The organism is Embleya sp. NPDC055664 (assembly GCF_053618075.1).
Window position 1 is genome coordinate 57,053 of record NZ_JBSHGZ010000032.1, and the last position, 55,260, is coordinate 112,312.

General features: G+C 71.6%; 55 protein-coding genes and 1 pseudogene (2 of these 56 only partly in view). 18 read left to right on the plus strand and 38 right to left on the minus strand.

Annotated features, from left to right (window positions below; all coding sequences use genetic code 11):
* Positions 1-469, plus strand: the 3' portion of a protein-coding gene (locus tag ACWGR4_RS36330) for an ABC-F family ATP-binding cassette domain-containing protein (protein WP_452129235.1). The gene continues 1,136 nt to the left of window position 1, outside the view; 469 of the gene's 1,605 nt are visible here — the last part of the coding sequence; its start codon lies beyond the left edge, outside the window; the stop codon is at positions 467-469.
* A gap of 95 nt (positions 470-564) precedes the next feature.
* Here ACWGR4_RS36330 and ACWGR4_RS36335 read toward each other — a convergent pair whose 3' ends face one another.
* The gene (locus ACWGR4_RS36335; protein ID WP_380002209.1) at positions 565-768 is read right to left on the minus strand and encodes a hypothetical protein; all 204 of its coding nucleotides are present in this window, start codon (positions 766-768) and stop codon (positions 565-567) included.
* Between the two features lie 566 nt (positions 769-1,334).
* Here ACWGR4_RS36335 and ACWGR4_RS36340 point away from each other — a divergent pair.
* The 3 genes from ACWGR4_RS36340 (at position 1,335) to ACWGR4_RS36350 (ending at position 4,901) form a co-directional block, all read left to right on the plus strand.
* Entirely contained in the window at positions 1,335-2,255 is a 921-nt protein-coding gene (locus ACWGR4_RS36340; RefSeq protein ID WP_452129236.1) for a protein-glutamine glutaminase family protein, read from the plus strand.
* A gap of 64 nt (positions 2,256-2,319) precedes the next feature.
* Positions 2,320-3,279 carry a LysR family transcriptional regulator gene (locus ACWGR4_RS36345; protein ID WP_380002211.1) on the plus strand — a complete coding sequence of 320 codons (960 nt, stop codon included), beginning with the start codon at positions 2,320-2,322 and terminating at the stop codon, positions 3,277-3,279.
* Between the two features lie 116 nt (positions 3,280-3,395).
* Entirely contained in the window at positions 3,396-4,901 is a 1,506-nt protein-coding gene (locus ACWGR4_RS36350; protein ID WP_452129237.1) for a S1 family peptidase, read from the plus strand.
* 148 nt (positions 4,902-5,049) lie between these two features.
* Here the strand turns inward: ACWGR4_RS36350 and ACWGR4_RS36355 are convergent, their stop codons facing one another.
* Positions 5,050-5,685 (minus strand): TetR/AcrR family transcriptional regulator, encoded by a 636-nt coding sequence (locus ACWGR4_RS36355; RefSeq protein ID WP_452129238.1) that lies wholly within the window; start codon positions 5,683-5,685, stop codon positions 5,050-5,052.
* A 206-nt stretch (positions 5,686-5,891) separates the two neighbouring features.
* On the opposite strand from ACWGR4_RS36355, the gene ACWGR4_RS36360 reads away from it, so the two are divergent.
* Positions 5,892-7,343, plus strand: a complete 1,452-nt coding sequence (locus ACWGR4_RS36360; RefSeq protein WP_452129239.1) for an MFS transporter — start codon at positions 5,892-5,894, stop codon at positions 7,341-7,343.
* A 103-nt stretch (positions 7,344-7,446) separates the two neighbouring features.
* On the opposite strand, the gene ACWGR4_RS36365 is transcribed toward ACWGR4_RS36360, so the two are convergent.
* The 5 genes from ACWGR4_RS36365 to ACWGR4_RS36385 form a co-directional block, all read right to left on the minus strand.
* Positions 7,447-10,560 carry an amidohydrolase family protein gene (locus ACWGR4_RS36365; RefSeq protein WP_452129240.1) on the minus strand — a complete coding sequence of 1,038 codons (3,114 nt, stop codon included), beginning with the start codon at positions 10,558-10,560 and terminating at the stop codon, positions 7,447-7,449.
* The gene (locus ACWGR4_RS36370) at positions 10,557-12,140 is read right to left on the minus strand and encodes an outer membrane protein assembly factor BamB family protein (RefSeq protein ID WP_452129241.1); all 1,584 of its coding nucleotides are present in this window, start codon (positions 12,138-12,140) and stop codon (positions 10,557-10,559) included. The genes ACWGR4_RS36365 and ACWGR4_RS36370 overlap by 4 nt, the downstream gene beginning before the upstream one ends.
* Before the next feature lie 173 nt (positions 12,141-12,313).
* Complete coding sequence (locus tag ACWGR4_RS36375; RefSeq protein ID WP_439680692.1) at positions 12,314-13,111, minus strand: thymidylate synthase; 798 nt, start codon at positions 13,109-13,111, stop codon at positions 12,314-12,316.
* Between the two features lie 37 nt (positions 13,112-13,148).
* Positions 13,149-14,000 (minus strand): class I SAM-dependent methyltransferase, encoded by an 852-nt coding sequence (locus ACWGR4_RS36380; RefSeq protein WP_452129242.1) that lies wholly within the window; start codon positions 13,998-14,000, stop codon positions 13,149-13,151.
* Positions 14,001-14,083: 83 nt separating this feature from the next.
* Positions 14,084-15,043 carry an LLM class flavin-dependent oxidoreductase gene (locus ACWGR4_RS36385; protein WP_452129243.1) on the minus strand — a complete coding sequence of 320 codons (960 nt, stop codon included), beginning with the start codon at positions 15,041-15,043 and terminating at the stop codon, positions 14,084-14,086.
* 96 nt (positions 15,044-15,139) lie between these two features.
* Between ACWGR4_RS36385 and ACWGR4_RS36390 the strand changes: the two genes are divergently transcribed.
* The gene (locus tag ACWGR4_RS36390) at positions 15,140-16,036 is read left to right on the plus strand and encodes a LysR family transcriptional regulator (RefSeq protein WP_452129244.1); all 897 of its coding nucleotides are present in this window, start codon (positions 15,140-15,142) and stop codon (positions 16,034-16,036) included.
* A 14-nt stretch (positions 16,037-16,050) separates the two neighbouring features.
* On the opposite strand, the gene ACWGR4_RS36395 is transcribed toward ACWGR4_RS36390, so the two are convergent.
* The 7 genes from ACWGR4_RS36395 to ACWGR4_RS36425 are packed head-to-tail and all read right to left on the minus strand — an operon-like array spanning position 16,051 to position 24,971.
* On the minus strand, positions 16,051-17,295 hold the full coding sequence (locus ACWGR4_RS36395) for a glycerate kinase (RefSeq protein ID WP_452129245.1): 1,245 nt from the start codon (positions 17,293-17,295) through the stop codon (positions 16,051-16,053).
* On the minus strand, positions 17,292-19,169 hold the full coding sequence (locus ACWGR4_RS36400) for a S9 family peptidase (protein WP_452129246.1): 1,878 nt from the start codon (positions 19,167-19,169) through the stop codon (positions 17,292-17,294). The genes ACWGR4_RS36395 and ACWGR4_RS36400 overlap by 4 nt, the downstream gene beginning before the upstream one ends.
* Positions 19,166-20,263, minus strand: a complete 1,098-nt coding sequence (locus ACWGR4_RS36405; protein ID WP_452129247.1) for an ABC transporter ATP-binding protein — start codon at positions 20,261-20,263, stop codon at positions 19,166-19,168. The genes ACWGR4_RS36400 and ACWGR4_RS36405 overlap by 4 nt, the downstream gene beginning before the upstream one ends.
* Positions 20,260-21,306, minus strand: coding sequence for an ABC transporter ATP-binding protein (locus ACWGR4_RS36410; protein ID WP_452129248.1), 1,047 nt, complete (start codon positions 21,304-21,306; stop codon positions 20,260-20,262). Before ACWGR4_RS36410 ends, ACWGR4_RS36405 begins: the two co-directional genes overlap by 4 nt.
* Positions 21,306-22,253 carry an ABC transporter permease gene (locus ACWGR4_RS36415; protein ID WP_380002226.1) on the minus strand — a complete coding sequence of 316 codons (948 nt, stop codon included), beginning with the start codon at positions 22,251-22,253 and terminating at the stop codon, positions 21,306-21,308. Before ACWGR4_RS36415 ends, ACWGR4_RS36410 begins: the two co-directional genes overlap by 1 nt.
* On the minus strand, positions 22,250-23,218 hold the full coding sequence (locus ACWGR4_RS36420; RefSeq protein WP_380002227.1) for an ABC transporter permease: 969 nt from the start codon (positions 23,216-23,218) through the stop codon (positions 22,250-22,252). Before ACWGR4_RS36420 ends, ACWGR4_RS36415 begins: the two co-directional genes overlap by 4 nt.
* 31 nt (positions 23,219-23,249) lie before the next feature.
* On the minus strand, positions 23,250-24,971 hold the full coding sequence (locus tag ACWGR4_RS36425) for a peptide ABC transporter substrate-binding protein (RefSeq protein ID WP_452129249.1): 1,722 nt from the start codon (positions 24,969-24,971) through the stop codon (positions 23,250-23,252).
* 188 nt (positions 24,972-25,159) lie between these two features.
* Here ACWGR4_RS36425 and ACWGR4_RS36430 point away from each other — a divergent pair, with 188 nt between their 5' ends.
* Complete coding sequence (locus ACWGR4_RS36430; protein WP_452129250.1) at positions 25,160-25,930, plus strand: TetR/AcrR family transcriptional regulator; 771 nt, start codon at positions 25,160-25,162, stop codon at positions 25,928-25,930.
* Between the two features lie 34 nt (positions 25,931-25,964).
* On the opposite strand, the gene ACWGR4_RS36435 is transcribed toward ACWGR4_RS36430, so the two are convergent.
* The 5 genes from ACWGR4_RS36435 to ACWGR4_RS36455 all read right to left on the minus strand — a co-directional run bounded on the left by ACWGR4_RS36435 (position 25,965) and on the right by ACWGR4_RS36455 (position 31,774).
* The gene (locus ACWGR4_RS36435) at positions 25,965-27,095 is read right to left on the minus strand and encodes a M20 family metallopeptidase (RefSeq protein WP_452129251.1); all 1,131 of its coding nucleotides are present in this window, start codon (positions 27,093-27,095) and stop codon (positions 25,965-25,967) included.
* The gene (locus ACWGR4_RS36440; RefSeq protein WP_452129252.1) at positions 27,092-28,006 is read right to left on the minus strand and encodes an alpha/beta fold hydrolase; all 915 of its coding nucleotides are present in this window, start codon (positions 28,004-28,006) and stop codon (positions 27,092-27,094) included. The genes ACWGR4_RS36435 and ACWGR4_RS36440 overlap by 4 nt, the downstream gene beginning before the upstream one ends.
* Positions 28,003-29,070, minus strand: coding sequence for a tartrate dehydrogenase (locus tag ACWGR4_RS36445; protein ID WP_380002232.1), 1,068 nt, complete (start codon positions 29,068-29,070; stop codon positions 28,003-28,005). The genes ACWGR4_RS36440 and ACWGR4_RS36445 overlap by 4 nt, the downstream gene beginning before the upstream one ends.
* 296 nt (positions 29,071-29,366) lie before the next feature.
* Positions 29,367-31,028, minus strand: coding sequence for an AMP-binding protein (locus ACWGR4_RS36450; protein WP_452134301.1), 1,662 nt, complete (start codon positions 31,026-31,028; stop codon positions 29,367-29,369).
* A gap of 311 nt (positions 31,029-31,339) precedes the next feature.
* Positions 31,340-31,774: a VOC family protein gene (locus ACWGR4_RS36455; RefSeq protein ID WP_380002234.1), complete on the minus strand. Its 435-nt coding sequence runs from the start codon at positions 31,772-31,774 to the stop codon at positions 31,340-31,342.
* A 123-nt stretch (positions 31,775-31,897) separates the two neighbouring features.
* On the opposite strand from ACWGR4_RS36455, the gene argG reads away from it, so the two are divergent.
* Positions 31,898-33,346 (plus strand): argininosuccinate synthase, encoded by a 1,449-nt coding sequence (gene argG / locus ACWGR4_RS36460; RefSeq protein ID WP_452129254.1) that lies wholly within the window; start codon positions 31,898-31,900, stop codon positions 33,344-33,346.
* A gap of 64 nt (positions 33,347-33,410) precedes the next feature.
* Here the strand turns inward: argG and ACWGR4_RS36465 are convergent, their stop codons facing one another.
* The gene (locus ACWGR4_RS36465; RefSeq protein WP_380002236.1) at positions 33,411-34,100 is read right to left on the minus strand and encodes a 2-phosphosulfolactate phosphatase; all 690 of its coding nucleotides are present in this window, start codon (positions 34,098-34,100) and stop codon (positions 33,411-33,413) included.
* Between the two features lie 56 nt (positions 34,101-34,156).
* Positions 34,157-35,242 carry a 4-hydroxybenzoate 3-monooxygenase gene (locus ACWGR4_RS36470; RefSeq protein WP_452129255.1) on the minus strand — a complete coding sequence of 362 codons (1,086 nt, stop codon included), beginning with the start codon at positions 35,240-35,242 and terminating at the stop codon, positions 34,157-34,159.
* Between the two features lie 435 nt (positions 35,243-35,677).
* Between ACWGR4_RS36470 and ACWGR4_RS36475 the strand changes: the two genes are divergently transcribed.
* Entirely contained in the window at positions 35,678-36,751 is a 1,074-nt protein-coding gene (locus ACWGR4_RS36475; protein WP_452129256.1) for a hypothetical protein, read from the plus strand.
* Positions 36,752-36,968: 217 nt separating this feature from the next.
* Here the strand turns inward: ACWGR4_RS36475 and ACWGR4_RS36480 are convergent, their stop codons facing one another.
* The 3 genes from ACWGR4_RS36480 to ACWGR4_RS36490 form a co-directional block, all read right to left on the minus strand.
* Positions 36,969-37,481 carry a hypothetical protein gene (locus ACWGR4_RS36480; protein WP_452129257.1) on the minus strand — a complete coding sequence of 171 codons (513 nt, stop codon included), beginning with the start codon at positions 37,479-37,481 and terminating at the stop codon, positions 36,969-36,971.
* A gap of 280 nt (positions 37,482-37,761) precedes the next feature.
* A complete protein-coding gene (locus ACWGR4_RS36485; RefSeq protein ID WP_452129258.1) occupies positions 37,762-38,685 on the minus strand; it encodes a phosphotransferase in 924 nt (307 codons plus the stop codon).
* Entirely contained in the window at positions 38,667-38,864 is a 198-nt protein-coding gene (locus tag ACWGR4_RS36490) for a hypothetical protein (protein ID WP_452129259.1), read from the minus strand. The genes ACWGR4_RS36485 and ACWGR4_RS36490 overlap by 19 nt, the downstream gene beginning before the upstream one ends.
* Before the next feature lie 273 nt (positions 38,865-39,137).
* Between ACWGR4_RS36490 and ACWGR4_RS36495 the strand changes: the two are divergent.
* Positions 39,138-39,675, plus strand: a pseudogene (locus ACWGR4_RS36495) (alcohol dehydrogenase catalytic domain-containing protein); the annotation flags it as partial.
* Here ACWGR4_RS36495 and ACWGR4_RS36500 read toward each other — a convergent pair.
* Together ACWGR4_RS36500 and ACWGR4_RS36505 are read right to left on the minus strand one after the other, a co-directional pair.
* A complete protein-coding gene (locus ACWGR4_RS36500; RefSeq protein ID WP_452129260.1) occupies positions 39,647-40,924 on the minus strand; it encodes an MFS transporter in 1,278 nt (425 codons plus the stop codon). The pseudogene ACWGR4_RS36495 and the gene ACWGR4_RS36500 sit on opposite strands and share 29 nt — an antisense overlap.
* A complete protein-coding gene (locus ACWGR4_RS36505) occupies positions 40,921-41,850 on the minus strand; it encodes an NADP-dependent oxidoreductase (protein ID WP_380002245.1) in 930 nt (309 codons plus the stop codon). Before ACWGR4_RS36505 ends, ACWGR4_RS36500 begins: the two co-directional genes overlap by 4 nt.
* A gap of 143 nt (positions 41,851-41,993) precedes the next feature.
* On the opposite strand from ACWGR4_RS36505, the gene ACWGR4_RS36510 reads away from it, so the two are divergent.
* Positions 41,994-42,641 carry a TetR/AcrR family transcriptional regulator gene (locus tag ACWGR4_RS36510; RefSeq protein ID WP_452129261.1) on the plus strand — a complete coding sequence of 216 codons (648 nt, stop codon included), beginning with the start codon at positions 41,994-41,996 and terminating at the stop codon, positions 42,639-42,641.
* Positions 42,642-42,817: 176 nt separating this feature from the next.
* Positions 42,818-43,477 carry an NAD(P)H-binding protein gene (locus ACWGR4_RS36515; RefSeq protein WP_452129262.1) on the plus strand — a complete coding sequence of 220 codons (660 nt, stop codon included), beginning with the start codon at positions 42,818-42,820 and terminating at the stop codon, positions 43,475-43,477.
* A 106-nt stretch (positions 43,478-43,583) separates the two neighbouring features.
* Here ACWGR4_RS36515 and ACWGR4_RS36520 read toward each other — a convergent pair whose 3' ends face one another.
* From ACWGR4_RS36520 to ACWGR4_RS36535, 4 genes are all read right to left on the minus strand, one after another.
* Positions 43,584-44,027: an SRPBCC family protein gene (locus ACWGR4_RS36520; protein WP_380002248.1), complete on the minus strand. Its 444-nt coding sequence runs from the start codon at positions 44,025-44,027 to the stop codon at positions 43,584-43,586.
* A 14-nt stretch (positions 44,028-44,041) separates the two neighbouring features.
* Entirely contained in the window at positions 44,042-44,401 is a 360-nt protein-coding gene (locus ACWGR4_RS36525; protein WP_452132748.1) for an ArsR/SmtB family transcription factor, read from the minus strand.
* Positions 44,398-44,862: an SRPBCC domain-containing protein gene (locus tag ACWGR4_RS36530; RefSeq protein ID WP_452132747.1), complete on the minus strand. Its 465-nt coding sequence runs from the start codon at positions 44,860-44,862 to the stop codon at positions 44,398-44,400. Before ACWGR4_RS36530 ends, ACWGR4_RS36525 begins: the two co-directional genes overlap by 4 nt.
* A gap of 202 nt (positions 44,863-45,064) precedes the next feature.
* Positions 45,065-45,313 (minus strand): hypothetical protein, encoded by a 249-nt coding sequence (locus tag ACWGR4_RS36535; RefSeq protein WP_452132746.1) that lies wholly within the window; start codon positions 45,311-45,313, stop codon positions 45,065-45,067.
* Here ACWGR4_RS36535 and ACWGR4_RS36540 point away from each other — a divergent pair.
* Complete coding sequence (locus ACWGR4_RS36540) at positions 45,303-45,656, plus strand: hypothetical protein (RefSeq protein ID WP_452132745.1); 354 nt, start codon at positions 45,303-45,305, stop codon at positions 45,654-45,656. The two genes, ACWGR4_RS36535 and ACWGR4_RS36540, sit on opposite strands and share 11 nt — an antisense overlap.
* 19 nt (positions 45,657-45,675) lie before the next feature.
* Here the strand turns inward: ACWGR4_RS36540 and ACWGR4_RS36545 are convergent, their stop codons facing one another.
* Entirely contained in the window at positions 45,676-46,464 is a 789-nt protein-coding gene (locus ACWGR4_RS36545) for an aminotransferase class IV (RefSeq protein WP_452132744.1), read from the minus strand.
* 206 nt (positions 46,465-46,670) lie between these two features.
* Here ACWGR4_RS36545 and ACWGR4_RS36550 point away from each other — a divergent pair, with 206 nt between their 5' ends.
* Positions 46,671-47,471, plus strand: a complete 801-nt coding sequence (locus ACWGR4_RS36550) for a restriction endonuclease (protein ID WP_452132743.1) — start codon at positions 46,671-46,673, stop codon at positions 47,469-47,471.
* Positions 47,472-47,534: 63 nt separating this feature from the next.
* The gene (locus ACWGR4_RS36555; RefSeq protein WP_380002255.1) at positions 47,535-47,780 is read left to right on the plus strand and encodes a hypothetical protein; all 246 of its coding nucleotides are present in this window, start codon (positions 47,535-47,537) and stop codon (positions 47,778-47,780) included.
* A 63-nt stretch (positions 47,781-47,843) separates the two neighbouring features.
* Here ACWGR4_RS36555 and ACWGR4_RS36560 read toward each other — a convergent pair whose 3' ends face one another.
* The 5 genes from ACWGR4_RS36560 to ACWGR4_RS36580 all read right to left on the minus strand — a co-directional run bounded on the left by ACWGR4_RS36560 (position 47,844) and on the right by ACWGR4_RS36580 (position 51,142).
* Positions 47,844-48,716 (minus strand): RNA polymerase sigma factor SigF, encoded by an 873-nt coding sequence (locus tag ACWGR4_RS36560; RefSeq protein ID WP_452132742.1) that lies wholly within the window; start codon positions 48,714-48,716, stop codon positions 47,844-47,846.
* 108 nt (positions 48,717-48,824) lie between these two features.
* On the minus strand, positions 48,825-49,754 hold the full coding sequence (locus ACWGR4_RS36565) for an anti-sigma factor RsbA family regulatory protein (RefSeq protein ID WP_452132741.1): 930 nt from the start codon (positions 49,752-49,754) through the stop codon (positions 48,825-48,827).
* On the minus strand, positions 49,751-50,086 hold the full coding sequence (locus ACWGR4_RS36570) for an STAS domain-containing protein (RefSeq protein ID WP_452132750.1): 336 nt from the start codon (positions 50,084-50,086) through the stop codon (positions 49,751-49,753). Before ACWGR4_RS36570 ends, ACWGR4_RS36565 begins: the two co-directional genes overlap by 4 nt.
* A 113-nt stretch (positions 50,087-50,199) precedes the next feature.
* A complete protein-coding gene (locus tag ACWGR4_RS36575) occupies positions 50,200-50,565 on the minus strand; it encodes a hypothetical protein (protein ID WP_452132740.1) in 366 nt (121 codons plus the stop codon).
* 127 nt (positions 50,566-50,692) lie between these two features.
* Positions 50,693-51,142, minus strand: a complete 450-nt coding sequence (locus ACWGR4_RS36580) for a MarR family transcriptional regulator (RefSeq protein WP_452132739.1) — start codon at positions 51,140-51,142, stop codon at positions 50,693-50,695.
* A 190-nt stretch (positions 51,143-51,332) separates the two neighbouring features.
* On the opposite strand from ACWGR4_RS36580, the gene ACWGR4_RS36585 reads away from it, so the two are divergent.
* Positions 51,333-51,740, plus strand: coding sequence for an STAS domain-containing protein (locus ACWGR4_RS36585; RefSeq protein ID WP_452132738.1), 408 nt, complete (start codon positions 51,333-51,335; stop codon positions 51,738-51,740).
* Between the two features lie 34 nt (positions 51,741-51,774).
* On the opposite strand, the gene ACWGR4_RS36590 is transcribed toward ACWGR4_RS36585, so the two are convergent.
* Positions 51,775-52,893, minus strand: a complete 1,119-nt coding sequence (locus tag ACWGR4_RS36590) for a carboxylate-amine ligase (RefSeq protein ID WP_452132737.1) — start codon at positions 52,891-52,893, stop codon at positions 51,775-51,777.
* A gap of 189 nt (positions 52,894-53,082) precedes the next feature.
* Positions 53,083-54,048 carry an LLM class F420-dependent oxidoreductase gene (locus tag ACWGR4_RS36595; RefSeq protein WP_452132736.1) on the minus strand — a complete coding sequence of 322 codons (966 nt, stop codon included), beginning with the start codon at positions 54,046-54,048 and terminating at the stop codon, positions 53,083-53,085.
* 116 nt (positions 54,049-54,164) lie between these two features.
* Between ACWGR4_RS36595 and ACWGR4_RS36600 the strand changes: the two genes are divergently transcribed.
* Both ACWGR4_RS36600 and ACWGR4_RS36605 read left to right on the plus strand, forming a co-directional pair.
* Positions 54,165-54,794, plus strand: a complete 630-nt coding sequence (locus tag ACWGR4_RS36600; protein WP_452132735.1) for a methyltransferase domain-containing protein — start codon at positions 54,165-54,167, stop codon at positions 54,792-54,794.
* 12 nt (positions 54,795-54,806) lie between these two features.
* Positions 54,807-55,260 carry the 5' portion of a flavin reductase family protein gene (locus tag ACWGR4_RS36605; RefSeq protein WP_452132734.1) on the plus strand. 56 nt of this gene lie beyond the right edge of the window, so only the first 454 of its 510 coding nucleotides appear in the window; it begins with the start codon at positions 54,807-54,809; its stop codon lies off the right edge, out of view.

A 55,260-nucleotide genomic window follows, 5' to 3' on the forward strand; every position in this document is an offset into this window, starting at 1 on the left:
GGACGTGGGCCGGGTGGTATCCGGACACGGCCTACGCCTCGGCTACTTCGCCCAGGAACACGACACCCTCGACACCACCCGCACGGTCCGGGCCAACCTCGCCGCCGCGGCCCCACACCTGACCGACGGCGAAGTGCGGCACGTACTGGGCGCGTTCCTGTTTCCCGCAGACAACGCCGACAAGCCCGCCGGAGTCCTCTCGGGCGGGGAGAAGACCCGCCTGGCCCTGGCCGGACTGGTCCACTCCGGCACCAATGTCCTGCTCCTCGACGAACCCACCAACAACCTCGACCCCGCGTCCCGCACCGAGGTCCTGGCCGCGATCGGCACCTACCCGGGCGCGATCGTGATGGTCACCCACGACCCGTCCGCCATCGACGCCCTGCGCCCCGACCGCGTCCTGCTGCTCCCCGACGCGGACGAGGACCTGTGGAGCGACACCTACCTCGACCTGATCACCCTCACCTGACCGCACACGGACACACCATCGCACAGTGATACGCCCCGCCGCCCCCGCCCGGATCCAGCTCCGGCGCGCGGGTGTGGCGGGGCGTGGGGTTCGGCTCAGTCGTCCTGCTTGAGGCCGGAGGGCTCCTGGGTTCGGGTGTACTCGGCGATCAGGCGGGGGGCCGCAGCGTCGATGAGGAGTCTGCCGTCGGCGACGACGTTGACGCATGCGATCGGGTCGTAGTGGTGTTCGGGCAACCGCGACCGATGCTGCTCGGTGGGAAGTTCCGCGCGGCGCCCGAGAATCAAGGGAGTCGACATGGGTGTCCTGTCTTCGCGTAACCGGAAGCGCGGGTCTGCGTTCCTCGGCTACCCGGTAACTCCGCTCCCATGCCTGGAAGTTCCGACCCCACGCCCGCGGAGGACAATCAACGGGATCCCCGGAGGACGCACCACTGGAAAGTACCTCGCATGCACCTGGATCCGGCCATCCGGCCATCCGTCATCGGACCGGGCCGATCCGAACACGGCCGAGCGGAATCGCGGTTTCCGTGTCGGCCGACATGCCGGTCGCTACGCTGGGCCTCAGGGTGGACGGACTTCCGGGGGGATGATCCATGAAGCGCGATCGCGATCTGAAGAATCCGAGCAGTCAGGGCGTCGAAGCGTCGCAGGGCGAGCGAGGCCCGGACGACGACACCAAGCGCGTCCGAACCGACGCACACACCACGGTTCCCGCACCCGCGGCGGACACGCCGGCGGCAGACGTACCGGCACCCCCGCCTCACCCAGCGGCCCCACCGGAGGTCCAACCCGTACCGGGCCCCACACCCCAACCCCAGCCCCACCGCTTCACCAGGCCCGCCAACTTCCTCCTCGCGCAAGAGATGGAGCAAAGGCGCGCCGAGGCCGAGGAGGAAAAGCGGCGGCAAACGCAAGTCCGGGCCGAACGGGCCAAGGCGGAAGCCTCGACCAAGCCCAAACCGCGCACCCCGGCTCCCGTGGCCGAGCCGAAGAAAGGCTCCTCGCCGCTCCCCGATGTGCAGTTCACGGAACTGGGTCCGACGGCGATCGCCCATATGACGCCGGGGCAGCTCACGGAGGCCATCGAGGACCGTATGGACAACTTCGGCGGAGTGACCCCCGACACCCCTCTCCTGACGTTTCGTCAAACCGCGCTCGTACTCGGCAACGACCTGCCCCTGGCCAAAAGCACCATGTGCATCGGCCAGGTGCGGACCTGGCTCCACTCCCGGGCGGCCCTCGTCCCCGACGTGATCGTGCTGTGCGACGCGAAGGCGGCCAAGCTCGCGGCACCCGCGACCCCGGCACCGACCCTCGCCGAACTGACCGCGGTGTGGCGCGCACTCACGGGCGCGCTGGTCGTCCCGCGGAGCGCGACGCAGGACGGCTGTGAATTCCTCGCGCACGCCGTCTGCGAATGGTTCGAGAACACTCACCCGGACTGGGCCCGGTTGCACCTGTGCAAACGCTGGGTGGTGGCGCCCAGCGGCGGCGGCATGCACCCGCCCTACCACTGGAAGCACCACGTCGCTCCCCAAATCACGTGCGCCGAGGGCCTGTTCGTGATCGACCTGCTCCTGGGCGCGCAGGCGCCGATGGCCCACAAGGCGTGGGTGACGGCCGCCAAGGGCACCTCCGCACCCGCCGACACGTTCGATGCGACCGCCCCCTGGGAACTGCTCGGCGCTCCCGCCTCCGCGACGGCCGACTTCGTCCCCGAGACGTTGACCCCGATCGGCGCGACCCTGCGCACGAACATCGAAGCCTGCAAACGCGGTTGGTGACCAGGGCGCGGTCGACCGGGCGGCATCTTGTTCGCCGTCGCCGGTCGGCCGTACCTTGCCGGGCATGGACATGGAACTACGCCATCTGCGCACCATTCGGGCCATCGCCGATGCGGGCAGTCTGACCCGCGCGTCCGCCGTGCTGGGCCTGGCTCAGCCGGCACTGAGTACGCAACTCAAACGGATCGAAAAGGCGTTGGGCGGCGCGCTGTTCGAGCGCGGCCGCGAAGGGGTCACGTTGACTCCGCTCGGCGAACTGGTGCTGGACCGGGCCCGAATGTTGTTACCCGCTGCCCGGGAACTCCAGGAGGAAGCCGTACGGTTCGCCAATCGGGCGGGGGCGACACCCAGATTTCGCCTCGGCGGCACGCACGGACCGCTGTTCGGCGGTCTGGTCGACCGACTCGCCGAGGAACATCGCGCCGACACGGTGAGCACACACATGTCGTGGTCCAACCGGGAGTTGACCGCCATGGTGGCAACCGGGCGACTGGACTACGTACTGCTCGGCGCGTGCGGCGAGAGCCGCCCGGCGTACGGCGGGGGGCTGGCGTGGCGCGAGGTGGGCACGGATCCGGTCTTCCTGATGCTCGCGCACGACCACCGGCTCGCCGGCGAGCGAGAGGTGGATCTCGCCGCGTTCGCCGACGACAGCTGGGCCGCCGTTCCCGGCGAAGGGTGCTTCGAGGACTGCTTCTTCACCGCGTGCGCGCGGGCGGGCTTCACCCCGCGGGCGGTCTACGAGACGGACGTGGCCGCGTGCGTGTACCTCAGCCAGGTCGGCCGTGCCGTCGGCCTGTGTCGGGCGACAATGCCGCCGACGCCGGGCATCGCCCGGGTGGCGCTGGCCGGCACGCCGCTCTCGTGGCGGCACCTGATCGGCTGGCATCCGCACGCCCCCGCCGCGCGCACCGCGTCCCTGGTGACCGAACAGGCCCGTGCCGCACACGCGGCGGCGGTCCGCGAGGCCCCGGACTATGCCGACTGGCTCACCGACCACGAGGGCTACGGAACGGCGAACTGACCCCGGCCCATCAGCGCAACAGCCCGTCCATATCACCGTGTTAGGGGTCGATTGACAGGTACCTCGTCACGTCGCTCGCAGATACGTTTCTGTCGTCCCCCTCGACAGGAGTCCCCATGCGTCTCAAGCATGTCGCGGCCGCGTCCTGTGCCGCTTTGCTCACTGTCCTGTCCCTAGGCGGCACCGCAACCGCAACCGCCGACCCGACTCCCCCCTCCTCCGGCGACGACGCCCTCGTCGTCCCCGTCGGGCCCGCCCCCGCCGCCCCCGAAGGCATCGTCGAGGCCCTCCAACGCGACCTCGGTCTCACTCCGGATGTCGCCACATCCCGCCTGGCGAACGAATATCGGGCCGCCGTCCAGGAACCGCTCCTGCGCCAACGCCTCGGCGCGCACTGGGCCGGAGCCTGGCTGAGCGGCGACACCGCGCAGTTCGTGATCGCCACCACCGACCGACACGACGTGCGAGCCATCGAGGCCAACGGCGCCACCGCGCGCGTGGTTCCGCACTCGCTCGCCGACCTCGATCGGGTCCGCGAGGCACTCGACCGCTCCGCACGGCGTCGGGCCCCTGCCGACACACCGCTGTGGTACGTCGACGTCGCGACCAACAAGGTTGTGATCCAGTCCCACGACCCCGCCCGCACCCGCGCGTTCGTCGCGGACAGCGGAGTCGAGGCCGCCGCGGTCGAGATCCTGCCCTCCGCCGTACAGCCGCGCGTACTGGCCGATCTGCGCGGCGGCGACGCGTACAACATCAACGGCAACACCCGCTGCTCCATCGGATTCCCGATCACCCGCGGCACCCAGGGCGGCTTCGTCACCGCCGGACACTGCGGCCGGGCCGGTTCCACGACCACCGGCAACGGCGCGGCGCAGGGTACGTTCCAGGGATCGTCCTTCCCCGGCAACGACTACGCGTGGGTGGCCACGAACGCCAACTGGACCCCGCGCGCGCTGGTCAACCGCTATCCCGGCACGGTGCCGGTGGCCGGGTCCACCCAGTCGCCGGCCGGATCCTCCATCTGCCGCTCCGGCTCCACGACCGGTTGGCACTGTGGCACGATCCAACAGCACAACACGTCCGTGACCTACCCGCAGGGCACCGTCACCGGCCTCACCCGCACCAACGTATGCGCCGAACCGGGCGACTCCGGTGGGTCGTTCATCTCCGGCAGCCAGGCCCAGGGCGTCACCTCGGGCGGGTCCGGCAACTGCTCGTCCGGCGGCGAGACCTACCACCAGCCGGTCAACGAAATCCTCCAGACCTACGGTCTGACCCTGGCCACGGGCGGCGGCAACCCGCCGACGGGCTGTGCCGGGGCACAGAACACCTACTCCGGCACCCTCGCGTCGGGTGCCCAGGCGATCCAGCCCGACAACTCGTACTACGAGACCACCACGTCCGGCACGCACACCGGTTGCCTGACCGGACCGGCCGGCGCCGACTTCGACCTCACCCTCCAGAAGTGGAACGGCTCCACGTGGAACACGGTGGCCGAAGGCACCACTCCGGAAGCGGACGAGACGATCTCCTACAACGGAACCGCCGGTCGTTACCGCTACATCGTGCTCGCCTACAGCGGCTCGGGCAGCTACACCCTGGGAGTGAGCAAGCCCTGACCCCGACCTGACACCGCCGAACGAAACGCACAACGATTCGGCACCGCACGGGTACGGACGCCCCCCGGGACGTCCGTACCCGTTGCCGCGCCCGAAGGGTGGCCGGCCCACGCCGGAAGGCGCCCCGCTCTCGGCGACCTCGCCCGTCCTACCCCGGCGCCGGGCCGTCGGGGTTGCGGACCAGCGGAAGCAGAACCTCGTCGACGACCTGTTCGATGAACGCGTCGTCGAGACCGTCCCGGCCCGTGAGGTTCTGGTACACGACGACCGCGATGCCGACCCGGGCGATCAGCGGGGTCGCCGCGCCCGGCCGCACCTCGCCGCGGGCCTCGCCGGCCCGGAGCACGTCGAGCATCATTTGTCGGGCCGGCGCGGATACCCGCGCGCGGACCACGTCGTGGGTGGCGTCGGCCTCCGCCTTGGCCAGTTGCAGCGCCGGATCGCCGGTCACCGTACAGGCGCTGAACATGAACCGCAGCACCGCCAGCAGGTCGCAGCGCAGATCCCCGACGATCTCGACGTCGTCGGCGTTCGGGAGCCGATCGCGGAGGGCGTCGGACAGCAGCGCCTGCTTGTCCGACCAGCGGCGGTACAGCGGCGCCTTGCCGGTCCCGGCCGCCGCCGCCACGCCGTCCATGGTCAGGCCCGCGTAGCCGACCTCGAGGAGCTGGTCGAACACCGCCTGGTAGATGGCCTGTTCGAGCGCCCGGCCACGCCGCCGCACGGGCGGGGCGTCGTGACCGGTCGGCTCGTGGGTACCCGGGCGGTCGGGAGCGGAGGCCAAGGCGGATCACCTCTCTCAAGTCGTGCACCGATTATCGCCGAAGACTTGTAAGAGACCAAAGAGTCTCCTAATCTCGTCGTGTCACTAGAGACGCCAACGTCTCTAATACGGCGTTGCGCTCGTGCGCGCCGTCACCCCACGCCCGCGCCGGCATGCCGTGCCCATTGGCATGCCCGCATCCGCGACCACACTTCGGGGGAATCACCATGTCCACGTCCGCCACCGCGCCCACCACCGGGCAACCGCCCCACGAATCCGCGCCGCCCGCGCCCCGACCCGGGCTCGTACTGGCCGTCGTCACCGGATTCATGCTGCTGATCGGCATCGACGTCACGGTGGTCAACCTCGCGCTCCCGCGCATGGGCGGCGCCCTCGACATGTCGCGCACGTCCGTGTCGTGGGTGCTCAACGCCTACACCCTGGCCTTCGGCGGCTCCCTGCTGCTCGCCGGACGGCTCGGCGACGTGTTCGGCCGCAAACGCGCCTTCCTCGCCGGCGCAACCGTGTTCACCGGCGCCTCTCTACTCGCCGGCTGCGCCCCGTGGGCCTGGTGGCTGATCACCGCGCGTGTCCTCCAGGGCCTCGGCGGCGCGCTCGCGGGCCCGAGCACCATGGCCCTGATCGTCAGCACGTTCGACGGCCATGCTCGCGCCCGGGCCATCTCCTGGTACTCCGCCGTCCTGGGCGGCGGCGCCTCCGTCGGGCTCGTCCTGGGCGGCGTGATCACCGATCTCGCCTCGTGGCGCTGGGTGTTCCTGATCAATGTGCCCCTGGGCGCGCTGATGATCGGGCTCGCGGCGCGGTTGATCACCGAGCCGGTGCGGGCCCGAACCGATCGGCCACGACGGTTCGACGTCGCGGGCGCGCTGACCGCGACGGCCGGAATGGGCGCCCTGGTCTACGCGTTCATCCGCGCCGCCGCGCACGAGTGGCGCGACGCCCGCACGATCGGGTCGCTGATCGCCGCCGCCGTATTGTTGATCGTGTTCGTGTGCGTCGAGAGGCGTGCCGCCGAACCGCTCACTCCGCTGCGCCTGGCCACCCGTGGCACGCTGGCGCGCGTACTACCCACGATCACGGCGGCGGGAGCCGCGATGTTCAGCGTGTTGTTCCTGCTGGCGCAGTACTTCCAGGACGTGCGCGGCTTCGGCCCGGTCCGGGCGGGCCTGGCGTTCCTGCCGCTGATGGTCGCCCAGTTCACCGTCGCGCGCCTGTCCCCGGCACTGGTGCGCCGAGTCGGCACCGCATGGCCCGCCGTGCTCGGATTGGCGCTGGTGGCCACGGGGTTGGCGTGGCTCGGGCGGCTCGACGAGCACGACACCTATGTCGGCGGTGTGCTGGGGCCGCTGTTGGCGATCGGCATCGGGATCGGCGCGGCGATGCCGACGATGAACACCTACGGGATGTCCGGCGTCGACCCGCGCGAGTCCGGGGCCGCGTCGGGTCTGCTCCAGACCATGCAGTGGATCGGGGGCACACTCGGCCTCGCCGTGTGGGTGACCGTGTTCGGTGCCGCGACCCGCGGCGGGTCCTCGGACGGCAGCCCCGAACACGTCCTGACGCATGGCATCGCGACGGCGTTCGCGGCGGCGGCCCTGTGCGCCGCCGCCGCATTCGCCGCGGCACTCCCCCTGTTCCACCGCCGGCTTCGGGACTGACACACGATTCCCGGCGCCCGATCCGGGTCGAAAACACGAACGCGCTTTCCACAACGGCAGATTCGCGCCATCCAGCCGATCTGACCGGCTCGATGGCGGTGGATCACGGGCGGGCCGGATCCGCGAAGGGGCGGATCAGGTCCTCGGGGGTGTGCACTTCGCCGTTCTTCACCACCATGCGGATGTCCGCCAAGGCGGCGATGTCGTGGGACGGGTCACCGCCGGTGATCGCGAGATCGGCGAGCTTGCCCGGTTCGACGCTGCCCAGGTCGTCGGCCACGCCGAGCTGTTGCGCGGGCAGCAGGGTCGCGCTCTGCAGCGCCTGGAACGGGGTCATGCCGTACGTGACCATGGCCCGCAGGTTCAGGTGCAGCGCGACGGCGGTGGAATCGAGCGGCGCGTCGGTGCCGGCAAGTACCGTACCGCCGGCGGCGATCAGCCGTTTGGCCACACCGACATCGCGGCGCGCCTGCTCCGGTGTGCCGTCCAGGAACCCGCACGGTCCCCGGCCCAGCGCGCACAACACCTTGGCGTGCAACGCCTGGCGCTCCAACGCGGGGTACAGCGCCCGCACGCGCGGGTCCTGCTCGATGCCCGGGTCGTCGGCGAGCAGCGAACCGGAGCTGAACAGCGTGGAGCTGACCGGCATCCCACCGGCTGCCTCCAGCTTGACGACGTCCTCGTAGACGTTGCCGAGGGAGGATTCCCGGGCGAACCCGAACCCCCACTTGGACGGTGCGGCCAGGTGCTCCTTCATGTCGACGCCGATCCCGACGGCGGGGTAGAGGTAGTGCGAGGTGGTCGGGATGCCCAGGCGGTGTGCCTGCTCGGTGACCCTGGCCTGCCAGTCCACCCGGAATCGTTCGTAGGTCTTGACCAGGTCGTAGTCGAGCGCCCGCACCCGGGACAGTTCCAGGTCGAGTTGCCGTTCGTCGCGTACCGGGCGGGCGAACTCCCAGTTGAATCGGGTGCCTTCGAGCATCTCGCCGGTCGCGAAGAACCTCGGTCCGAGCCGGGCGCCGGAGTCCAGCGACTCGCGGTCCTCCAGCGCGCGGTAGGCGGGGTCGCCGGTCGAGCGGGTGGTGGTGATGCCGTAGGACAGCAGCAGCCGGCCCTGGCGGTCGCCGAAGGACTTCGAGCGCATCTCCTGATGGTTGTGCATGTCGGTGAGGCCGGGGGTGACGGTGAGCGTGCTCGCGTCGACGAACCGCCAGTCCTTGCCGGGGCGATGCGCACGATGGGGTTCGACGGCACGGATCCGGTTGTCCACCACCACGATGTCGACGTCGGTACGCACGTCCGGGCTGCGGCCGTCCCAGAGCCGGCCGGCATGGATCACCATGCGGGTATCGGGTTGGTCACGGGTGTAGGTGAGTTGCACGGGGATGTCGCGGGTACGGCCCGCGGCGTCGGCGGCATCCGCCGGGGCGGCGGTGCCGGCGTCCAGGGTCGTGGTGCGCAGTGTGCCGTTGTGCAGGTACAGCAGCGTTTGCGAGTCGCCGCTCCAGCTCGGCGCGTCGCCGCCGTCCCGGGTGACGCGGCGGGCCGGGCCCGTGGGATTGCCCGCCGGGTCGACCGGCAGCACGTGGATCGCGCCGTCCATGGTGAAGGCGAGTCGGCGCCCGTCCGGGGACCAGACCGGGCCGTCGTCGCCTCGGGTGGTGATCGAGCCGAGCGGGGCGGGGTCGACGATGCGGGTGGCGCCCGACGAGACGTCGGCGAGCATGATCCGGTTGCGTTCGGCGTCGTTGACGGTGAGCGCCAGGGTCCTGCCGTCCGCCGACCAGCTCGGGCGACCGGGCACGTTCGGCAGGGCCGGGGCCGGCACGGGGGTGACCGCGCCGGTGGTCGTGTCCACGGTCAGGGTGCGGTAGACCTCGTCCTGGAAGGCCAGGGTGTGGCCGTCGGGGGACCAGGCGGGAGCGAACTCGGTGCCGGGCAGGCTGGTGACCCGGCTTTCCCGACCGTCGGCGAGGTCGAGTACGTACAGGTCCTCGGTGCCGGCCTTGTCGGACGCGTAGGCGATGCGGGTCCCGTCCCGCGACCAGGCCGGGTCGACCTCGTAGAAGGCGTCCTGGGTCAGCCGTCGGGGCCGGCCGCCGATGGGCAGCAGCCACAGGTCGTTGAGCGCCTTGAACACCACCGAGCGGCCGTCGGGGGACAACGCCGGGCCGACGATGCCGCGCACGGTGCGCGGCGCGCGGGAGTCGAAGTCGTGCTTCTTGGGCGGGTAGTGGGGCCGCTTCAGTCGGAAGGTCGCGGAGAACGGCACGGTGCGGTCGGCCCCGGCGCTGCGATCGGCCCCGGCGCCGGCGGTCGTGGTCCCGTCCGTCTCGGCGCCGAGGTGCGAGACCGCGAGCCGGCCGTTGGCGCCGTAGGCCAGTTCGTCGGCGGACAACCACTGGGCCGGGAAGGGGAACACGTCGTCGTACCCGCCCACTCGGCGGATCGCGCCGGTCTCGATCTCGGCGACGGACAATGTGCCGCCGGAGCGGTCGTTTCGCACGAACGAGATCCGGCGCCCGTCCGGGGACCAGGACGGCGCGGTGACGAACGACGTGCCGGCGGCCGGGACCACGGTGCGTACGGTCCCGGTCTCCAGGTCGACGCTCTCCACCGTGTTGCCCTGGACGTAGGCGATGGCGCGACCGTCCGGCGACCAGGTGGGCTGGGTCTCCTGGGTCGGCGTGGTGGTGACCCGGCGCGGTTCGCCGCCGCGCCTGTCCACGGTCCAGATGTCCTGCCCGCCGGCGCGGTCGGACACGAACGCGATCCGGGTGCCGTCCGGGGACCACGCGGGATGCAGGTCGTCGTGGTCGCCGAAGGTGAGCTGCCGCGAGCCGTGGCCGTCGACTCCGACGATCCGGATGTGGAACATGCCGTCGGCGAAGGACTGCACCGCCACGCGCCGGCCGTCCGGCGACATTGCGGGCCGGAACGGGTCGAGCAGCTTGTCGGCGATCGGCGTCGCGGTGCCGCCCTCGCGGGGCAGCGAGAACAGTTGCCCCTGGAGATCGAGGACGAACGGACCGTTTCCGGGGGCCGCCGCCACGGCGAGGTTGGTGCCCTCGGTGACCGTGACCTCGGTGGTATCCGCCGCCGGATCGGTCCCCTGCGGCTTCCCGGCCGCCGCGGTGGTGGTGGCGATCAATACGACGGCCAGGGCGCACACCGGCGCCGCGCGGGAAAAGCGTGGACGCCGCATGGCGCGGCTCACAGCCCGAAGGCGAGCAACACGGTGCCGTGCTCGCTCGGATAGCCGGGGTAGTAACCGGACTGGACGTACAACATGCCGTCGGCGATCACCGCGCCGCCGTTGCCCGAGATCGCGCTGCCGAATCCGGTGAGGCCGTTGACCCCGGCGAAGTCGCGAATGGTGTCGAAGGTCCACAGGACCTTGCCGTCACGAGCGTCGTAGATCCGCATCTTGCCGTCGTTGCTTCCCTCGTACACGAGCCCGTGGGTGCTGCTGACGGCCGGGGTATGCGCGAGTCGGCATACGTTGGGGAACTTCGCGGCGCCGCCCGTGGTGCAGCCGTCGGCCGGATTGGGCGTCTGCCATCGCACGTCGCCGTTGGCCGGGTTCAAGGCGAACAGTGTGCCGGGATTGGCCTGATAGGTGGCCATGTACAGGGACTTGCCGTCGTAGCTGCTCCCCCACTGCAGCCCGGAGAGCCCGCCGCCGGGCATCGGCACGGACAGTTGCCGGCGCCACTTGACCTCGCCGGTGCGCGCGTCGAACGCGTGGTAGACGCCGCTCTTCTGGCCGACGCCGACCATGGTGCGCCCGTTGACCCTGAACAGGTTCGGGGTCGCGCCGATGTCGAAGTCCAGTGCGGTGCCGTCCCGTTGCCCCGGGCAGTACCCGTCGTTGTCCGGGAAACCGCACAACAGTCGCCAGGTGTCGGCCTTGGTCACCTGCTGCTTCCAACGCACCGCGCCCGAGCGCGCGTCGAGCGCGAGCAGCGAGTCGAAGTCGCCGGTGGTGCCGGAGTAGAGCTGGCCGGTGCCGACGTACAGGGTGTCGGTGCGCGGATCGATGATCGGCGAACTCCACACGCCCGCGCCGGACGGCTCGAAGCGGGTCGCCCCGCTGGGCCAGGTACCGACCGCCTGGGGTTCGGGCACCGTGTAGTGGCGCCAGGCGAGTTCGCCGGTGTCCGCGTCGAAGGCGTCGATGTGGCCCCGGAAGGTGCAGCACGGATAGTTGCGATCCGGGTTGATGTTCTCGCCACTGGACGCGCCGACGTAGATGCGCCCGTTGTGGTAGACGGGCGAACTGGTGTGCATTCCGGCCGCGTGCGGTTCGGTGTTCGCGGCCCAGGCGACTCGCCCGGTCCTGCGGTCGAGTGCGTACAGGAAGCCCCGGTTGTCGCCGAAGAAGACCTTGCCCCGCGCGACCGTCGGGCCGTCGATGACCACGCCGTTCGGATCGACCGTGTTCAGGTCGAAACTCCACTCCGTGGCACCGGACTTGGCGTTCAGGGCATGGAACTTCCCATCGGGACTGCCGAAGTAGATCGAACCGTCGACCACGGCGGGCTGGCTCTTCGCCGGGAAGCCGGTCTTGGAATAGGCGAACGCCCACTTCAGGTTCAGCTTGCCCGCGGTGTGCGCATTGATCCGCCACTCCGCCGCGTTGTGCCGGGAACCGGTGCGGTCCCCCTGCCAGGTCGGCCAGTCGCCCGGACGACCGTACGATTCCTCGGCGCCGTCGGCGGCCCCGGTGCCGGAGAACAACAGCGCCGCGACGGCGACCATCGCTGCGATGCGTCCTCTCCCCTTGAACACAGGCACGTCCACTCCCGTCCTGAGGCACTGGCGAGTCACGAGTCGCCTCAGGTTTCCGTCATCCGACATCGTGTGAACCATGCCGAAAGGGAGATGGGGTCCGCGCTATGTCGCGGCGCGGCGTGCCCGGCCCCAGTCCGCGCCGGGCCGGGGCGGGGCGGTGGACGCCGCCGCGGGGGTCAGATCGCGACCGGGGCCTTGATGGCCGGGTGGTGGCGGTAGTCGACCACCTCCACGTCGGCGTAGGTGTAGTCGAAGAGGGAGTCGGCTCGACGCAGGCGCAGGGTGGGGAACTCGAACGGGGTGCGGGAGAGCTGCTCGGTCACCTGCTCGACGTGGTTGTCGTAGATGTGGCAGTCGCCGCCGGTCCAGATGAAGTCGCCCGGTTCGAGGTCGACCTGCTGCGCCACCATGTGGGTGAGCAGGGCGTAGCTCGCGATGTTGAACGGGACGCCGAGGAACAGGTCCGCGCTGCGCTGGTACAGCTGGCAGGAGAGTCTGCCGTCGGCGACGTGGAACTGGAAGAAGGCGTGGCACGGCGCGAGGGCCATGTTCGCCAGCTCGCCGACGTTCCAGGCGGAGACGATCATCCGCCGGGAGTCGGGGTCCCGGCGCAGGGTGTCGAGCACCTCGGCGATCTGGTCGATGTGCCGGCCGTCCGGCGTGGGCCAGGTGCGCCACTGGACGCCGTAGACGGGTCCGAGGTCGCCGTTCGCGTCGGCCCATTCGTCCCAGATGGTGACGCCGTGCTCCCGGAGCCAGCCGACGTTCGAGTCGCCGCGCAGGAACCACAGGAGTTCGTACACGATCGACTTGAGGTGCACCTTCTTGGTCGTGACCAGCGGGAATCCCCGCGAGAGGTCGTAGCGCAGTTGGTGCCCGAACACACTTCGGGTACCGGTGCCCGTCCGGTCGGCTTTGGCCGTCCCGGAGTCGAGTACCAGGCGCAACAGGTCTTCGTACTGGGTGTCTGACACAGCCGTCGAGTCTATGGGCCGTCCGCGCGGCGCGATGTCAGGGGCGGTGGGCGGTGACGAGCCAGGCGTGGGAGTCGAAGTACACGCCGGTGCCGGTGTCGTGGGCGGCCAGGGTGGCGCGTAGGCGGGTGCGGGCCTGCTCCGCCGTGGTGGGGTCGAGGCCGGCGAGGCGGTCGTCGAATTCCTTCAGACGGCGGACGGCCTCGAAGGCGGTGGCGCTGTCGGGGCCGTAGTAGACGGGTTCGTGTACGTCCGTGAAGGTGACGTCGGTGAAGCCGGCGGCCGTCAGGACACGTTCGGTGACGGCCGGGTCGGCGAGGGAGAAGGCGTCCGGGCCGCCGGTGGGCGGGGTGGGTGCGGGCGTCGCGTCGGGGAGGCTTCGGCGGATGGCGGTGGCCCATTCGTTGTGGTCGCGGTCCTGCCAGACCAGCAGTACCAGGCGGGCGGCCGGGCGCAGGGCGCGGCCGATGTTGGTGAAGGCGGCGACCGGGTCGGCGAAGAACATGGTGCCGAATCTGCTGATGCAGGTGTCGAAGTGTGCCGGGGGGAAGCGGTGGGTCTGGGCGTCGGCCTGTTCGTAGGTGACGTTGGTCAGTCCCTGGTCGTGGCTGAGCCGACGGGCCTGGTCGAGCATGCGGGCGGAGACGTCGACGCCCAGCGCGCTGCCTGCGACGGCGGCGCGGGCGGCCTCGCGGGTGGTCCGGCCCGTGCCGCAGCCGATGTCGAGGACGTGGTCGCGGGGGCCGATGCGGGCGGCGGCGCGGAGGTGGTCGTTGTGCGGGCGCAGCTCGGCGTCGTAGTCGAAGAGGTTGGTGTCTCCGGTGGGATGTTCGTCGGCGGGCGGCCGGGTGTCGGGCGCTGTCCGGGTGGGGCGGTTCCGGTCGGGCATGGTTGTCACCGGCTTCTTTCGTCACGGGTTTCGATGTGTTCGACGGGTTTCGATGTGTTCGTCGGCACGTGGGAGGCGGTGCCTCAGGGCCGTATCGGGCCGTCGCGGAGTACGCCTCGCACCTGGTCCACCGACACCGTCTCCGGCGCGAACTCCGCCAGCCACCACGTGGCGCCCGCGTCGGCGTAGGGCGTCGGGTCGGTGCCGGACGGGAGGGCTACGGCGATGTCGTACGGGGTGGTACTCGGCGGGCGGAGGTCGGCGAGGGTGGCGACGATGTCGGCGAGACGGTCCGGGTGGTCGAGGTTGATCGGGAAGAAGCCGTCGTGCCGGGCGGCGCGGCGCAGCGGTTTGGCGTTGCCGGGGAATCCGGCCGCCCATACCGGTATGCCGGGCCGCTGCACCGGTCGGGGCAGGAAGGTCATGTCGTCGACGGTGTAGTGCCGGCCGTGGTGCCGCACCGGGTCGCCGGACCACGCGGCGGTGAGGATCTCCAGCGACTCGTCGAGCATCTGCCCGCGCCGCACGGGGTCGGTTTCGTCGCCGGTGGCGCGCAGTTCGTCGGCGAAGCGGTCGCTGCCGAGACCGACGCCGAGGGTGAGGCGGCCGCCACCGAGCCGGTCGAGCGTCGCGGTTTCCCTGGCCACCTTGGTCGGCCGGCGGCGGGCGAGCGGGGTGACCATGGGGCCGAACCGAAGGGTGTCGGTGGCGGCGGCGATCGCGGTCAGCGTGATCCACGGGTCGGCCACGTCGCGGATCGGCGACCGCCAACTCAGGTGGTCCCAGACGAACAGGCCGTGCCAACCGGCCTCCTCGGCCTCGGCGGCCAGGCGGGCGACCACCGCCGGTTCGGCCAGCTTGTCGAACAGCGGCAACCACAACGCCGAACGCAGCCCGCTCACGGCCGGCCGCCCCGGGTCCGCGGGGGCGGCGGGGGCGGCAGGGGCGGCGCGGTCCGCGCCGGTCTCGACGTGCGACTCGGCGTCGGGGGTCTCGGCCGGCTTGTCGTCGTGGGTGGTCCGAGGGGTGTCGTGATCGCTCATGTGGGCCACGCTAGACCGGGGATTCCATCGCGAAAAGCGATGGTTTCCGATCGACTCGATCGCTTCAGGCGATGTTCACGGACTAGGGTGAGGCCCATGCGGGACATGGAGTTGCGGTATCTCGCCGCGATGGCCGCCGTCGCCGACGAGGGCTCGTTCGGGCGGGCGGCCGTGCGGCTCGGATACACCCAGTCGACGGTGAGTCAGCAGATCGCGGCCCTGGAGAAGGTCGTCGGAGGTGCCGTGTTCGACCGGCCCGGCGGGCCGAAGGCGGTGCGGCTGACCCCGCTCGGCGTGGTGGTCCTGGAACACGCCCGTGCACTGCTCGCGCAGGCCCGGGCGATGACGGCCGCCGTGGACCGCTTCAAGGCCGGCGACGGCCGGGTCGACATCGGCACGTTCCAGAGCGTGTCCAACGTGATCCTGCCGCCGATCGTCCGCACGCTGCGGGACGAGCACCCCGGCTGCGACATCAGGCTGTTCGAGGAGGAGGCCGACACGCCGCAACTGCGCGACCTCGACCTGATGTTCTTCGACGGCCGCGGCGACGGCGACGTCGAACACCTCAAACTGCTCGACGATCCCTACGTGCTCGTGGCCCGCCGCGGCACCTTCCCCGACGGCCCGGTACGCCCGGCCCACCTCGACGGCGCGCCGATGGTGGCGCACCCGCCGATCTGCGACCAGGCCCGGATGGAGCGGGAACTCGCCCGCCGCGGCGTCCGGCCGCGGATCGTCTTCCGTACCGCGGGCAACGAAAGTGTGCTGTCGATGGTGCGCGCCGGCATGGGCTCGGCGATCCTGCCCCGGCTCGTCGTGCACGGCGGCGACGTCCGCGCCGACGACACGCTGTGTCTGCACGAACTGCGACCCTCGCTCCCGGCCCGCGAGATCTTCCTGCTCTGGCAGGCCGGCCGCACCCACTCCCCCCTCGCGACACGGGCCATCGAGATCGCCGTGCGGGTCGCCGACACGATCACCCGATCCGGGTAAGCGCATCGGATCGCCTACCCCGCGCCCGGTGCCGCCCGCGGGTCGGGCAGGTGTTCGTGGGCGATCACCCGCCCCATCGCGCGCAGCAGCGAGGCGGCCTCGGCGATCGAGCGGGCCGGATCGGGTTCGAGGCTGCCCAGGCTGTAGCCGGCCAGGAACCCCGCCGCGACAACCTGGTCGCGGGTCAGGCTCAGCCGCCCGCACACGGCGACGACCGGCACGCGGGCGAGGCCGGCACGGCGGGCGACGCCGAGTGGGGCCTTGCCCTGGAGCGTCTGTGCGTCCATCGCGCCCTCGCCGGTGACGACCAGCGTCGCCGCGCGCAGTTCCCGGTCGAGCCCCACCGCGTCCAGGACCAGGTCGACGCCCGGGCGGCGCCGCGCGCCCAGGCCGACCAGCGCCCCGAAGCCCGCGCCACCGGCGGCTCCCGCACCGGGCAGCGTCGCCATCCGCGTGGCACGCGCACCCACGGTCGCCGTCAGGACGTCGAGCAGTCGCCCGAGGCCGGCCTCCAGCACGGCGACGTCCTCGGGCCCGGCACCCTTCTGCGGGCCGTACAGGGCGGCGGCCCCGCCGGGCCCGAGCAAGGGCGCGTCCACGTCGCCGGCCACCACGAACTCGGTGGCCGCCAACCGCGCGTCCAGGCCGGACAGGTCGGCGCCGGCCAGGCCGAGCAGACCCGCGCCGCCGTCGGGTATCGCCCGCCCGTCGGCGGCGGTGAACCGGGCCCCCAGGGCGCCGAGCAGGCCCACTCCCCCATCGGTACAGGCGCTGCCACCCAGGCCCAGCACGACGGTGCGCGCGCCGGCATCCAGCGCGGCCCGCACCACCTCGCCCGCTCCCCGACTGCTCGCGGTGAGCGGCGCCGGGACGTGGTCGGGCAGCAGCGACAGGCCGCAGCTCTGGGCGAGTTCCACCACGGCAGTGGTGCCGCGATGGGCGAAGGCGGCGCGGACGGGCCGGCCGGTGGGCCCGCCGACGGTGACCACCCGGCGCCGGAATCCGCGCCGGACCAGCGCGTCCACGGTGCCCTCGCCACCGTCCGCGACGGGCAGTTCCGCGACCGACAGGCCGGGGCGGGCCCGGCGCAAACCGGCCGCGAGGTGCCGGGCCACCTCGGTCGCGCCGAGCGAGCCCTTGAACTTGTCCGGAGCGAGCAACACATGGGGCACCGGCTCCCCGAGCGCCCGCGCGCCCGGCGCGGCGTCGGTGCCGCCGTCCGGGTCACGCGTTCGCGGCACGAAGCGGGTCCCGGTCATCCGAGGTATCGCCCGGTCGGCGGCTCGACGGGACCCCGCGACCAGGGCTCGCCGCGCAGGGCGGCCTGTACCAGGTCCATCAACTGCTGCTGGTCGTCCACCTCCTGCCGGCGGCTGCTGGTCTCGTGGCCGCCGCTGAACCAGTCCAGCCGGACGTCCCCGCCCGCGTCCTGGAGGGCCTTGGCGTACCCGTACGCCTGCCTGGGCGGGGTTCGGGTGTCGTGGGTCGCCTGCACGATGCACACGGGTGCGCGTACCGACGCGACGTAGGTGATCGGCGACGAGTGCCGGAAGCGGTCCGGGTCGAGGCCGGGGTCGGCGCCGAAGAACGCCTTCCAGGCCGCGCGCAGCGCCGGATTCATGTCCTCGTACGCGCCCACCCAGTCGGCCATCGGCACGAAGGCCATCGCCCCCGCGAACAGCTTCGGCGACCGGCCGACGGACAGCAGCGACAGGAAACCGCCGTAGGAGGCGCCGGTGACGAAGACCCGGTCGGCGTCGGCGACGCGGTCGGCCACCAGTCGGCGCACCGCAGACTCGATGTCCTCCAGTTCGCGGTCGCCGATGGAGCCGATGAAGCCTTCGCGGAACCGGCGGCCGAAGGTGACGGATCCCCGGTAGTTCAACGACGCGTACGCGACCCCCGAGGCGACCCACGCCTGCGCCTGCGGGTTGTAGGAGTCGACGGATACGAGGTTCGGACCGCCGTGCAGATTCAGCACCAGCGGCAGCGGCCCCTCGGTGTTCGGGGGCCGGCACACCCACAGTTGCAGGGGGGTGCCGTCCGTGGAGTACACGATGACCGAGTCGGCCCGCACACCCGGCACCGGGGGCGTGGCCGGATCGACCGCGGCGACCTCGCCCGTCGAGCGGTCCACGTACCGGACCGTCAGGGGCTGGTCGAAGCGCTGGTGCAGCAGCCGGATGCGTCCGTCGGCGGCGTAGTGCGAGGCCCACTGGTTCAGGTGGGCCGCGGCGACGTCGGGCTCGAAGTACGCCCCGTCCGGGTGCGCGATCGCCGTCAACTCCCGTCGGAGCAGGTCGAATTCCAGGATTCGGTGCAGGCCGCGGTCGACGTGCGCGAGCAGGATCCGGGTGCCGTCGTCGGACCAGTCCAGCGCGACCAGGTCGCCGTGCAGATCCGGGGCGTCCACGTCTATCCGGCCGCCGTCGGCGGGGTCCCAGACGCACGGACGGGCGAAGCCGGTGCGTTCGGTCGACACGAGCAGGCGGTCGTCGCCCGCGACCGGGGAGAACCGTACCGCTCGCACGGGTGCCTCGGGCCCGTCGGTGAGCCGGCCGAGCATCGCTCCCGTATCGGTCGCCACGACGGTGACGGCGAAGCGGCGCACGCCGGGGTTGTGGTCGGTGGTGTCGATGCTCGCGATCCGCCCGTCGGCGGAGATCAGGCCGTTCCACGCCTCGTGCGGGGAGGTGAACAGCCGCCGGGGCGCGGGGGTACCGCGGTCGTGCAGGTGCCAGAGGCTGAAGCCGTCGGGGGCCGCGGCGGTGATCACGATGTCGTCGCCTTGCCGGGCGGTGTCGATGCCCCGGAGGGCGTAGGGCGCGAGGTCGGGGGTCAGGTCGCGGCGGTCGGTCCCGTCCACGGAGGTGGCCCACACGTGCCCAACCTCGGAGCCGTTGTCGTCGTGCAGGCTGAGCACTCGCTCGCCGTCCGCGCTGAGCACCGCCTCGCCCGGGTCGCCGACGTCGCCCGGGAGGGGCAGGCCGATGCCTCGCTCGGCGTCCCAACGGGCGAGCGTCCGGCCCTGCTCGGTGTCCTCGACCACCAGGCACTGGTCGCGCTCGCCCCGGCCGCGGCGCATGGACAGGATGCGGTCGGCGGTGAAGAAACGATGCCAGGACGCGGTCATGAGGCGGGCCTTTCGGGGGTGTCGGCGTGCGGGTGCGGCGCGGCGGGGGTGCCGCGGCTCGGGCGCGGCGCCGCGAGCGCGTCGAGGCTCGGGCGCGCCGCGCCGGACGGGTCGGGGTCCGTGTCCGGGAGGACTTCGGGGAAGTGGCAGGCCGTACGGTGTCCGTCGCCCGACTCGGCGAACGGCGGGGTCACCTCCGCGCAGATCTCCCGCGCCTTCCAGCAGCGGGTGCGGAACCGGCAGCCGGAGGGCGGGGCCAGCGGACTGGGTATGTCGCCTTCCAGCACGATGCGCTTGCGGGTGCGCTGGATCCGTGGGTCCGGGATCGGCACGGCGGACAGCAGCGCCTGCGTGTAGGGGTGTCGCGCGGCCTCGAACAGGGCGTCCACCGGCGCGTGTTCGACGATCCGGCCGAGGTACATCACCGCGACCTCGTCGCTGATCTGGCGGACCACGGACAGGTCGTGGGCGATGAACAGGTAGGTCAGCCCCAGCTGTTCCTGAAGGTCTTCCAACAGGTTCACCACCCCGGCCTGGACGCTGACGTCCAGTGCGCTCACCGGTTCGTCCAGGACCAGGACGTCGGGTTCCACGGCCAGGGCCCGGGCGATCCCGATGCGCTGGCGCTGCCCGCCGGAGAACTGGTGCGGGAAGCGGTGGGCGTGCGCGGGGTCGAGGCCGACCAGGTCGAGGAGTTCGTGCACCCGCTCGCGTTCGTGCCCGGGGTGCAGGCCGTGGATCCGCAGCGGCTCGGCGAGGATGGCCTGCACGCTCATCTGCGGGTTGAGCGAGGAGTAGGGGTCCTGGAAGACGAGTTGCACCCGGCGGCGCAGGTCCGACAGGGCCCGCCGGTTCGCGGTGGCGATGTCGGTACCGTCGAGCAGGACCCGGCCGCCGGCGGGGGTGACCAGGCGCACCAGGCAGCGACCGAGGGTGCTCTTGCCACAGCCGGTCTCGCCGACCAGGCCCAGGGTGCGCCCGCGCGGGATGACGAAGTCCACGCCGGAGACGGCCTGTACGACGGCGGCGTTGCGGCCGCGGCCGGTGCGATACTCGGCCACCAGTCCGGTGACGTCCACCGCGGTCGTGGTCATCGCTTCACGCTCCCGATCTCGTGGTGGCGCACGCAGGCCGTGGTGTGCGTCGCGTCGACGGCCAGGAGTGGCGCGTCGGGCTCGCCGCAGACCGAGGGCACCGCGTGCGCGCAGCGGGGCTGGAACGGGCATCCGGTGGGCCGTTCGCTCGGCAGTGGCGGCCGTCCGGGGATCTGCGCGAGTCGTTCGGCGCGCCGATCGATGCGCGGCAGCGACCCGAGCAGGCCGGTCGTGTACGGGTGGGCCGGGTGGTAGAACAGCGGATCCACCGGGCTTTCCTCGAGTTTGCGACCGCAGTACATGACCATCACCCGGTCGGCGATGCCGGCGACCACCCCCAGGTCGTGGGTGATCAGCAGGACGGAGGTGTGGGTGCGGTCCTGGACACGTTCGATCACGTCGAGGACCTGGGCCTGCACGGTCACGTCCAGGGCCGTGGTCGGCTCGTCGGCGATCAACAGGGCGGGCTCGTTGGCGATGGCCATCGCGATCATGACGCGCTGACGCATGCCGCCGGAGAGTTCGTGCGGGTAGCGATCCACCCGCTCGCGCGGGGAGGCGATGCCGACCAGGTCGAGGAGGTCGACGGTGCGCTCGCGCAGGGTCCGGCGATCCCGGCTCGCGTCGTGTACGCCGACGGCCTCGGCGACCTGTGCGCCGATGGTCATCATCGGGTTGAGCGCGGCGAGCGCGTCCTGGAAGACCACGGCGATCTGCTTGCCGCGGATCGGGCGCAGTTCCCGGTCGGAGAGGTCGAGCAGTTCCCGGCCGTGCAGGCGTACCGATCCCTGGGCGCGGGCGTTGCGCGGGAGCAGGCCCATGATCGCCATGGTGGCGGCGCTCTTGCCGGAGCCGGACTCGCCGACGATGCCCAGGGTTTCGCCGGGGGCTACGTCGAAGGAGAGGCGTTCGACCGCGACCACCGGCCCGGAGTCGGTCCGGTAGGTGACGGTGAGGTCGCGCACGGACAGCACGGGGGGCGTGTCGCCGGTCGCCGGCGCGGCCGGGTCACCGCTGGTCGTGGGAGGCGCTTGGGTGTTCATCACTGCCTTCCTTGGGGGTCGAAGGCGTCGCGCAGGCCGTCGCCGACGAAGTTGACGGCGAGCACGGTGATCAGGATCGCCAGGCCCGGTACGTACAGCAGGTAGGCCTGCGAGGTGCCGATCAGTCCGGCGGCCTGGCTGAGCATGTTGCCCCAGCTGGACTGGGGCGGTTGGATGCCGAACCCGAGGAAGCTGGTGGTGGATTCGAGGATGATGGCCGAGGCGACGGCCAGGGACACGTTGACGGCGATCACGCCGGTGAGGTTGGGCAGCAGGTGGCGCACCACGATCCGCGCGTTCGAGGCGCCGATGACCCGGGCGGCCTGGATGAACTCCTTGTTGCGCAGGGTGAGTACCTGTGCGCGCACCACCCGGGCGATCATGGTCCAGCCGAGGGCGGACAGGACCAGGACGATGGTCGTCGGGGAGGGTCCCACCGCCTGGAGTGCCAGGGCCAGCACGGCGATGGCGGGCACGATCAGGAACAGGTCGGTCACCCGCATGATCACCTCGTCGGCCCACCCGCCGGCGAATCCGGCGATCGCGCCGACGGCGGTGCCGACGACGGTGGACAGCAGCGCGACGCAGATGCCGATCGCCAGCGAGACCTGCCCGGCGAACAGCAGTTCGCTGAGGTAGTCGCGACCGAGCGAGTCGGTGCCCAGCCAGTGGCCGGAGGACGGCTGTCGGGCGCCCAGCAGGAGGTCCTGGTGGTTGTGCCCGTAGGGGGCGATCCAGTCGGCGCCGAAACATGCGATCGCCAATGCGATCAGGATGAACAGGCCGACGACGGCCAGGCGGTGGCGCAGGAATCGGGCCAGGACGATCCGGTATCGGGGCTTGTCCGCGGTGCGCGCGGGTACGGTCGGCGCGGGTTCGCCCGCTGCCGGCGTCGGGGCGGTCGATGCCTGGGAGGCGGCGATCCGGGCCGCGGCGGAGTCGGTCATCGCAGGGCCACCCTCGGGTCCAGGAGCGCGTAGGCCACGTCCGCCAGCAGGTTGAAGGCGATCACGGCGACGGCCACCACGAGCATCCACGGGATCAGCACGAACACGTCGCCGGCCAGGATCGAGCTGAGGAAGAGTCGGCCCATGCCGGGGATCGCGTAGATCTGTTCGGTGACGACCAGGCCGCCGACCAGGACGGCCGCGTCCAGGGCCACGACGGTGACGAAGGGGGCGAGCGCGTTGCGCAGCGCGTGCCGGAACAGGATGCGCCGGCGCGGGACACCCTTGGCCCGGGCGGTGCGCACGTAGTCGCTGCCGAGGGCTTCGAGCATCGAGGCGCGGCTGAACCGCGACCAACTGGCGACCAGTCCGATGGTCAGGGTGACGACGGGAAGCGCCAGATGACGGAAGTAGTCGAGATTGATGCCGCTCTCCCCGACCGAGTGCAGTCCGACGAAGTACAGCGGGGGTTCACTCAGGCCGAACTGCTGCCTGGGCCACACCGCCAGGACCTGGATGAGCACCAGACCGAGCCAGAAGGCGGGCATCGCGATGCCGACGTAGGACAGCCCGGTGAGCACGTAGTCCCCGGCCGAGTACTGGCGCGCCGCCGAGTAGATCCCGATGGCGAGGGCGATCACGGCGGCGAACAGCACCCCCCAGAACATCAGTTGCAGGGTGACTTCGAGCGCGGAGCCGATCATCGGCTTTACGGATCCGCTGGTCCGGGTGCTGGTGCCCCAGTCGCCGGTGACGAATGCCTTCATCCAAAGCAGGTATTGCTCGGGCACGGAGCGGTCCAGTCCGAGCAGTTCGGTCTGGCGGCGTACGGCGCCCGGATCGGTGGACTGGCGCAGTTTGGCGAGTGGGTCGAAGGTCGCCCGCACGGCCCAGAACAGGATGTACGAGGCGATCACCAGCACGGGCAGCGAGTAGGCCAGACGGCGCAGGGTGTATCTCAGCATGGGATGTCCTCGGCGAGGGATCGGGCGCCGGTCATTTCGCCAGTCCCCATTCGGCGAGGTTCCAGAACGGGCCCTGGACGGGGTTGATGCTGATCGGGCCGCCGACCTTCTTGCCGGTCAGCAGGATGTTGGGCACGGCCCCGAGCGGCAGCGACGGCACGGATTCGGCGAGCAGCTTCTCGCTCCGGCGGGACGCCTCCAGCCGGGACGCCTCGTCGACGTCGCTGCCGACCCGGCCGAGCAGCGCGTCCAGGCCGGGGATGTTCGCGCGGACGAAGTTGATGCCCGAGTTGCCGTTGGCGTCGCCGGGGATGGATGCCGAGCCGAAGCTGGCGTCCAGGGTGGGTTCGGGGAAGGTGTCGGTCAGGTTCCACAGTCCGAGTTGGAAGTCCCCGGCCGGGGCGACCTTGCCGAACAGGTTCGCGGCGCTGGTGTTCTTGATGGTCATCTTGAATCCGGCCTGACGCAGTTGCGATTGCAGGATCTGCTCGGTGAGTTCGCGGCTCTGGTTGCCGGCGAGGGAGACGATCGTGAACTGTGCGGCGCGGCCGTCCTTGGCCCAGATCCCGTCGCCGTTCTTCGCCCACCCGGCGGCGGTCATGATCTGTCCGACCCTGGTGAGGTCGCGCTGATAGACGGCGAAGTCCTCGGCGGCGAACGCGGACACCAGCGGGGACAGGAAGCTCTGCGCGGGCGCGGTCACGCCCAGCGAGCCGAAGAGTTTGCGCACGATCGCGGCGCGGTCGATGGAGTAGGCGAACGCCTCGCGCACCGCCTTGGAGTCGAACGGGAACGCGGCGTTGTTCATCCACAGTGCCTGGAGGTTGCCGGTGCGGGTCTCCACCTGCATGTCGGCGCTGCCGCCGAGCGAGTTGATCTGGGAGAGCACGTCGAGTTGCGGCGTCGGGTACAGGGCGTCGAGCTGACCGCTGGCGAAGGCTTGGAACTCGGCGGCGGTGTCGGTGGTGAACTGGAACGTCACCTTGTTCAGGTGGGGTTTGGGGCCCCAGTAGCGCTCGTTGGGGACCAGGGTGACGGAGGTGCCCCTGATCCAGGAGGCGATCTTCCACGGCCCGCCGCTGAAGCCGTAGCCGTTCTTCATCACCTCGTTGCGGTCCTTGCCCTCCAGGAGGTGGGCGGGCAGGACGCCGTACTCGGCGCCGAACAGCTGCCGCCAGTTGGCGTAGGGGGACTTGAGGGTGACGATCGCGGTGCGCGCGTCCGGGGTGGCGATCGTGTCGATGAGGTCGTAGCCGGTCTGGGTGAAGACGTCCTTGCCGTCGCGGATCTGCAGCGCGGTGTATTTCAGGTCGGCCGAGGTGATGGGTTGTCCGTCGGACCAGACCGCGGCGGGGTTGAGCGTGTAGGTGATCGTCTGGCGCCCGTCCGCCACCTCGGTGGTGGGCGTACCGGCCATCAGCGGGGAGGCGACGGGCACCCAGTCCTTGCCCCGCTGTACGACGGTGAAGACCTGCGGGATGGTCTGCGCCTGCATGAGGTAGGTGCCCCAGATGGAGCCGGCGCAGGTGGAGATCCAGTCGGCGCAGTCCGGCTCCTGTTCGGCGCCGATCACCAGGCTTCCGCCGTCCTTGACGGGGACATTGCGGATGGAGTTGGTTCCCGGCGCCAGCGCCGGCGCACCGGAGGTGCACGCGGTCGCCACGAGCACGGTCAAGGCGGCGAGGGCACCGGCCACGGGGTTGCGCACTCTTCTGGCTCTGGGCGGCCGATGGCCGGTTCGTTCAGGAATCATGGTGTTCGACCTTCCCTGTACGGGATGTCCCCGGGACTCGAGGATCAAGGGTAAGGAGACGTGAACGGCATAGCAATACACATAGGCTAGGAGTTAGCCGATGAGATTGACTTGAAATGTGGCCATGGCTCCGCCAGGCTCGGAACAAGGGCGCCCACCGGCGCCGACTACCGGGAAGGACCCCGCACATGAGTGCCCCGAACGCCGAGGAACCCTCCGGTGCGCCGGCGAAAACCGCCGGCCCCGGGCGCCGTCGACTGCCCCGGGACACCCTCAGCCGCCAGGTGATCCTGGAGGCCGCCGAGCGGGTCGCCGCCCGGGACGGGCTGGACGCCTTCACCTTCCAGTCGCTCGCCAAGGAGGTGAACGCCCACCCGACGTCGCTCTATCGGCACTTCCGCGACAAGGACCAGTTGGTCCTGGAGCTGATCGACGACCTCCGGGCGCGCTCCTACGGCGGTCGCCTGGAGGCGACCGACTCCTGGCGCGAGGATCTGCGCACGCTGGCCCGCTATGTACACGAACACCTGATGCGCTACCCGCAGTTCGCCGTGCAGATGGCCGCGCGCACCACCCGCAGGCCGACCGAGTTCGCCAATGTCGAGTTCGCCCTGGACGCGCTGTTGCGCGCCGGCCTCGACGAGGAGGACGCGGCCATGTACCTGCGCGTGTTCGGCAACGTGGTGCGCTCGCTGGCGAGCATGGAGGCGGGCATGCTCGTCCTGGACCCGGAGACCCGCGACGGCGACACGCTGGCCTGGCAGTTGGAATACCGCAGGCTGCCGGCCGAGAAGTATCCGCGTATCGCCGCGATGAGCGGGGAGCTGCGGGACATCGGCGACCCCCGGGTCTTCGACACCGCCGTGGACCTGTTCCTCGACGCGATCGAGGCGCGTGCGGCACAGGCCCGGGAGGCGAGGGCCGCCAAGGAGGAGGCCGCGCCGGACGAGAAGGAATGAGCCGACCCGGGCGGGGCGACCGGTGTGCCCCTTGTCAGCCGGCGGTCGTGGTGACCGCCGGCGCCCGGATCAGTCCGGCCACCAGCCTCGCGCGGTCCGGGAGGGAGTCCAGGTCCACCCACTCGTGCCGGGCATGCGCGCCGGCGCCGGCGGGTCCGAGGCCGTCCAGGGTGGGGATGCCCAGTCCGGCGGTGAAGTTTCCGTCGGAGGCGCCGCCCACCCGGGCCTCCCCGAGTGCGGCCAGACCCTGTTCCCGGGCCAGGCGGCGGGCGGCCGACAACAGGTGTACGGACATGCCGCGTTCCAGCGGGGGGCGGTTGATGCCTCCCGCCAGTTCGACCCTGGCCTCGGGCAACCGCGCGCACAGTGCGCTCAGCGCCCGCTCGACGCGTTCCAACTCCCGCCGCTCCCAGGCCCGTACGTCGATCTCGACATGGGCCGACTCGGGCACGGTGTTGGTCGTGGTGCCGGCCGAGCCGACGGTGGGGGTGACGGTCGTGCCACGCCCGGTGTCACCGAGTCCGTCGATCGCCAGCACCTGGTGCGCCAACTCCACGAGGGCGTTGACCCCCGACTCCGGTTCCAGTCCGGCATGGGCCGCGCGCCCGCGTACGGCCAGGCGATACAGCGCCACACCCTTGCGGGCGGTCTTCAGGGCCCCGTCCTGACCGGGTTCGAGGACCAGTACCGCCCGGCAGCCGGCCGCCGCCTCCTCGACCAGCGCGCGCGAGGTGAGCGAGCCGCGCTCCTCGTCGCCGGTGACCAGCATCCGCACGTCGTCGGCGCCTCCCGTCAGCTCCAGCGCGTCCAGCGCCGTGACCAGACCCGCCTTCATGTCGAACACTCCGGGCCCGGTCGCCCGCCCGTCCACCGCGGTGAACGGACGCTCGGCGAGGGTGCCCAGCGGCCACACGGTGTCGGCGTGGCCGAGCAGCAGCACCGGGGCCCGCGCCGGGTCGCGGACCCGCTCGTGCACGTACAGGTGCGGCACCCCGTCGCTGACCACCCGTTCGGCCCGGCCCAGCAGGCCGCTCGACCACGAGGCCAGCAAATCGTACAGCGGGTCCAGCCCCGGGACGTGGCCGGACGGCGTCTCCAGTTCGACCAGTTGCCGCAGTCGGCGCAGGGAGCGCGCGGCGTCGACGTCGTGGAACGTGGCGGTCAACGGGTGCCTCCCGAGTCGGTGGGCCGACAGAGCGACGCCAGGGCCCGCGCCACCTCGTGGGGCGCTTCCTCGCACAGGTAGTGGTCGGCCTCGATCGGCGCCGCGTCGACGTGGCGCGCATACGACCGCCAGACGCCCGGCACGTCGAAGGAGCGCCCCACGTAGCTCTTCGTCCCCCACAGCGCGAGCAGCGGAGCCTCGATCACCCGGCCGCGTTCGCGGTCCCGGCGGTCGTGCACCAGGTCGACGCCGGCCGCGGCACGGTAGTCGGCGCACGACGCGCGCACCGTCTCCGGGTCGAAGCAGCGCGCGTATTCCGCCATCGCCGCCTCGTCGAACGGCGCACCACCCGCGTGCCGACCGGCGAAGCGGCTGCGCAACCAGGCGTCGGTGTCCGCGAGGATCAGCCGCTCGGGCAGGTCGGACTCCAGCGCGAGGAAGAACCAGTGGAAGTAGGTGGAGGCCATCGCCCGATCGACGTTGTCGAACATGTGCAGCGTCGGCACCACGTCCAGCACGGCGACGCACCGCACCCGCTCGGGCGCGTCGAGCGCCATCCGGTGGGCGACGCGGGCGCCCCGGTCGTGGCCGGCGACCGCGAAGCGCGCGAAGCCGAGGGACTGCATCAGCTCGACCTGGTCGGCGGCCATGACCCGCTTGCTGTAGGGCGTATGGGAGGGTGTGTCGGCGGGTTTGTCGCTGTCTCCATAGCCGCGCAGGTCCGCCAGCACGACGGTGTGGCCGGCCGCGATCAGTTCCGGGGCGACCCGGTGCCACATGGCGGAGGTCTGCGGGTAGCCGTGGAGCAGCAGGATCGGGGGGCCGTCGCCGCCGACGAGGGCGTTGATCCGCACGCCGTCGCGGGAGGACCGCACGCGGCGCAGACCCGGCGGCGGGTGGTACATGGTCATGCGGCCGTCCCGGAGCGGCGCAGTTCCTCGATGAAGGCATCGCACACCTCGTCCGTCGACAGCGTGCCGCCGAGGTCGGGGGTGACGGTGCCGGCCGCGACGACCCGATCCAGGGCCCGGACGAGGCGGTCGGCGGCCTCCTTCTCGCCGAGGTGCTCCAACATCAGCGCGCCGGACCAGATCTGGCCGATCGGGTCGGCCGATCCGGTGCCGACGATGTCCGGCGCGGAGCCGTGGATGGGCTCGAACATCGAGGGGTGGCGGCCGGTGGGGTCGATGTTGCCGCAGGGGGCGACGCCGATGCTCCCGGCGAGGGCGGCGGTCAGGTCGCTGAGGATGTCGCCGAACAGGTTGGAGGCGACGATCACGTCGAAGCGGGTGGGGTCCAGGACGAGCAGCGCGGCGAGGGCGTCGACGTGGTACGAGGTCAGCTCGACGTCGGGGAAGTCGGCGGCGACCTCGGCCACCACCTCGTCCCAGAACGGCATGGTGTGCACGATGCCGTTCGACTTGGTCGCGGAGGCCACCCGGCCCGAGCGGGTACGGGCGAGCCCGAACGCATAGCGGGCGATGCGCTCGACGCCCATGCGGGTGAACACGGCTTCCTGCACGGCGAGTTCGTGGGGGCGGCCGCGGTACAACCGGCCACCGACCTCGCCGTACTCGCCCTCGGTGTTCTCCCGCACCACGACCAGATCAAACGCTCGTTCGTCGCGCAGCGGCCCACGGATCCCGGGCAACGAACGCACCGGGCGCAGCGAGACGAACTGGTCGAACTCGCGCCTGATGGGGATCAGCAGCCCCCACAGGGACACGTGGTCGGGAACCTCGGGCGTGCCGACCGCCCCGAGCAGGATCGCGTCGGCGGCGCTCAGCTGTTCGATCCCGTCACTCGGCATCATCGCACCGGTCTCGGCGTGGAACGCACAGCCCCAGGGGTGCTCCGTCCACAACAGCTCGAACCCGTGAGCCGCGGACAACACGTCGAGAACCCGCCGAGCAGCCGCCACGGTCTCCCGACCGATGCCGTCACCGGGGATCGCCGCGATCCGATATGTACGCATACGAACTCCCATCACTCTCACTAGCAACGCACATAGCCTATGAGATAGCCACGATTAATTGCTAGAGGTCCACACGGCAGACCCACCGGCGCCACCACCCGGCCTCCGCCTCGCGCCTGTCTCGGCTTTCGGCCCGCGCCCGCCCGCCTGCCGCGCCGCGCCGCGCCTGCCCCACCCCGCCCCCGTACCTGCGCGTTGCGCCCCCATCTCGGCCCCGCCCTCGCGCCCCGCCGCTCGGACGGCCCACCGTCCACCGCACTGCGGGCCGCCTTACTCGTGTGCTGCTGTCGGGCTTCTCAGGGTTGGCCGGTGAGGCGGGTGTGGATGGCTTGGGCGGTGGTGTGGGCGTGGTGCTCCAGGAGCGTGAAGTGGTTGCCGGGGACGGTGACTTCGGTGTGCGGCAGGCCCCACTTGGGGGCCGGGTCGGTGTCGGGCAGTGGGTCTTCGGCGCGTACGTACAGGGTGGGGCAGGCGAGAGGGGTGGGGGTCCAGTCGGCGAAGAGTTCGAAGTATCGGGCCATGGCGGTGAGCCGGGCGGGGTCGGTAGCGGCGAACTCCGCCGCTTGGCGCAGCATGTCCGAAGCCATCGCGGGGAACGCCCGAGCCTGGTCGCCGTGCACGGGGGGATAGGTGTCCACCAGGACGACGGCCGTCGGGGCGGCCCCCTCGGACGCCAGGCGCTCGGCCACGGCATGGGCCACCCAGCCGCCGGCCGAGCGTCCCAGCAGTACCACCGGGCCGCCGGCCGCAGCGGCGGCCGCGCGAACGGCGGCGGCCTGGGCGGTGACGAGGGCGTCCAGCGTGGCGGGCAGGGCCTCCCGCGCCTCGAACCCCGGGTGCCGCACCGCGGAAACCGGCCGCAACCCGCGCAACGCGACGCCGAGGCGCGCGTACTCCTGCGGTCCGGACAGCGCGCTGAGCGCGGGGACGCAGACGAGCGGGGCTCCCGCGCCGCCCGTCGCGAGCGGGATGGGATCGTGCGCCGCGCCGGGTGCCCCGGCCCGGTCGAAGACCGGACGCAGGCGCGCGGCGATGGTCAGCAACGCCATGCCGTCCCAGCTCCGTCCCCGGGCGCAGGCGGTACGCAGGAGTGCGCCCAGGCGCGCCCGGCGAACACGGCCGCCCAGTCGACGGGCGCCCCATGGGCGTACAGCGCACCCAACGTGTCGAGCAGCGCGTCTGCCTCCGGCCGCGCCCCGGACCGCGTCGAGCAGGGCCGAATGGGTGGTCGGCACCCCGCCGAGCAGGGTGAACGCGGCGTCCTCGCGGCGCAGTTCGCCGAGTACTCCCGCCACCGAGAACCGGGGCAGCACCGTCGCGCTCGCCCCCACGGCGGTGACCCCGAGGAAGCACACGACCTGGCTCATCGCGTGGTGGAGCGGCAACGGCCAGAGCACGTTGTCGTGTTCGGACAACCCCAGGACGCCGACCAGGCCCGCCGCGATCGGCGCGAGGCGGTTGCGCTGGGTCGGCAGGACGCCCTTGGGCGCACCGGAGGAGCCCGACGTGTAGAGCAACCAGGCCACTTCGTCCAGCGCGAGATCGTCCCGAGCCGGCGTGGGCGGCTCGGTGCCCACCAACTCCTCGTACCGCAGGGCCGCATCCGCCGGCCACGCCGAGCCGTCACCCGAGTCACCCGAGTCCTCGGCGCCACCGTCGGCCACCACCAACGTCAACCCGGAGCACACCGACTCCACCCGCCGCCGCGTCAGGCAGGCGACATCGGTGACGAGCACTCGCGCCCCGCTGTCCGCCGGCGAACGGGCCAGTTCCCGGTCCGAGTTCCCGGGATCCAGGAGCACACCCACGCCACTCGCCCGGGTGACGGCAAGCAGGCTCTCGACCGCCTCGACCCGATTCCCGAGCAGCACCGCCACCCGGTCGCCACGCTCCACGCCGAGCCCCGCCAGATGACCGGCCGGCCGCGCGGTCCTGCGCTCCGACTCCCGGTAGGTCACCCGTGTGCGGCGGTCCCGAAACCAGCCCTTGTCCCCGAGCGCCGGGCATGTCGCCCCAGCAACTCGGGCAGCGGCCGGACGATGTCGGCGTGCGCAACCACCCGCATGACCTCCCGGAGACGATCCGCCGCCGAAAACGGCGGCGCCCTCCACGGAGTTCCCTCCCGACACCGAACAAACCCACATCGGGCCCACCGGCGGGCCCTCCCCGCACCCCGGCGCATCGAGGCAGGCAGGCTCCCCGTTCCGACCCACGGGGACGGAACCCACGGGGACGGAACGAGGAACCGTATGCGCCACCTCGGTCAAGCTCAGTCGATACAGAACTCGTTGCCCTCGATGTCCTGCATCCCGATGCACGACTCGTTGAAGTCGTCGGCGAGCAGGACCCGCTCACATATCGCGCCGAGCGCCTCCAGTCGCACCCGCTCGGCCTGGAGCGCGGCAAGGCGCTCCTCACCGACGAGCCCGGTGCCGACCCGCACGTCGAGGTGCACCCGGTTCTTGACGACCTTGCCTTCGGGAACCCGCTGGAAGTACAGGCGCGGGCCCTCGCCCGTGGGATCCATGCAGGCGAATCCCGCACCCTGGCGCTCGGGCGGCAACGAGCGCATGTAGTCGTCCCAGGTGTCGAACCCCTTCGGCGGCGGCGGTACGACATACCCCAACACCTCGCACCAGAAACGGGCGACGCGCTCGGGGTCCGCGCAGTCGAAGGTGACTTGGAACTTCTTGATCGATGCCATCGCTCCACCGTAGCGACGGACCCCGAATACCCGCCCTGCGGGTGCCACCGGCCCAGCCCGCCGCGCATGTACGCATCACGAGACCGAATTGCATAGTCATGCGCAATCCTGTATATCTTTCCCATGTCCAAGGTTCTCACCTCCCTGCCCACCGGCGAACGCGTCGGTATCGCCTTCTCCGGCGGCCTCGACACCTCCGTCGCCGTCGCGTGGATGCGCGACAAGGGTGCCGTCCCGTGCACCTACACCGCCGATATCGGCCAGTACGACGAGCCCGACATCGCCTCGGTGCCCGGCCGCGCGCGGACCTACGGCGCGGAGATCGCCCGCCTGGTCGACTGCCGGGCGGCGCTGGTCGAGGAGGGCCTGGCCGCACTCGCCTGCGGCGCGTTCCACATCCGCTCGGGCGGGCGCGCCTACTTCAACACCACCCCGCTCGGCCGCGCCGTCACCGGCACGTTGCTGGTGCGGGCGATGCTGGAGGACGACGTCCAGATCTGGGGCGACGGGTCGACGTTCAAGGGCAACGACATCGAGCGGTTCTACCGCTACGGCCTACTCGCGAACCCGCACCTGCGCATCTACAAGCCGTGGCTCGACGCCGACTTCGTCACCGAGCTGGGCGGCCGCAAGGAGATGTCGGAGTGGCTGGTGGCCCACGGGCTGCCCTACCGCGACAGCGCCGAGAAGGCCTACTCGACGGATGCCAACATCTGGGGCGCCACCCACGAGGCCAAGACACTCGAACACCTGGACACCGGCGTCGAGACGGTCGAGCCGATCATGGGCGTGCGGTTCTGGGACCCGACCGTGAAGATCGCCCCCGAAGACGTCACGATCGGATTCGACCAGGGCCGCCCCGTCAGCATCAACGGCAAGCGGTTCGCCTCGGCCGTCGACCTGGTGATGGAGGCCAACGCCACCGGCGGCCGGCACGGCCTGGGCATGTCGGACCAGATCGAGAACCGGATCATCGAGGCGAAGAGCCGCGGCATCTACGAGGCGCCCGGCATGGCGCTGCTGCACATCGCGTACGAGCGCCTCGTCAACGCCATCCACAACGAGGACACCCTCGCGCACTACCAGTTCGAGGGCCGCCGGCTGGGCCGGCTGATGTACGAGGGCCGCTGGCTGGACCCGCAGGCGCTGATGATCCGCGAGGCGCTGCAGCGCTGGGTCGGCTCCGCGGTGACGGGCGAGGTGACCCTGCGGCTTCGGCGCGGCGAGGACTACTCGATCCTCGACACCACCGGGCCCGCCTTCAGCTACCACCCGGACAAGCTGTCGATGGAGCGCACCGAAGACTCGGCGTTCGGCCCGGTGGACCGGATCGGCCAGCTCACCATGCGCAACCTCGACATCGCCGACTCGCGCGCCAAGCTGGAGCAGTACGCCGGCCTCGGCATCGTCGGCACCACCCACCCCGCGCTCATCGGCGCCCTCCAGGCCCCGCCGACCGCCCTGATCGAAGACATGCCGGAAGGCGGCGCCGAAGCCATCGCCTCCCGCGGCGAGGTATCCGAGGACGATCAACTCCTCGACCGCGCAGCCATGGAACTCGGCACCGACTGACCCCCACCCGAACCAAGGGCCCGCCCCGAACAGCGAACAGGGGCGGGCCCGCCCGGCGCGCAACCTACGACGCCCGGTCTCCCGTCGCACGGGGGCGCAGAACCATGAGCGAGTCTTCCAAGGCCGCCACCATGGCAAAGGGGAACCGGTCGAGTTCGAGACACAGTGCAACGTCATCGGGATGGACTCCTTGACGCACGCCCTCCGTGAGCTCGGCGGCGGCGCGCGACGCACCGGCACGGCGGAGAAACCCGCCGGCATCCGTGTCGGCCCCGACGGCTCTCCGAGCGATGTACTGGGCACACGCCAAATCCTCGTCGGCCCGCCCATCCTCACCGGTGACCACGAACGTGACCCCGTCGCTCCCGCGCACCCGCAGGAGCCGAGCAGTTGCCTCCGCCACCACGAAGCCGGCGCACAACACCAACGTCGCGTCCTTGACCGCGAGGGCACCGACCGTCCCCGCCGTGGTCTTGTGCACGACGGTCCGCCCACCGAGGTCGACCGAGCGCAGCAACCCCGGCGAGTTGACGAAGTCGAACCCCGGCGCGGGCGGACCATCCTTGATCGCCACCCAATCCGGATGCCGCGCCTTGAGCGCCAGAGCCTCGGCCGGCGACTCCGCGAGAACGATTCGATCCGCCCCCCGAGCAAAGACCCAGCCGGCCACGGTAAAGGCACGCATCACGTCGACCACGACGGCCACGGACGGGACTTCACCCAGATCACCAATGCCGAGAAACCGAACATCCATCCGAGCATGATTGCGCACTGCCACCCGACGCCACCCGCTCGGGACGGTGCTGGGGGTCAGTTCAGGCCGGTGAGGAATTCGGTGAAGAGGTGGTTGGCGGTCTTCGAGGTGTACAGGCGGTCGAATTCGGCGTGGGCCAGGTGGCGGCGGAAGTGGCCTCGGTAGGAGGCGTCTCCCGCGTCGTGCATGAGGTCGGTGAACCAGGCGGCGAATGCCTGATAGTTCCAGACGTGCTTCAGACACGTGGCGGAGTAGGTCTCCAGCAGGCTCCCGTCCTGTTCCCTGACCTGCTTCAGGACGGCCGCGGCGAATACGTCGGCGTCGTGCAGGGCCAGGTTCATGCCCTTGGCGCTCATGGGCGGCACGATGTGCGCGGCGTCGCCGAGGAGGTACAGGCGGCCGTGGCTCATCGGGTCGTAAACCACGCTGCGCAGCGGCACCAACGTCTTGCTCACGATGCGCCCCTTCACGGTGACCGGTTCGCCGAAGCGCGCCTCGATCTCCGCCCATATGCGGTCGTCCGTCCACTCCTCGATGGAGGTGTCCAGGGGGCACTGGAGGTAGAAGCGGCTCGCCTGCGGACCCCGGGCGAACCCGCCGGCGAATCCGCGGTCGTGGATCGCCATCATGGACTGGTGGTTGGCCGGGGCGTCGGCCAGGACGGTCAGCCAGGCGTGCCCGTACTCGTGGGAGTGGCGGGTCAGTTCCTCCTCGGGGATGCTCGCCCGGCTGACGCCGCGGTCCCCGTCGCAGCCGGCGATGAAGTCGCAGGCGATGGTGCGGGTCACGCCCGCGTCGTCGCGGTAGCGTACGCGCGGCCGGGGGCCGGTGATGTTCTCGAGTTCCACGTCCTCGGCTTCGAAACGGAGGTCACCGCCGTCGCCGACGAACACGTCGACGAGGTTGCGCACGAGCACCTGCTGCGGGCAGAAGCGTCCGTCGCCGTGGTCGTCGGTCACGTACGCGAAGGGCCGCGTCTCGCCGTCGATGCGGAAGTTCAGCACCGGCTCGAAGGGGACGCCGCCGACGACCCGGTCCGCCAGGCCCCACTCGCGGAACATGCGCACCGCCCGGGAGTCGATGACCCCCGCGCGTTGGCGCTGCTCGACGTACTCGCGGCTGTGCCGCTCAGGGCCACCCACCCCCAGTCGGCGAAGGCACTGATCCCCCGGACCAACCCGGCCGCGCCGGCGCCGCCCACGATCAATCCGTACAGGAAGCAGAGCGTGCCCGCGGCCGTGGTGACGCCCGAGCGATACCGCGGGGGACGCCGGGACGGGCTGCCGCGACGCGGGTCGACGGGCGGGTACGACATGGCACAACCTCCGGAACACGACGGGCACTTGACGAGTCTCGGCAAGCTATCCGCCCCGTTTCGGGAAAGGAGAGGGACTTCCCGGCGCTCCCCCTGCGGGTGCGATGGGGTCGGTCCCGTCGAGAGTGCGCCGATCGCACGGGGGTTCGAGGCGACAGGCCGTGCGTCTGAACGGGCGCCGCTGCGGGTACACGCCGTTGCCCGGCACCGGGACGTGTCCGGTACGGGCGTGCTCCGCCGGTTCCATGTTCAGGGAGAGTTCGTGATGTTCCCATTCGATCCCGAATCACCGACGCCGACACCGACGCATCACGAACCTGCCGCGCCCACCGGGCGTTTCGGGACGTGGGCGACCCCGCCCGACACCGCCGCCACGCCGCCGCGACCCACCGAACCTCCGTCCCGCCCGGAGGCTCGTCCGGAGCATCGCCCGCAGACCCACCCGGAGGATCCGGCACCCGCGTGGCCCGCCTCCGCCTCCGCGCCGGCTCCGATCGCGGCCCCGGCCCCGGAACCCGCTGCGCCGTTCGTCGCGCACCCCGCACCGAGCGCCCCGATCGAGGAACCGTCCGGCTACCCACAAGGGGGCCACAACGAGCCGGCGGACAAACTGCTCCGCATCGCGGCGACGCATCGGTCGATCCCGGATCTCGCCCGGATGATCACGATCCTGGACGACGGTTCGGGAACGGCCGCCGACGACGCGTTGCGGGAAGCGGCGATGACGCGGCCGGTGAGCGATCTGGTACTGCTGACGGATCTGTTGCGGAACCCCACCTACGCCGCGCAGGACGGACGGCCCGCCACCGAGTCCGACCCGCACGCGCCGGGAGGCACCGCCGCGTTCGCGCCCGAATCCGCGCCGCGGCGCTCGGCCGCGGCCGGAGGGGCGGGCCTGCGGTGGGTCACGGCGGTGAGCCTGGCGGTTTCCGGGGTGGCGTTGGGCAGCGCGATTCCCGCGACCTTCCGCACGCCTCCGTACACCGCCGCATGGTTGGCCGCGGTGGCTTTGACCTGCCTGTTCCTGGCCGGACTGACCTCCGTACGCGCCGGCCGGAACGCGCGTCTGGCGGCCCTGGCGGCGGGATGCGCCACCATCGCCACCGCCGTCGTACCGCAACTGACCACCGGACGGCACGCCGCCGCATGGCTCGACACATCGGGCCTGATCGCGCTGGGCGCGGGCTCGATCACCGCCCTGTGTGCGGCGGCGTTCCTCGCCCGGCACATCGACCTGCCGCACTCCCGGCAGCCCAAGCAGCCGGTCGCCTTCGAGCCGTGGGAGGCCACGATGCCGGAGAACCGCGCTCCGAGCAGCACCCGCATGCTCGGCTGACCCCGCAGACCAACCCGGCCGCCCGGGTCGCCTCGACCGCCCGGGCCGCCCGGGTCATCCGGAATCACCCGGGTCACCCGGGTCACCCGGGTCACCCGACACCCCGATGCCCGCCACGGCCGGTTCGAATCCGGTCGTGACGGGCATCCGCGTTCACTCCGCCGGCCGACCGCAACGACGCCCCGCCGCGGTCTCCGGCCGGCAACTCACCGACGTGTCAATGACGTTCGGGCTCCGTACCAGGGCGCTGGGTCTGCACGGTGCGGTCGGGGTCCCTCAGCAAATCGGCCAGCAGTACCAAATCGCGCACCGGCCGGGTCATCGCCGCTTCGCGCAACGCGTCGTCGGCGGCGGCTTCCGAGTAGTCCCTCAGGATCGCCACCATCCGGGCGACTTCGGGAACCGATCGATGGGTCGCCACCAGCCGCAACAGCCGCTCCGCCGCGTCCGCCGGCGGCCCCTGCAGGGGTTCGTGGAACGCATCCTCGACCGCGGCTCCGGGGGCCCCCACCGCCGGCCCCCGGGCGTCCTGCATGGGGTGCCCGGGCATCGGGGTGGGCTGCCGCAGAGTCGGATCCCGCCTCGGCCGGTTGGCCCGCGAGGTATTTCGCGGCAGCAGTACGGGCGGCGCGGGCGGCGGCGCCCACGTCTCGAAGTGCGCGGCGGGCCCGACGGGTTCGTGGCGGGCCGGTGGCGGGGGCGGCGATTGGGGGTCGGATGCGAACGTCACGGCTGTCTCCCTACAGGTGAAAAATCGGCCGGACCTCGCCCGTACCGGACCTGACTCGCCCCCGGCGGCCGGTCGACGGCGTGTACCCGCAACGACAATCACTCAGTCGTACCGGAGTCACCCCGCCGACCGCGAAACTCACACGCGCGACCGAAACCCGGCCATCCGACGCCGACTTCACCACTTCACCGCCGACCTCGACGAGCCCGAGCCCTGCTCGCGATTCGGCCCGGTGTTCGAACCAGGGCGGACGAGGGCCGGCCGATTCGGCACACGGCCTTCACCGCCCCGAGGGGCCGGCCCCGCCGGGTCCCGCGATCCGGTGCGACGCGGTGCGGGAGCGGGTGCACGGGTCCAAGGCCATGGTGTCCTCGATGAGCGCTTCGAGCCGGCGGTCGGCCCACGGTCGCGCCTCGGTCAGCGGCACCCGGCGCCGGCCGCCGACGATGTCCTCCAGGACGTCGGTGGGCATGACACGCGGCCCGACGAAGCGGGGGGTCGCGGGGCCGGCGCCGGTCCATGCCCAGCGCAGCGTGGCGCCGAGGCTGTAGACCTCGGCGGCGTCGGTGAGTTCGAGGTCGACGCCCGCGGCGGTGGTCAGGAGCAGGCGGGCGATCTCGGGGGCGGTGGCCTGATCGCCGCCGCCCCGGTAGGGGCCGGGCAGCGGCAGCAGTTCGCGGTGGTGGGTCAGCTCGAAGTCGATGAACTCGACGTCGTCGTCGGGGCCGCCGATCAGCACGTTGCCCGGGTGCAGGTCTCCGTGGCGCCAGCCGGCCGCGTGCCAGCGGCGCAGGAGGGCGAACGCGCGGTCCGCGATTCGGCGCAGCCGGGGGGCGGCGTCCGCCGGATCGTCGCGGTGGGCGGCGCACCACTCCCACAACGTGGTACCGGGGCTCCAGGCGAGGGCGGTCCACGCCCCGGTGCCGACTCGGGCGTACGCGCCTGTGTGGGAGGTGAGTTTCGCCTCGGACAGCAGGCGTACGGCCCGCGCCTCGTGGAGCAGCGCCGCCGCGGCGGTCGGGTCGTCGGCGGTGCGGATCTTCCAGTCGGCGGTGCGCCAGGCGTGTGTGTGGTGGGGGCTCAGTGGCGCGGGGGGTTCGGTGACGCCCAGGGCCTCGACGGCGGCGGCCAACAGCGGGTCCACGGTGACGTCCTCGTTCTCGGGGCCGGCGGACCCGGGGCGGGTCAGTCGTCCTTCTTCCACCCGAGGGGTTCCTGGGTCTCGGTGTACGCGGCGATCGTGCGCGCGTCGACAACGTGGATCAGGAGTCGGCCGTCGGGCACGACGTTCGCGCAGACGGCGTCGTCGTAGTGGTGCTCGGGCAGCGGACCCGCCGCACGGGCCGGGGGTGCGGCGCGGCGGCCGAGGATCAGCGGTGTCATCGGGGGTTGCGTTCCTTCCGGTATCGGGTTCCGGCTTCTTCGTCTTCCCCGCGTCGCCGGGCAGGCGAACGGGCGACGCCTTGCATTCTGTAACAGGTCTTCACGCTACGGAACCGGGAATCGGTGATTCTTCCGCCGATCGTGATGCGAACCCCGTCGCGTGGCCGGGCCGGTACCCGCCGGCGGGTACCGATCGTCCATCACACGCGCCGGTGAACCGCCGTGGCAATCGGCCGGGTTGCGCGAACGGAATGCCGCTCCCCCACATGCGGTGGACAGCGCATCGGGCACGAATTCGTCGGCACCGTCGTGGCCACCGGCTCCCGGGTGCGCTCGGTGCGCCCCGGCGACCTGGTGCTCGCCCCGTTCACCTGGTCCGATGGGGCCTGTGTCTTTTGTACGGAACGCCTGCCCACCTCCTGTACGAACGGCGGGATGTGGGGCGCGGTCGGGTCCGACGGCGGCCAGGGTGAGGGGGTCCGGGTGCCCTTCGCCGACGGGACCCTGGTCGAGGTGCCCGGCGAGGCCGCCTGGGACGAGCGGCTGCTGCGCGGGCTGCTCGCGCTGACCGACGTCATGGGCACCGGCTACCACGCGGCGGTGAGCGCCGGCGCGCGGCCCGGGGCGACGGTGGCCGTGCCGGTCCTACATCCCCGAGTTGTTGCCGCGCGTGCTCGACGGCATCCTCGACCCCTCACCGGTGTTCGACAGCGTGGTCACGCTCGAATCGATCGCCGACGGATACCGCGCGATGGACGAGCGCAGCGCCCTGAAGGTCCTGGTCACCCCGACGCAACGACCCCGTCGTTGACGACCTGGGTCGCGGCGCGGAGGTTTCGCACCTCGGGGACGGCCAGCGCTCCCACCGTCACCAGCACGATCAGCGCCGCGCACAGCAGCAGCGCGTGATGCGCGCCGACGGCGTCCGCGAGGGGGGCGGCGGCGACGAGGCCGAGCGGGCCGAACATGAAGGAGCCGAGCCCGTCGTACGCCGCCACGCGCGACAGTGCCTCGCGCGGTATCTCCCGCTGCATCGTGGTCTCCCACATCACACCGAAGACGTCGAAGGCCGCGCCGGTGACGAACGCGCCGACGGCGACGACGTACACCGGGGCACCGATGCCCAGCAAAGCGATCGGCAGGGCCACCGCGAAGACCATCGACGTGGCCACCAGCAGGGGCCGTCGGGGACGGAGGCGAATGGCCACGAACACGCCCGCCAGCGTGCCGAGTCCCTGTCCGACCAGGATCGTCGACCAGGCCGGTGCTCCGCCGAGATCGGCCTTCGCCACCACGGGGCCGAGGACGCCGAAGGCGGCCTGCATCGCGGCGATCACGAAGGCGAACTGGAGGACGATCACCCACAACCAGCGGCGGGACGCGAACTCCCGCCAACCTTCCCGGAGATCACTCACCATGGAGGTCCGGCCCCGATCCGTCCCCGGCGTCGGGCGCAGGGCCGCGAGCAGCGCCGCGGACAGCACGAGCCCGACACCGTTGACCGCCAGCGCCCATCCGGCGCCGACCAGTGCCACCGCGCCGCCCGCCGCCGCCATGCCCAGCAGGCGCGCGCTGTTGACACCGAGGCGCAGCACGCCGTTGGCTGTCTGGAGGTGCTCGTCCGGGACGATCTCGGGTACCACGCCGGTGAGCGCCGGGTAGTAGAGGGCGAGTGCGATGCCGGTGGCGGCGGCCAGGAGCGCGATCCCCCACACCGGCGCGTGTCCGGTGACGAACATCGTCGCGAGGCCGAAGAACGCCGCGGCGGAGGCCAGTTCCGCCGTCAGCATCAGCCGGGTGCGGGAGATCCGGTCGGCGACGACCCCGCCGAACAACATCAGGGCGATCTGCGGCACCGTCTGCGCGGTGAGCACGATCGTCAGCGTGGTGGCACCGGCACCCGGCAGGTCCAGGACACCGAAGGCCAGTGCCACGGGGCCGAAGGCGGCGGCCAGTACGGAGATCGTGCGTGCCAGGAAGAGGAGCCGGAACCGCCGGTCGTCGAAGAGGTCCCGGCCCCGCACACCGCCCACCGGCGCCGCATCGCGCACCGCCGTCATGACGGATCGACCACGAGAACGACCTTGCCGCGGCCGTGGCCGGTCTCGACGGCACGATGCGCCCGCGCCGCGTCGGCCAGCGCGTACGTCTCGCGAAGGTGCACGGCGAACCCGCCCCTGCTCCACAACTGGGCGAGTTCCCCCAGCAGTTCGCCGCTGCGTACGCCGCTCCACTCGCGCAGGCCGAGTTCGCGGGCGGCCTCGTCGGAGATCATGGTGAGCACGCGGTCACGGTCCGCGGTGAGTTCGACGGAGTCGCGGAGCGCCTCGGGGCCCGCCGCGTCGAGTGCGGCGTCGACACCGTCCGGGGCGATCGCCCGTACCCGCTCGACCAGGCCGGGGCCGTAGGTGACCGGGACCGCGCCCAGGGAGCGCAGGTAGTCGTGGTTGCGCTCGCTCGCCGTGCCGATCACGGTCGCGGCTCCCCATGCCTTGGCCAGTTGTACGGCGATGGTGCCGAGACCGCCCGCGGCCCCGTTGATCAGCACGATGTCCCCCGGGCCGACCGCGAGTTGCCGCAGGGCCATGTGCGCGCCCTGCCCGTTGCCGGACAGGCCCGCGGCGATCTCCCAGGGCATGCCGGGGGGTTTGCGGGCGACCTGGTCGGCGGGGACGACGATGAACTCGGCGTAGGCCCCCGTGGTCGCGTAACCGAGCACCTCCGTTCCGGGCGGTAGCCCCGCGACCCCCTCGCCGACCTCGTCGACCACGCCCGCGAACTCGTTGCCGGGCACGAGAGGTTCGGCCGGGAAGCGGGGTGTCATCGCAGGCGGGAACCGCCCGGCGCGCAGCGCGGTGTCGAAGGGCATGACGCCGGCCGCGCGCACCCGGACACGCACCCGGCCCGGTCCCGCGTGCGGGGTGGGGATCTCGGCGATGTGCAGGACCTCGGGTCCGCCGAACTCCCTGACGATTGCGGCCTTCATGGCTCCGCCTCCTCGGCGACCGAAGCGGCGGGTCGGACCACGCACGTGGCGTGGACCGGCGCCGCCGGGAAAAAATAACGGAGTGGAATGCTCCGTTAAACTATAACGGAGTGATCCACTCCGCAACGGATATCCTGGTGACCATGAGCACGAGCGAACAGCCGCGCAAACGCGGCCGCCAGGCCGAGGCGGCGCGCAACGACCGGCGAGTGCTCGCCGCGGCGCGCGAGGTCTTCACGACCCAGGGCGCCGACGCGCCGGTGTCCGCGGTCGCCGAGCGCGCGGGCGTGGGCATCGCCACGCTGTACCGGCGGTACGGCACCAAGGAGGAACTGCTCCAGAAACTCACGGTGTCGGCGGCCGAGCAGTATTCGGAGGCCGCGCGGACCGCGCTCGCCGCCGAGGACCCCTGGGAGGGATTGGCCGGTTATATACGTGAATGTGTCGACTTCGGCCCGGGCTCCCTCGCGCCGATCGCCGGGACGATCCGCTTCACGGCGGAGATGGCCGAGGCGGGCCGCGTCTCGGACCGGTTGGCCGAGGAGGTCGTGGCCCGCGCCCACGCCGCGGGCGTCCTGCGCGCCGACGCCACCACCGTCGACATCTTCCGGGTGATCGAGCAGTTCTCCCGACGCCCGCCCGTACCGACTACGGCGGACGCCAACGCCCGCGAGCGCCTGGTCGCCCTGGTCCTCGACGGCCTGCGCGCCCGCCCCGACAACACCGACTTCCCGCTCCCCGGCCGGCCGCCCTCGGCGCAGCGCTACGACGAACTGTGGCGCAAGGGCTGAGCCCCGCGACCCGGCACCGTCGAGCGCCCGGGGCTCGTGCGCGTCGGCCGGCGCGGCCGGGGCCCTCGTTCGGCGCGGCCTCCCGGTGGGCGTACCGCTGCTCGCGCCAGGGATCGCGCCGAGCGGCCGCGCGTGGGGCCGCGTGATGATCGCCGTCGGGGCGTATGGTCGTGCGCATGCGCATTGTCATCGCGGGTGGTCACGGTCAGATCGCGCTGCGGCTCACACGGCTGCTGCATGGGCGTGGAGTCGAGGTCGCGGGGATCATTCGCCGGCCGGAGCAGGCGGGCGACGTGTTGGCGGCGGGCGCCGAACCCGTCGTGTGCGACCTGGAGTCGGCGACGGTCGCGGAGGTCGCCGGGCATCTGCAGGGCGCGGACGCGGCGGTATTCGCCGCCGGCGCCGGGCCGGGCAGCGGGACGGCCCGCAAGGACACGGTCGATCGCGCGGCATGCGCCCTGTTCGCGGACGCGGCCGAGGCGGCAGGCGTACGGCGCTTCGTCGTCGTGTCCGCGATGGGCACGGACGGGGAACCCCCGGAGGGCACCGACCCGGTCTTCGCCGCCTACCTGCGCGCCAAGGGCGCGGCTGACGCCGATGTCCGGTCCCGGGCCGGACTCGACTGGACCATCCTGCGACCGGGGCGCCTGACCGACGAACCGGGCACCGGGACGGTGGAGTTGGCCGCGTCCACCGGGCGCGGGCCCGTCACCCGCGACGACGTGGCGGCCGTACTCGCCGCTCTGCTCGACGCCCCCGAAACGGCCGGCCTGACGCTGGAACTGATCGGTGGGAGTGTGCCGGTGGACAAGGCGGTCAGGACGGTCGCCGGCTGACCCGTCGGGTCGGCACCGCGAACGACACGGGAGCGGGGACGGCGCCGACCGGCCGGTCGGCGCCGTCGTCATCCTCCGCGCACGCGGCCCCGTCGGCGCCGGCCGGTCAGTGCCAGTCGCCGATCCGCACGTCGCGGGGCTCGGGGGCACCCTCGCCCGTCTCCAGGAGTTGCTTGAGGCTCATCAGGAAGACGGCCCATTTCGTGCTGCAGTGGTGCATGAACTCGACCGGCTCACGCCAGCCCTCGTGCTTGAACAGCACGATGGTGAAGTCGCCTTCCTGGCGGAGGTTCCACTCCACACGTGTGCCGACCCACTCCTCCGGCCCGTCGACGACCTCCCAGCGCACGATCCGTCCCGGGTCGAGTTCGACGACCTTCATGTCGAACCCGCCCGGCCCGAACCGGAATTCGAGCACGCCGCCGAGGTCGGTCTCCCCCGATGTCTTCTCGGTCCACCAGCCGGCCAGGCCGGCCACGGTGGTGAGTGCTTCATATACCCGCTCCGGCGAGGCGTGCTCGACGCCGATGCGGTGAAGGATGTCTGCCATGTCGGTGTTCCTCTCTACTGCTTTCCGGTCTCGTCGGTCGATTCCTTGGCGCGCTGGATCGTCTCGGCAATGCGCTTGATGCGCCGCAGGCGGGCGTCCCAGGTGGCGCCGACATCGGCGAGTTGGGCGACGGCGCGGGCGAGTTGGGCCTGATCGACGTGGAACAGCCGCTCGCGGCCGGCGGTGGTGGCGTGTACCAGGCCGACCCGATCGAGCACGACGAGGTGCTTGGCCACCGCCTGGCGGGTCACCGGCAGGTGCTCGCTCAGGCTGGTCGCCGTCCCGCTGCCGTCGTTCAGCAGCAGATCGAGCATGCGGCGCCGGATCGGGTCGCCGACCGCCGACCAGAGGTCGTCGTCCACCACCACGCTCATGCGCCCGCTCCGACTTTCGCGGCATACGTCGGCAGCCGAGGCAGGTAGTGGTCCCAGCCGGTGGTGTGTTCGGCGTACACGGCGGCGACCTTCGCCTCGTCCCAGCCGCGCTCGCGGAAGCCGCTCTCGGTCATCCGCAGGAGCGTCCCCGTCCCGGCGGGTTCGAGGGCGAAGACGACCAGGTTCGAGTTGTCCGAGGCAGCCGTCTCCCCCTCCTGGTGGGTCCACCGGAAGGAGAAGAGTCGCGGCGGCACGGCCTCGACGACCGTGAACCGCATCCAGGTGCCGCCGCCCTGCGCGCAGTCCCCGAAGCCGATCCGCCCCTCTCCCCCGGGTACGGCCGGGAACTCCGCCTCGTCCGGCCACCACTCGCGCAGGTGTTCGGGGCTGCTCACCACGTCGAAGACGACCTCGGGTGAGGCGTCGATGTGGATCTCCCGCTCGATCGTTCCGAATTCCATGTGTGCCACCTTCTGCAACGTTTGGTTGCACATCACCTTAGCCGACACCCGCACAAACATGCAACCATTGGTTGCGCGAGGAAGGGAGCCGCGTGTCGCGTCGGCCGTTTCGCACCCCGCGCGTTCGAGCCGGCTTCCGGCCGAAAGCCGGTGGTAGGCTCGCCGCGCTCGGACGACGTATATACGGGGGTATTGTGAGCGATCAGCCGAAGTGGGCCTGGTGGGTCGTCGGGATCGTGATCCCCGTCGTCGGGATCATCGTGACGGTCCAGGTGGCCACGAAGTCGGATTCCGACGACGGGTCACAGTCGACGAACAACAGCGCCCCGATCAGCACCCCCGCGTCGAGCGGCGGGAACGGGTCGCCCGGGGCCAAACCCGGGACCGACCCGGCGACCTCGTCCGCGCCGAAGGCACCCGCGAAGACGCTCGCCGGACCGGTGAAGATCACCCTCAAGCCGGACGCCCACTACATCGACCTGGACACCTCGTCGCCATTCGGCCAACCCGGATCCAAGGGTGCCGACGCATTCGTCGGGTTCAACCTCCCGGACCTGACACTCGGCCCGATCAAGTCGGCCGACGTCGTGGCCATCGCCCCGCCCGACGGCCCCGAACCGACCCGGGACGACTGCGCCCAGGCGATCGCCAAACGCGGCACCTACACGAGCGGCGAACTGTCCCAGGGCATGCGCGTGTGCGTGCAGACCGACGAAGGCCACACCGCCTACCTGCGCATCACCAGTGTGCCCACCCGCAGCGCGGTCATGTTCGAAGCCACGGTCTGGGAGTAGCCCGCCCGCCGACGGGTCGTCAGATCCGGTCCCACTCGACCGCCGCGTACAGTTCGCCGAGCGTCGCCGTCAGCGCGGTGTCGACGGGGATCGGCACGTCGTCGATCAGCCTGACCGGCGCGATGCCGCGCGAGTTCGTCACGAACGCGGCCCGGAACGAACCCACCTCGGATAGCCGGACCGGGCCGCGCCGCGAGGGCAACGGCCCGGCGGAGAGCGCCCGTTCGAGCAACTGCATGGTGATGCCCTCGAGGACCGGCGCGTTTGGCCAGATCAGCGAAGTGCCGTCGTGGAAGACGATGTTGGTGATCGCGCCCTCCGCGACGACCCCGTCCGGACCGGTCAGGAGCGCCTCGTCGAAGCCCTCGCGGGCGACCAGTCGCCGATAGTGGGCCTGCCCGAAGTCCCCGACCCGCTTGATGTGCGGCACGGACCGCAGGTACGGAACGGACCGCAACGCCTGCGGCGCGCCCGACATGTCCCCCGGTGGCCGCACGGAGACCAGCACCGTGAACGCCCCACCCTCGTCCGCCGCGAACACATGCACCCGCACCGACGCGTCGAGGACATCGTCGGCCAGCGCATGCCGGATATACCGCCGAACCAGTTCCCCGTCCAGGGCGCTGCCGAACAACTCCCGATTGGCCGCGTCGAGCCGCCGAAGATGATCCGCCAGCCCACGCACCCGCCCACCACGCACCTGCATCGCGGTGAAGTGCCCATAGCCCCCCACGGCGACGGCATGCAACCGTTCCACCGTCGTGACCCGACCGTCGACCTCGACCCGCACTCCCACCAGATCACCCATGCCGCCGACAATAGCCACCCGGCCGATTCGGGCCGGCCCGGTGCATGGCGTGTCTTCGAAAACGCGAGGGTTGGCGTCGATGATCGCGGGCAGCCGCAGAAGCGCCCGAACTTCGTTGACACGTCGGAGAGTTGCCCGTCACGGTCGGCGGATTCGGCAGGGAGTCGGCGGGGAGTCGACCGGGAGCGGGAAGCAAGGAGCGGACTGTGAGCGCGATACGTCCCACGATCAATGATCCCGAATCCGCGTCGGGCGGAGGACTGCCCGGTTCCCACACCGGCACGGCGGCGGCGCGAACCGGTGGATTCGTCCGCTACGACCGGGTGTTCTGGTGGCTCGCCCCGATCGTGTGTGTCGTCGCGGCGTATTGCGGTGTGCGGCGGCAGTGGGATCTGCTCGCGGCGATGGCGGGCGTCGGCGTGGTGGCGACGGGCGCGTTGTACATATGCGGCCTGTTCCGGGCCGCGACGCGCTCCGAGGCACGGCGGTGGGCACCGCGCAGGCGGGTGAACCCTCGGGCACGCGCGGTCTCGTTCGCCACCGTCGACGCCATGACGGGCCCCCGATTCGAGGAGCACGTCGCGGAGTTGTGCCGCCGTGACGCCTGCCGCGACGTGGTGGTCAGCGGTGGCGCCGGCGACCTCGGGGCCGACGTCGTCGCCCGGCTGCCCGACGGTCGCAGTCTCGTCGTGCAATGCAAGCGGCTCGGCCGCACCCGCGCCGTGGGCAGTCCCGACATGCAACGCTTCGTCGGTACCGCCCGCCCCGTGCACGCCGCCGACGTCGCGATGCTCGTCACGAACTCCCGCTTCACCGCACCCGCTCGCCGACTCGCCCGAGCCCAGGACATCGTGACCGTCGATCGCCGGGCCCTCGGCCGCTGGATGGCCGGCACCGACCTCCCGACCCTGCTCGGCATGGCGGCGAACCCGCCGACGGAACCCGCCACGGCGACCCTCCCGTACCCCGAGGCCCGGCCCGAGGCGGTTGCCTCCCTCCCCGAGTGACCCATCCCGGATTTGTCGAGCACCGCGCTCGTGCGCCGCGCCGTTCCGGGGTACACGCGCGGGATGGAGACCTTCGAGGTGCTGATCTATCCGTACAACGCGCAGGACATGCCGCCGGCGGCGCGCGGGCCGGCGGTGCGGTCCGCGACGGTCCGGCCCACCGGCGAGGAGGGCGCCACCGGCCATCCGCGCTACGCGGGCGACGGCGTGCAGGCCGACATCGATCCGGCCGGCAGGACGGTCGAGGCCATCACCGTGGACGGAGCCGAGCTGGAGGACGGCTGGAGCGCCCGGATCGCCGACGCGTAGCCCACGCCGGGCAGCGCCGGGTGGGCGGCGAAAGCACCCGCCCCCCGGCGACCACCCCGCGGTTCAGTCGGCCAGGAGCTGGAGACGCAGGGTCGCGACGGTCCGGCTGATCAGCCGGGAGACGTGCATCTGGGAGATGCCGAGGCGCTCGCCGATCTCGGACTGGGTCAACTCCTCGCCGAAGCGCAGGGTCAGGATCTCCCGATCGCGCGGGCCGAGCGCGGCGATCAGCGGCTTGAGGGCGACCAGATTCTCCGTCATCGCATAGCCGGGCTCCACGAACGCCGCCCGGCCCGCCAGGGCCGGGGTGGACCCCTCGTCGTCGGGGGCGGGGGCATCGAGGGACACGGTGGAGTAGGCGGCGGAGGCGATCAGGCCCTCGTCGACCTCCTCCACGCTCACGCCCACCCGTTCCGCGAGTTCGGCGGAGGTGGGCTCCCGGTCGTGTTCGGTCGTGAACGCCTCGCGGGCCCGGGCCAGTTCCAGGCGCAGTTCCTGGAGACGGCGCGGCACGTGGACCGACCACGACGTGTCGCGGAAGAAACGCTTGATCTCGCCGGAGATGGTCGGGATCGCGAACGTGGGGAACTCGACCCCGCGCGCGGGATCGAACCGGTCGATGGCCTTGATCAGCCCGATCGTCCCGGTCTGGACCATCTCCTCGGTGGTCTCGGGACGAGAGCGGAACCGGCCGGCGACGTACCGCACCAGCGGCAGGTTCAGCTCGACCAGGGTGTTGCGCACGTATTGGTACTCGTGCGTGCCCTCCTCCAGCGCCCTCAGCCGCACGAACAACACCTTCGACATCGCGCGCGCGTCGACCGCCCCCACCGCCGTGGGGTCCCCGATCCGCGGGAGTCCGCCGACTGCCCCACCGTCCGGCGTGGCGCTCGCGGAGTCGGCAGAGGTCGACACGCTCACCGTGGACAAGGTCATCTCGGCTCCTTGGGGTCGTCGAATCGGCACGGGCCCCCTACCCGAATCGTTGACCAGTACACCCATTCGAGTGAGGCGCAGACCACACCCCGCGCCGCGGCGCGCCCGCTACCGCTCGTGGTTCAGGCGCAGCCGCACGGTCGTGCCGGAGTCGGTGGAGCGGATCTGGACGAGGTCGCAGAGTTGGTTGGCGATCCACAGGCCGCGCCCGCCCTCGACGTCCGGGTGCGGGATGTGCCGTCCGGCCAGCGGGTCGTCGACCCTGCCCGCGTCGCGGATCTCGCAGACCAGTGTCGTGCCCTCGTTCCACAGGCTGACCTCGCCGTGTCCGCCGCCGTGGATGATGCTGTTGCCGGCGATCTCGGTGACGACCAACAGGGCGTGTCCCACGTACGCCCGAGGAGCCTCGCCCAGTCGACCGCGGACGAAGGCGCGCACGCGCGCGAGTTCCCCGGCGGCGAAGGCGAGGTGTTCGGCGTGCTCGGGCGCGTCCGGAAGCGGCGGTCCGGTCAGTGTCGCGGCGTAGTGGTCCGGACCGGGGTGGGCGTGCCGGTGTTCGGCTCCGGCGTCGAGGACCCGGGGGTGGGAGTGCCGGACGGCGTCGATGACCGAGGGGTCGAGGGTGGTGACGTCGTACGGACACAGGAGTTGCCACGGCACGCCGTCGAACGCGAGGTTGAGCAGGGATTCGTGGTGGCGGCATTCGACGAGTTCGTCCTCGGAGCGGCCCGCCCAGATGGGTTCGCCGATCCCGCGGAACGCCCGGGTGCCCTGGTCGTGGGTCCATTGGCGCCACGCGGGGATGATCCGCGCGGGGTTGCGGCCCACACGTTCCATGTCGATCCAGGTGACGTGCTCGGCGTCGGCGGCCAGTTCCTTGCGCAGGGCACCGGCGCGGGGCTCGATCACCGCGACGGCGACGGCCTCGTCCGCTTCCAGACCCGCGCGGACGAACGTGGCAGTGCGGTCGACGAAGTCGTCGAGACCGGCATAGAGGAGGGCATCGTGACGGAACACGTCCGGTACGGGAACGGTCATCGCCGCACCGCCTTCTCCAGCACCAGCCCGGGCGCCCCACCCCAGCCCGCGAGTGTCACCAGGTCGCACAATTCCGCCGAGGCCGAGCGGACGACCACCGACAGGCCCGAAGGCATGCGCCCCGCCGTCTCCACCAGGGTCCGCACCCCCGCCACGTCGATGAACTCCAGGAACGTCGCGTCCACACACACGTCCCCCGCACAACCGGCCCGCTGGGCGTCCAACGCGGAACGTACGTGCACACAGTTGTCCGCGTCGACCTCCCCCGCCAACCGCACCACCGAGGGCGGCCCGAGTCGCTCGACTCGGAGCACCCCGTCCGCATAGACCATCGCCACGAAAGCTCCACCGCCCTTCCCGGCGGATCCTAGCGCGTGTCTCCAAACCCCCGCCGGGCTCCACCCGGCGGCGCGAACCCCGCCGAACCAGGCCGAAATCATGAGCATCAACCGGTGGGGAACAGCCGTTCCCGGAGGTCGACCCGCACGACCACGACGTCGGAGGTGCGCCGCGGTGCGGAGGCGGCGCCGTCGACGTCGTAGCTCAACCGAATCCGGGAGCCGATGTGGGGCAGCAGCTCGCAGGCGGGGATCCGGAAGACCACCGGATGTCCGACGCCCTTGCCCGGGACGGGCGCGGACTCCTCGAACACTGCCCCGTCGGAACCCTCCCAGCGCACCGTGACGACATCGCCGGCAGCCATCCCGGCGTACGCCGGTACTCGCACCGTCGCGCCCAAGGGCGCCTGGTTGGGGTCGAGTTCGCCGTCCTCGGCCTCGTCGACGAACGGCAGGGCAAGCGGATCGCTCATCTCACGCAGTCCCTTCGGCAGCACATTCTCGGTTGAATCCGAATCGCTCGAACCGTGCGCATGCCCGCTGCCGCGCGTTTCAGGCGTACGGCGACGCCGGACGCCGAGTCGCGTCCGCCGGCGATCGTCAATGCGCCTCGTGTTCGAAGGGCCCCTCGTCCGCCCGCCCCGGCGCTTGACGATCGTCGTGCCCGCCACGGTCGCCGGGCGAATCACGATCCCCGGGCGCGCCGGAGCCGTCGGGGCCGCCGGAAGAGGCCGACGTGCCGGAACCGCCGGGGAATGGCTCCACCGGCAGGTCGAGCGCGTCGGCGACGGCCCGGCCCCGGTCCGCCGGATGCCGCACCTCCGTTCCGGGCACGACCCGGTACGTATTACGCCGTCCGTTGCGCTGCCGGGTCAGGTATCCGCCGGCCTCCAGGTCCGCCAGGATGCCCTGGACGGCGCGCTCGGTCAGCAGGCACACGGCCGCGATGTCGCGCACCCTCGCCTCGGGATCCCTGGCGATCACCGAGAGCACACGGGCGTGGCTGGTGAAAAACGTCCACGACGGTCGGGACGCGTCCGCATCACTCATGAGGCCATCGTAAGGTCGTTCATTCCGGCAACACGATACCTGAAATGAAGTTCCTGAATAACTTGACGCATGTTGGGTTGCGTCGGATCCTTGACGAGAAGGATCGACCCGGGTCGGTCCCCATCATCCCCATCGTCCCGTTTCGCGCTTGCGACCTGTCCCCACCTGTCAGACGTGTGAGGGAACATCCATGTCTTCACGCCGACCCCGCAACCGCCGCCCGGCGCCCGCCGCGACGGCGCGTCGCCCCGGCCGTCGCCATCGGGAAACGGCCACACACCTGCGCGTACGGGTCATGCCGTACGGCGACCGCCTGCTCCTGCGCGTCAGCGGGGAAATCGACATCGACACCGCGCCGCTGCTGCGCTCCGCCCTCGACACCGCGCTGGATCACGGAACATGCCGCGTCGACGTGGACATGCGAGGGGTGACCTTCTGCGACAGCACCGTGCTCCACGTCCTGTTGCACGCGCGGACCAAGGCCGCCGACGGCCGGGTCGAACTCGCCCTCGCGCCCGGCGACCGGCTGCGGCGCATCCTGGCGATCACGAACATGGCACACCTGTTCGCCCCGCTCGCCTTGCCCGTCCGACCGTGACCGGTCACGACCCGATGCCGCCGCAGCCGGGGGCTCACGCGTGCGGCTCATCGGGGGACAGGCCGACGGTATGCGCGATGATCATGCGCGTCAGGCCCGAACGTCCCCCCGCCGCAAGTGCTCGGCGCTGCAGTTCGGCGCCGGTACCCTCGCGCAGGAGCCGCCCGGCCAGGGAGTTCACCCGCCGGGTGTCGCCCGCCCGATCCAATTCCGGTCCGACGTGCGCGAGCAGCGCGGCGACGACCTCGGGGGCCGGTCGCGGGCGGCCGTCGTCGGGGGCGATCAGGGTGCCGGACAGGCCGTGGCGGGCCGCCTGCCAGACGGCCGCGTCCAGGAGTTCGGGCGCGAGAGCGAGTTCCGGGCGGCCCTGCGCCTCCTCGCGCAGCGTCGTGGCCACCAGCGCGCGCACGAGTCCCGCGAGCATCACCGCGTCGTCGGCGCGCAACTGCACGTCCATGGCCCGCACCTCGATGGTGGGGAACCGCTCCGACAGCCGCGCCGACCAGTACACCCGGCCCCGATCGGCCAGCGCGCCGGCTCGGGTGAGCCCGTCCAGCCGCCGATCGTAGTCGTTCGCGTCCCGAAACCGGGGCGGCGTACCGGTGACCGGCCAGCGCCCGAAGACCAGCGTGCGCCAACTGGCGAATCCGGTGTCGTCCCCGTGCCACAGCGGCGAGTTCGCCGACATCGCGAGCAGCACCGACAACCAGGGGCGGATCCGGTTGAGCACGGCGACCCCCGCCTCCCGATCGGGTATGGCCACATGTACGTGCATCCCGTTCATCAACGCCTCGTCCACCAGGCGCGCCGCGTCGACGTGCAGGGATCGGTAACGCTCCTTGTCGGTGACGGGCACCGGCTCGTCCGGCGCGAAGGGCGCGGTGCCGACCGCGGCGAGCCGGCATCCGCACTGCTCCGCGGCCTCGGCCACCGCGTGGCGCAGGCGCAGCAGGTGGCCGCCGATCTCGTCGAGCGTCTCGCACACGGGCGTGGCGACCTCGACCTGTACCTGGAGCAGTTCCGGCTGCACCTCGTCGTCCTCCAGCGCGGCCTGCAACCCCGCCGCCGCGCGCACCGCCGGCGAACGCGGGACGGGCAGACCGCTGTCGTGATCGACGAGGAGGTATTCCTCCTCGACGCCGAGAGTGATCACCGAACAGCTCCTCGCCCTCTGGTTTCGCGACCCCGCCCGAACGAGTCGCCCGGGGGACGCGGGGGGCGCGCTCCCCGGGCGTCTCGAGTCACCGGGCGGATGGTCACGCGACTCCGGACGTCGGCGTCGCGATCGACTGCTTCCCCCCGATGGCGATTCCACTCCGGGCCGAAACCACCGACGCGCGGTTCACAGTCCACGCAGCGCCGGGAGCAGCCTGTCGCGGGCCCAGTCCAGGAACTCGTGCTGCGTATCGCCGCCGACCTGGATGAGGGCGACCTCGGTGAACCCGGCCTCGACGAAGGGGCGTACCGCCTCGACGAACGTGTCCACGTCGTTCCCGCACGGGATCGCCTCGGCCACGTCCTCCGGCCGCACGAACCGCGTCGCGCCCGCGAAGCCCGCCGTACCCGGCAGCTCCGAGTTGACCTTCCACCCCCCGCCGAACCAGCGGAACTGCTCGTGCGCGCGCCGGATCGCCGTGTCCCGATCGGGGTCCCAGCACACCGGAAGTTGCCCCACCCGCGGCTTGCCCGCACCGCCGTGCCGGTCGAACCCGGCCAATAGCTCCGCGTCCGGCTCGGTCGCGATGACCAGGTCGGCCGACCGGCCGGCGAGCGCACAACTCTGCTCGCCGGACACCGCGATCCCGATCGGCGGCGGCCACTCGGGCAGGTCCCACAACTTCGCGGACTCCACGTCGTAGTGGGTGCCGTGGTGATCGACGTAGCCGCCCGCGAACAACGCGCGGATGATCTCCACGGCTTCGGCCAACATCTCCTGCCGCACGTCCACGGCGGGCCAACCGTCGCCCACCACATGCTCGTTGAGGTTCTCGCCGGAGCCCAATCCGAGCCGGAACCGCCCGTCCGACAACAGCTGGAGCGTGGCGGCCTGCTGCGCCACGATCGCCGGGTGGTAGCGCATGGTCGGACAGGTCACGTAGGTCATCAACGGAATCGTCGAGGTGGCCCGCGCGGCGGCACCCAGCACGGTCCACGCGTGCGGCGCGTGCCCCTGGACGTCGAGCCACGGAAAGTAGTGGTCCGACGTCACCGAGAAGTCGAATCCGACCCGCTCGGCATGCACCACGTGCTCGACCAGATCCTTGGGACCGGCCTGCTCGGTCATCATCGTGTAGCCGATTTTCACCATGGGAGGGCCGGTGCCCGGCGAGAGCGACCGAAAACCGGGCGATACCGTCCGGCGGCCATCCGCCTCGCCGTGTCCGCTCGCCCCGAGCGGCACGCACGATGCTAGCTTGCCTTCCCGTGACGGAGCACCGGGACGAGACCAGGGCGGCCTATGACGGCGTCGTCGAGTTGTACGCGTCGCTGTTCGCCGATCGGTTGGAGACACACCCGTTCTCGCGGAACATGATCGGCACCTTCGCCGAGTTGGTGCGCGGGACGGGCAACCCACGGGTGGCCGACGTCGGGTGCGGGCCCGGACATCTGACGGCCATGCTGCACGAACTGGGGCTGGACGCCTTCGGGCTCGACCTTTCCCCGGCCATGGTCGAGCACGCCCGGCGGGCACATCCGACGCTGCGCTTCGACGAGGCTCGGATGGAGGCGCTGCCGGTCGAGAACGCCGCGCTCGGCGGGATACTGGCCCACTACTCGATGATCCACACCCCGCCCGACGAAGTGCCCGCGCTGCTCGCCGAGCAGGTGCGGGTCCTGGCACCGGGCGGCCTGCTCCTGGTCTCGTGCTTCGGGACCGACGGGCCGGAGCCGATCCGCTTCGACCACAAGGTGGCGCCCGCCTACAGCTGGCCTGCGGACCGCTTCGCCGAGCTGCTGGCCGAGGCCGGACTCGTCCCGTTCGCCCGCCTGCTCCACGACCCCGCCACCGAGCGAGGCTTCCTCGACACCCACCTGCTGGCCCGCCGTCCCTAGGGAGAACGCCCGGTGTTGTTCGAACGATTCGCGGACACGCTGGACTACCCCATGTTCGTCGTGACGGCGATCCATCCCGTCACCGGCGAACGATCCGGATGCCTGGTGGGGTTCGCGTCGCAGTGCGGCATGGAGCCGGTGCGATTCCTGGTGTGCGTTTCCGCCGTCAACCACACCCACAAGATCGCGCTCGCCTCGCCGGTACTGGCCGTCCACGCACTGGGAGAGCGGCAGCGCGCGCCGGCCGCGCTGTTCGGGGAGCGTACCGGGGACCGCGTCGACAAGTTCGCCCACTGCGCCTGGGAACCCGGTCCGGCCGGGGTGCCGCTGTTGACGGACTGCCCGGTACGCATCGTCGGCACGGTCCTGCACCGCCTGGATCGGCTCGGCGACCACACCGGATTCGTCCTCGCCCCCATCGAACCCGACGCCGGCACCGACGACGCCGGACCTCCGCCGGAGCACC

What these genes read in the sequence shown, in the direction of transcription:
- ACWGR4_RS36335 (WP_380002209.1), bottom strand. Translation starts at nt 768, where the DNA reads ATGTCGACTCCCTTGATTCTCGGGCGCCGCGCGGAACTTCCCACCGAG.
- ACWGR4_RS36340 (WP_452129236.1), top strand. Translation starts at nt 1,335, where the DNA reads ATGGAGCAAAGGCGCGCCGAGGCCGAGGAGGAAAAGCGGCGGCAAACG.
- ACWGR4_RS36345 (WP_380002211.1), top strand. Translation starts at nt 2,320, where the DNA reads ATGGACATGGAACTACGCCATCTGCGCACCATTCGGGCCATCGCCGAT.
- ACWGR4_RS36350 (WP_452129237.1), top strand. Translation starts at nt 3,396, where the DNA reads ATGCGTCTCAAGCATGTCGCGGCCGCGTCCTGTGCCGCTTTGCTCACT.
- ACWGR4_RS36360 (WP_452129239.1), top strand. Translation starts at nt 5,892, where the DNA reads ATGTCCACGTCCGCCACCGCGCCCACCACCGGGCAACCGCCCCACGAA.
- ACWGR4_RS36380 (WP_452129242.1), bottom strand. Translation starts at nt 14,000, where the DNA reads ATGCCCGACCGGAACCGCCCCACCCGGACAGCGCCCGACACCCGGCCG.
- ACWGR4_RS36385 (WP_452129243.1), bottom strand. Translation starts at nt 15,043, where the DNA reads ATGAGCGATCACGACACCCCTCGGACCACCCACGACGACAAGCCGGCC.
- ACWGR4_RS36390 (WP_452129244.1), top strand. Translation starts at nt 15,140, where the DNA reads ATGCGGGACATGGAGTTGCGGTATCTCGCCGCGATGGCCGCCGTCGCC.
- ACWGR4_RS36395 (WP_452129245.1), bottom strand. Translation starts at nt 17,295, where the DNA reads ATGACCGGGACCCGCTTCGTGCCGCGAACGCGTGACCCGGACGGCGGC.
- ACWGR4_RS36400 (WP_452129246.1), bottom strand. Translation starts at nt 19,169, where the DNA reads ATGACCGCGTCCTGGCATCGTTTCTTCACCGCCGACCGCATCCTGTCC.
- ACWGR4_RS36405 (WP_452129247.1), bottom strand. Translation starts at nt 20,263, where the DNA reads ATGACCACGACCGCGGTGGACGTCACCGGACTGGTGGCCGAGTATCGC.
- ACWGR4_RS36410 (WP_452129248.1), bottom strand. Translation starts at nt 21,306, where the DNA reads ATGAACACCCAAGCGCCTCCCACGACCAGCGGTGACCCGGCCGCGCCG.
- ACWGR4_RS36415 (WP_380002226.1), bottom strand. Translation starts at nt 22,253, where the DNA reads ATGACCGACTCCGCCGCGGCCCGGATCGCCGCCTCCCAGGCATCGACC.
- ACWGR4_RS36420 (WP_380002227.1), bottom strand. Translation starts at nt 23,218, where the DNA reads ATGCTGAGATACACCCTGCGCCGTCTGGCCTACTCGCTGCCCGTGCTG.
- ACWGR4_RS36425 (WP_452129249.1), bottom strand. Translation starts at nt 24,971, where the DNA reads ATGATTCCTGAACGAACCGGCCATCGGCCGCCCAGAGCCAGAAGAGTG.
- ACWGR4_RS36430 (WP_452129250.1), top strand. Translation starts at nt 25,160, where the DNA reads ATGAGTGCCCCGAACGCCGAGGAACCCTCCGGTGCGCCGGCGAAAACC.
- ACWGR4_RS36440 (WP_452129252.1), bottom strand. Translation starts at nt 28,006, where the DNA reads ATGACCATGTACCACCCGCCGCCGGGTCTGCGCCGCGTGCGGTCCTCC.
- ACWGR4_RS36445 (WP_380002232.1), bottom strand. Translation starts at nt 29,070, where the DNA reads ATGCGTACATATCGGATCGCGGCGATCCCCGGTGACGGCATCGGTCGG.
- ACWGR4_RS36455 (WP_380002234.1), bottom strand. Translation starts at nt 31,774, where the DNA reads ATGGCATCGATCAAGAAGTTCCAAGTCACCTTCGACTGCGCGGACCCC.
- argG (WP_452129254.1), top strand. Translation starts at nt 31,898, where the DNA reads ATGTCCAAGGTTCTCACCTCCCTGCCCACCGGCGAACGCGTCGGTATC.
- ACWGR4_RS36465 (WP_380002236.1), bottom strand. Translation starts at nt 34,100, where the DNA reads ATGGATGTTCGGTTTCTCGGCATTGGTGATCTGGGTGAAGTCCCGTCC.
- ACWGR4_RS36490 (WP_452129259.1), bottom strand. Translation starts at nt 38,864, where the DNA reads ATGACACCGCTGATCCTCGGCCGCCGCGCCGCACCCCCGGCCCGTGCG.
- ACWGR4_RS36500 (WP_452129260.1), bottom strand. Translation starts at nt 40,924, where the DNA reads ATGACGGCGGTGCGCGATGCGGCGCCGGTGGGCGGTGTGCGGGGCCGG.
- ACWGR4_RS36505 (WP_380002245.1), bottom strand. Translation starts at nt 41,850, where the DNA reads ATGAAGGCCGCAATCGTCAGGGAGTTCGGCGGACCCGAGGTCCTGCAC.
- ACWGR4_RS36510 (WP_452129261.1), top strand. Translation starts at nt 41,994, where the DNA reads ATGAGCACGAGCGAACAGCCGCGCAAACGCGGCCGCCAGGCCGAGGCG.
- ACWGR4_RS36515 (WP_452129262.1), top strand. Translation starts at nt 42,818, where the DNA reads ATGCGCATTGTCATCGCGGGTGGTCACGGTCAGATCGCGCTGCGGCTC.
- ACWGR4_RS36520 (WP_380002248.1), bottom strand. Translation starts at nt 44,027, where the DNA reads ATGGCAGACATCCTTCACCGCATCGGCGTCGAGCACGCCTCGCCGGAG.
- ACWGR4_RS36525 (WP_452132748.1), bottom strand. Translation starts at nt 44,401, where the DNA reads ATGAGCGTGGTGGTGGACGACGACCTCTGGTCGGCGGTCGGCGACCCG.
- ACWGR4_RS36530 (WP_452132747.1), bottom strand. Translation starts at nt 44,862, where the DNA reads ATGGAATTCGGAACGATCGAGCGGGAGATCCACATCGACGCCTCACCC.
- ACWGR4_RS36545 (WP_452132744.1), bottom strand. Translation starts at nt 46,464, where the DNA reads ATGGGTGATCTGGTGGGAGTGCGGGTCGAGGTCGACGGTCGGGTCACG.
- ACWGR4_RS36555 (WP_380002255.1), top strand. Translation starts at nt 47,535, where the DNA reads ATGGAGACCTTCGAGGTGCTGATCTATCCGTACAACGCGCAGGACATG.
- ACWGR4_RS36560 (WP_452132742.1), bottom strand. Translation starts at nt 48,716, where the DNA reads ATGACCTTGTCCACGGTGAGCGTGTCGACCTCTGCCGACTCCGCGAGC.
- ACWGR4_RS36565 (WP_452132741.1), bottom strand. Translation starts at nt 49,754, where the DNA reads ATGACCGTTCCCGTACCGGACGTGTTCCGTCACGATGCCCTCCTCTAT.
- ACWGR4_RS36570 (WP_452132750.1), bottom strand. Translation starts at nt 50,086, where the DNA reads ATGGTCTATGCGGACGGGGTGCTCCGAGTCGAGCGACTCGGGCCGCCC.
- ACWGR4_RS36575 (WP_452132740.1), bottom strand. Translation starts at nt 50,565, where the DNA reads ATGAGCGATCCGCTTGCCCTGCCGTTCGTCGACGAGGCCGAGGACGGC.
- ACWGR4_RS36580 (WP_452132739.1), bottom strand. Translation starts at nt 51,142, where the DNA reads ATGAGTGATGCGGACGCGTCCCGACCGTCGTGGACGTTTTTCACCAGC.
- ACWGR4_RS36585 (WP_452132738.1), top strand. Translation starts at nt 51,333, where the DNA reads ATGTCTTCACGCCGACCCCGCAACCGCCGCCCGGCGCCCGCCGCGACG.
- ACWGR4_RS36595 (WP_452132736.1), bottom strand. Translation starts at nt 54,048, where the DNA reads ATGGTGAAAATCGGCTACACGATGATGACCGAGCAGGCCGGTCCCAAG.